General features: G+C 64.4%; 49 protein-coding genes and 4 pseudogenes. 29 read left to right on the forward strand and 24 right to left on the reverse strand.

What is annotated here, in order from left to right:
* Positions 1–910, reverse strand: a pseudogene (locus CJ177_RS10575) (transposase); the annotation flags it as partial.
* Between CJ177_RS10575 and CJ177_RS46740 the strand changes: the two are divergent.
* The 5 genes from CJ177_RS46740 to CJ177_RS48240 all read left to right on the forward strand — a co-directional run bounded on the left by CJ177_RS46740 (position 881) and on the right by CJ177_RS48240 (position 6,533).
* Positions 881–1,699, forward strand: coding sequence for a hypothetical protein (locus CJ177_RS46740; RefSeq protein ID WP_143548670.1), 819 nt, complete (start codon positions 881–883; stop codon positions 1,697–1,699). The pseudogene CJ177_RS10575 and the gene CJ177_RS46740 sit on opposite strands and share 30 nt — an antisense overlap.
* 196 nt (positions 1,700–1,895) lie before the next feature.
* Positions 1,896–2,414 (forward strand): hypothetical protein, encoded by a 519-nt coding sequence (locus CJ177_RS10585; protein ID WP_095867707.1) that lies wholly within the window; start codon positions 1,896–1,898, stop codon positions 2,412–2,414.
* Between the two features lie 319 nt (positions 2,415–2,733).
* Positions 2,734–3,156: a hypothetical protein gene (locus CJ177_RS46745; protein ID WP_218835096.1), complete on the forward strand. Its 423-nt coding sequence runs from the start codon at positions 2,734–2,736 to the stop codon at positions 3,154–3,156.
* 334 nt (positions 3,157–3,490) lie between these two features.
* Positions 3,491–5,038, forward strand: coding sequence for a sulfatase-like hydrolase/transferase (locus CJ177_RS10590; protein WP_054248794.1), 1,548 nt, complete (start codon positions 3,491–3,493; stop codon positions 5,036–5,038).
* A 325-nt stretch (positions 5,039–5,363) separates the two neighbouring features.
* Positions 5,364–6,533: a hypothetical protein gene (locus CJ177_RS48240; protein ID WP_257014471.1), complete on the forward strand. Its 1,170-nt coding sequence runs from the start codon at positions 5,364–5,366 to the stop codon at positions 6,531–6,533.
* Here CJ177_RS48240 and CJ177_RS48245 read toward each other — a convergent pair.
* The 5 genes from CJ177_RS48245 to CJ177_RS10620 all read right to left on the reverse strand — a co-directional run bounded on the left by CJ177_RS48245 (position 6,448) and on the right by CJ177_RS10620 (position 11,737).
* Complete coding sequence (locus CJ177_RS48245) at positions 6,448–7,710, reverse strand: hypothetical protein (protein WP_257014472.1); 1,263 nt, start codon at positions 7,708–7,710, stop codon at positions 6,448–6,450. The genes CJ177_RS48240 and CJ177_RS48245 overlap by 86 nt on opposite strands.
* Positions 7,711–8,010: 300 nt before the next feature.
* Positions 8,011–8,490 (reverse strand): hypothetical protein, encoded by a 480-nt coding sequence (locus CJ177_RS46750; protein WP_143548672.1) that lies wholly within the window; start codon positions 8,488–8,490, stop codon positions 8,011–8,013.
* Between the two features lie 923 nt (positions 8,491–9,413).
* Positions 9,414–9,860, reverse strand: a complete 447-nt coding sequence (locus CJ177_RS10615) for a hypothetical protein (RefSeq protein ID WP_143548673.1) — start codon at positions 9,858–9,860, stop codon at positions 9,414–9,416.
* A gap of 240 nt (positions 9,861–10,100) precedes the next feature.
* Positions 10,101–10,556 (reverse strand): hypothetical protein, encoded by a 456-nt coding sequence (locus tag CJ177_RS46755; protein ID WP_156681844.1) that lies wholly within the window; start codon positions 10,554–10,556, stop codon positions 10,101–10,103.
* A 107-nt stretch (positions 10,557–10,663) separates the two neighbouring features.
* Positions 10,664–11,737 (reverse strand): LGFP repeat-containing protein, encoded by a 1,074-nt coding sequence (locus tag CJ177_RS10620; RefSeq protein WP_095868195.1) that lies wholly within the window; start codon positions 11,735–11,737, stop codon positions 10,664–10,666.
* Here CJ177_RS10620 and CJ177_RS10625 point away from each other — a divergent pair.
* From CJ177_RS10625 to CJ177_RS10635, 3 genes are all read left to right on the forward strand, one after another.
* Positions 11,729–12,508, forward strand: coding sequence for a recombinase family protein (locus CJ177_RS10625; protein WP_231914326.1), 780 nt, complete (start codon positions 11,729–11,731; stop codon positions 12,506–12,508). The genes CJ177_RS10620 and CJ177_RS10625 overlap by 9 nt on opposite strands.
* 79 nt (positions 12,509–12,587) lie before the next feature.
* On the forward strand, positions 12,588–12,815 hold the full coding sequence (locus tag CJ177_RS10630) for an Arc family DNA-binding protein (RefSeq protein ID WP_061040581.1): 228 nt from the start codon (positions 12,588–12,590) through the stop codon (positions 12,813–12,815).
* A complete protein-coding gene (locus tag CJ177_RS10635; protein WP_061040576.1) occupies positions 12,812–13,231 on the forward strand; it encodes a type II toxin-antitoxin system VapC family toxin in 420 nt (139 codons plus the stop codon). Before CJ177_RS10630 ends, CJ177_RS10635 begins: the two co-directional genes overlap by 4 nt.
* A gap of 2,018 nt (positions 13,232–15,249) precedes the next feature.
* Here the strand turns inward: CJ177_RS10635 and CJ177_RS48250 are convergent.
* The 10 genes and pseudogenes from CJ177_RS48250 to CJ177_RS10680 all read right to left on the reverse strand — a co-directional run.
* Positions 15,250–15,633 (reverse strand): annotated as a pseudogene (locus CJ177_RS48250) (TniQ family protein); the annotation flags it as partial.
* Positions 15,630–16,733: a TniB family NTP-binding protein gene (locus CJ177_RS10645; RefSeq protein ID WP_061700546.1), complete on the reverse strand. Its 1,104-nt coding sequence runs from the start codon at positions 16,731–16,733 to the stop codon at positions 15,630–15,632. The gene CJ177_RS10645 and the pseudogene CJ177_RS48250, both read right to left, overlap by 4 nt.
* Positions 16,730–17,185 (reverse strand): annotated as a pseudogene (locus CJ177_RS48255) (transposase); the annotation flags it as partial. The gene CJ177_RS10645 and the pseudogene CJ177_RS48255, both read right to left, overlap by 4 nt.
* Positions 17,186–17,237: 52 nt before the next feature.
* Positions 17,238–17,654 (reverse strand): annotated as a pseudogene (locus CJ177_RS49360) (MBL fold metallo-hydrolase); the annotation flags it as partial.
* Positions 17,655–17,709: 55 nt separating this feature from the next.
* Positions 17,710–18,015 carry a hypothetical protein gene (locus tag CJ177_RS10655; RefSeq protein WP_061040573.1) on the reverse strand — a complete coding sequence of 102 codons (306 nt, stop codon included), beginning with the start codon at positions 18,013–18,015 and terminating at the stop codon, positions 17,710–17,712.
* A gap of 130 nt (positions 18,016–18,145) precedes the next feature.
* Complete coding sequence (locus tag CJ177_RS10660; protein WP_005250165.1) at positions 18,146–19,585, reverse strand: aldehyde dehydrogenase family protein; 1,440 nt, start codon at positions 19,583–19,585, stop codon at positions 18,146–18,148.
* 32 nt (positions 19,586–19,617) lie between these two features.
* Complete coding sequence (locus CJ177_RS10665) at positions 19,618–20,844, reverse strand: ABC transporter ATP-binding protein (protein WP_095867713.1); 1,227 nt, start codon at positions 20,842–20,844, stop codon at positions 19,618–19,620.
* A gap of 12 nt (positions 20,845–20,856) precedes the next feature.
* Positions 20,857–22,608, reverse strand: a complete 1,752-nt coding sequence (locus CJ177_RS10670; protein ID WP_005250168.1) for an iron ABC transporter permease — start codon at positions 22,606–22,608, stop codon at positions 20,857–20,859.
* A gap of 72 nt (positions 22,609–22,680) precedes the next feature.
* Positions 22,681–23,835 (reverse strand): ABC transporter substrate-binding protein, encoded by a 1,155-nt coding sequence (locus CJ177_RS10675; protein WP_143548675.1) that lies wholly within the window; start codon positions 23,833–23,835, stop codon positions 22,681–22,683.
* Complete coding sequence (locus CJ177_RS10680; RefSeq protein WP_061040570.1) at positions 23,836–24,864, reverse strand: zinc-binding dehydrogenase; 1,029 nt, start codon at positions 24,862–24,864, stop codon at positions 23,836–23,838. It abuts the gene before it with no gap.
* A gap of 558 nt (positions 24,865–25,422) precedes the next feature.
* Here CJ177_RS10680 and CJ177_RS10685 point away from each other — a divergent pair.
* Together CJ177_RS10685 and CJ177_RS10690 are read left to right on the forward strand one after the other, a co-directional pair.
* Entirely contained in the window at positions 25,423–26,361 is a 939-nt protein-coding gene (locus CJ177_RS10685) for a FadR/GntR family transcriptional regulator (RefSeq protein WP_143548676.1), read from the forward strand.
* A 205-nt stretch (positions 26,362–26,566) separates the two neighbouring features.
* Positions 26,567–27,412: an SDR family oxidoreductase gene (locus CJ177_RS10690; protein ID WP_179443196.1), complete on the forward strand. Its 846-nt coding sequence runs from the start codon at positions 26,567–26,569 to the stop codon at positions 27,410–27,412.
* Positions 27,413–27,847: 435 nt separating this feature from the next.
* Here the strand turns inward: CJ177_RS10690 and CJ177_RS10695 are convergent, their stop codons facing one another.
* The 3 genes from CJ177_RS10695 to CJ177_RS10705 all read right to left on the reverse strand — a co-directional run bounded on the left by CJ177_RS10695 (position 27,848) and on the right by CJ177_RS10705 (position 31,778).
* On the reverse strand, positions 27,848–28,672 hold the full coding sequence (locus CJ177_RS10695) for an N-acyl homoserine lactonase family protein (RefSeq protein WP_061040568.1): 825 nt from the start codon (positions 28,670–28,672) through the stop codon (positions 27,848–27,850).
* On the reverse strand, positions 28,669–30,006 hold the full coding sequence (locus CJ177_RS10700; RefSeq protein ID WP_005250181.1) for an MFS transporter: 1,338 nt from the start codon (positions 30,004–30,006) through the stop codon (positions 28,669–28,671). Before CJ177_RS10700 ends, CJ177_RS10695 begins: the two co-directional genes overlap by 4 nt.
* Positions 30,007–30,098: 92 nt before the next feature.
* The gene (locus CJ177_RS10705; protein ID WP_179443197.1) at positions 30,099–31,778 is read right to left on the reverse strand and encodes an aldehyde dehydrogenase; all 1,680 of its coding nucleotides are present in this window, start codon (positions 31,776–31,778) and stop codon (positions 30,099–30,101) included.
* A 426-nt stretch (positions 31,779–32,204) separates the two neighbouring features.
* Here CJ177_RS10705 and CJ177_RS10710 point away from each other — a divergent pair, with 426 nt between their 5' ends.
* From CJ177_RS10710 to CJ177_RS10755, 10 genes are all read left to right on the forward strand, one after another.
* The gene (locus tag CJ177_RS10710; protein ID WP_005250184.1) at positions 32,205–33,335 is read left to right on the forward strand and encodes a zinc-binding dehydrogenase; all 1,131 of its coding nucleotides are present in this window, start codon (positions 32,205–32,207) and stop codon (positions 33,333–33,335) included.
* Between the two features lie 32 nt (positions 33,336–33,367).
* On the forward strand, positions 33,368–34,786 hold the full coding sequence (locus CJ177_RS10715) for an aldehyde dehydrogenase family protein (protein ID WP_061040566.1): 1,419 nt from the start codon (positions 33,368–33,370) through the stop codon (positions 34,784–34,786).
* A 157-nt stretch (positions 34,787–34,943) separates the two neighbouring features.
* Positions 34,944–36,131 carry a CaiB/BaiF CoA-transferase family protein gene (locus CJ177_RS10720; RefSeq protein WP_095867716.1) on the forward strand — a complete coding sequence of 396 codons (1,188 nt, stop codon included), beginning with the start codon at positions 34,944–34,946 and terminating at the stop codon, positions 36,129–36,131.
* 17 nt (positions 36,132–36,148) lie between these two features.
* On the forward strand, positions 36,149–36,649 hold the full coding sequence (locus tag CJ177_RS10725; protein ID WP_080578296.1) for a MaoC family dehydratase N-terminal domain-containing protein: 501 nt from the start codon (positions 36,149–36,151) through the stop codon (positions 36,647–36,649).
* Positions 36,646–37,122 carry an acyl dehydratase gene (locus tag CJ177_RS10730; protein WP_095867717.1) on the forward strand — a complete coding sequence of 159 codons (477 nt, stop codon included), beginning with the start codon at positions 36,646–36,648 and terminating at the stop codon, positions 37,120–37,122. Before CJ177_RS10725 ends, CJ177_RS10730 begins: the two co-directional genes overlap by 4 nt.
* Before the next feature lie 6 nt (positions 37,123–37,128).
* A complete protein-coding gene (locus tag CJ177_RS10735; RefSeq protein WP_095867718.1) occupies positions 37,129–38,904 on the forward strand; it encodes an acyclic terpene utilization AtuA family protein in 1,776 nt (591 codons plus the stop codon).
* Entirely contained in the window at positions 38,901–39,242 is a 342-nt protein-coding gene (locus tag CJ177_RS10740) for a hypothetical protein (protein ID WP_005250195.1), read from the forward strand. The genes CJ177_RS10735 and CJ177_RS10740 overlap by 4 nt, the downstream gene beginning before the upstream one ends.
* 26 nt (positions 39,243–39,268) lie before the next feature.
* Entirely contained in the window at positions 39,269–40,453 is a 1,185-nt protein-coding gene (locus CJ177_RS10745; RefSeq protein ID WP_005250197.1) for an acyl-CoA dehydrogenase family protein, read from the forward strand.
* A 2-nt stretch (positions 40,454–40,455) separates the two neighbouring features.
* On the forward strand, positions 40,456–40,965 hold the full coding sequence (locus tag CJ177_RS10750; protein ID WP_025433464.1) for a hypothetical protein: 510 nt from the start codon (positions 40,456–40,458) through the stop codon (positions 40,963–40,965).
* Between the two features lie 345 nt (positions 40,966–41,310).
* Positions 41,311–42,642, forward strand: a complete 1,332-nt coding sequence (locus tag CJ177_RS10755) for an SLC13 family permease (RefSeq protein WP_061040564.1) — start codon at positions 41,311–41,313, stop codon at positions 42,640–42,642.
* 38 nt (positions 42,643–42,680) lie between these two features.
* Here the strand turns inward: CJ177_RS10755 and CJ177_RS10760 are convergent, their stop codons facing one another.
* Positions 42,681–43,553 carry a helix-turn-helix transcriptional regulator gene (locus CJ177_RS10760; protein ID WP_179443198.1) on the reverse strand — a complete coding sequence of 291 codons (873 nt, stop codon included), beginning with the start codon at positions 43,551–43,553 and terminating at the stop codon, positions 42,681–42,683.
* Positions 43,554–43,904: 351 nt separating this feature from the next.
* On the opposite strand from CJ177_RS10760, the gene CJ177_RS10765 reads away from it, so the two are divergent.
* The 9 genes from CJ177_RS10765 (at position 43,905) to CJ177_RS10805 (ending at position 53,919) form a co-directional block, all read left to right on the forward strand.
* Positions 43,905–44,273, forward strand: a complete 369-nt coding sequence (locus tag CJ177_RS10765) for a MarR family winged helix-turn-helix transcriptional regulator (RefSeq protein WP_231914325.1) — start codon at positions 43,905–43,907, stop codon at positions 44,271–44,273.
* The gene (locus CJ177_RS10770) at positions 44,270–45,706 is read left to right on the forward strand and encodes an MFS transporter (RefSeq protein ID WP_095867719.1); all 1,437 of its coding nucleotides are present in this window, start codon (positions 44,270–44,272) and stop codon (positions 45,704–45,706) included. Before CJ177_RS10765 ends, CJ177_RS10770 begins: the two co-directional genes overlap by 4 nt.
* A 132-nt stretch (positions 45,707–45,838) precedes the next feature.
* Entirely contained in the window at positions 45,839–47,002 is a 1,164-nt protein-coding gene (locus tag CJ177_RS10775) for an iron-containing alcohol dehydrogenase family protein (protein ID WP_005250208.1), read from the forward strand.
* 212 nt (positions 47,003–47,214) lie between these two features.
* Entirely contained in the window at positions 47,215–48,702 is a 1,488-nt protein-coding gene (locus tag CJ177_RS10780; protein WP_025433461.1) for an aldehyde dehydrogenase, read from the forward strand.
* 57 nt (positions 48,703–48,759) lie between these two features.
* On the forward strand, positions 48,760–49,941 hold the full coding sequence (locus tag CJ177_RS10785) for a MaoC family dehydratase N-terminal domain-containing protein (RefSeq protein WP_005250210.1): 1,182 nt from the start codon (positions 48,760–48,762) through the stop codon (positions 49,939–49,941).
* Positions 49,938–51,524 (forward strand): class I adenylate-forming enzyme family protein, encoded by a 1,587-nt coding sequence (locus CJ177_RS10790; RefSeq protein WP_082764340.1) that lies wholly within the window; start codon positions 49,938–49,940, stop codon positions 51,522–51,524. Before CJ177_RS10785 ends, CJ177_RS10790 begins: the two co-directional genes overlap by 4 nt.
* Positions 51,521–52,270 carry an enoyl-CoA hydratase/isomerase family protein gene (locus CJ177_RS10795; protein ID WP_005250214.1) on the forward strand — a complete coding sequence of 250 codons (750 nt, stop codon included), beginning with the start codon at positions 51,521–51,523 and terminating at the stop codon, positions 52,268–52,270. The genes CJ177_RS10790 and CJ177_RS10795 overlap by 4 nt, the downstream gene beginning before the upstream one ends.
* A 78-nt stretch (positions 52,271–52,348) precedes the next feature.
* Positions 52,349–53,086, forward strand: coding sequence for an IclR family transcriptional regulator (locus CJ177_RS10800; RefSeq protein WP_037182915.1), 738 nt, complete (start codon positions 52,349–52,351; stop codon positions 53,084–53,086).
* Between the two features lie 86 nt (positions 53,087–53,172).
* The gene (locus CJ177_RS10805) at positions 53,173–53,919 is read left to right on the forward strand and encodes an alpha/beta hydrolase (protein ID WP_005250217.1); all 747 of its coding nucleotides are present in this window, start codon (positions 53,173–53,175) and stop codon (positions 53,917–53,919) included.
* Here CJ177_RS10805 and CJ177_RS10810 read toward each other — a convergent pair.
* The 4 genes from CJ177_RS10810 to CJ177_RS10825 all read right to left on the reverse strand — a co-directional run bounded on the left by CJ177_RS10810 (position 53,916) and on the right by CJ177_RS10825 (position 57,556).
* Positions 53,916–54,662, reverse strand: a complete 747-nt coding sequence (locus tag CJ177_RS10810) for a 2,3-diphosphoglycerate-dependent phosphoglycerate mutase (protein WP_095867720.1) — start codon at positions 54,660–54,662, stop codon at positions 53,916–53,918. The two genes, CJ177_RS10805 and CJ177_RS10810, sit on opposite strands and share 4 nt — an antisense overlap.
* Before the next feature lie 94 nt (positions 54,663–54,756).
* Complete coding sequence (locus CJ177_RS10815; protein ID WP_005250220.1) at positions 54,757–56,112, reverse strand: MFS transporter; 1,356 nt, start codon at positions 56,110–56,112, stop codon at positions 54,757–54,759.
* Between the two features lie 107 nt (positions 56,113–56,219).
* The gene (locus CJ177_RS10820; protein ID WP_005250222.1) at positions 56,220–56,597 is read right to left on the reverse strand and encodes a carboxymuconolactone decarboxylase family protein; all 378 of its coding nucleotides are present in this window, start codon (positions 56,595–56,597) and stop codon (positions 56,220–56,222) included.
* A gap of 32 nt (positions 56,598–56,629) precedes the next feature.
* A complete protein-coding gene (locus tag CJ177_RS10825) occupies positions 56,630–57,556 on the reverse strand; it encodes an NAD(P)-dependent oxidoreductase (protein ID WP_005250224.1) in 927 nt (308 codons plus the stop codon).
* Between the last annotated feature and the right edge of the window lie 115 nt (positions 57,557–57,671).

Below are 57,671 nucleotides of genomic sequence, written 5' to 3' on the forward strand. Positions count from 1 at the left end.
TGCGCCCGATCCGGCCATCGGCCCCGGACCTCACGCCGCGGATAGAATCGTGTCGCCCGAGAGCCGGTTAACCGATCGGGGATTGTTTGACCAGATCTGCCGCCAGATCTGCTTCGGGAAGGCCGTGAAGGCGAGGAGGTCGGCCCGCGCGGAGTCGAGATGATCGGCTACCTTTGGCAGCTTCTCCGACAAGGCGTCGATCACCCGATCATATTGAGCATGAACAGAATCGGCGTCCGGCTGGTCGTAAACGGAGTGCAGGAGCGCACGCACCCAGGGCCACGAATTCTTCGGCGTCTGGGACATGAGATTGGTCGAATAATGCGTCCGGCACCTTTGCCAAGCGGCCCCGGGCAGGGAGGCGCCGATCGCCGACACGAGGCCGGCGTGGGCGTCGGAGGTCACCAACCGCACCCCGGACAGGCCGCGGGCGACCAGCGACCGGAAGAACGCCAACCACCCGGCCCCGTCCTCGGCGGAGGTCCCTCGCCATCACCGACACCTGGGATTTCGACAGCGAGGTGATACCGAGCGAGTCGACCAGTTTTTCCATCCGTCGGGTCGAGACACCGAGCAGGTAGCAGGTGGCCACCACCGACGTCAGGGCGCGTTCGGCACGCTTGCGGCGCTGCAGCAACCAGTCCGGAAAGTACGAGCCGGACCGCAGCTTCGGGATCGCCACGTCGAGAGTCCCGGCGCGGGTATCGAAAACCCGATGGCGATAGCCGTTCCGGGAGTTGGTGCGGTCCTCGGAGCGCTCACCGAAACCGGCGCCGCACAGGCTGTCGGCCTCGGCGCCCATCAGCGCATCGATGAACGTGGACAACAGACTGCGCAGCAGGTCGGGGCTGGCGTCGGTGAGGCGGTCGGTCAGGAACTGGTGCAGGTCGATATCGTGGGCACTGGTCATCGCGTGGTCCTTCATCGAGTGACTTTGGTCGGTCTCTCGAAGAGTCACGCGATGGCCGCCTTCATAGGGCTACGACACGCCGGTCAGATCCAAATCCGGTCCGTACACCACTCTGCTGGACGCAACCCCGCTGATCTCACCGGGAGCTTTGCCGAGCACCGATGGGAGGGCGACTTCGCTGCGGCAATCGACAAGCTCAATTCCCCGTCTGAGGGCCAACGTCTGGATCAGAACAGTTGCGGAACGCCGAGTTTGGCACCGATACCGGACTTGTGGCTGATCGACGCGCACGGTCGCGCACTACGCCCGTCCTACCCTGTCGACGACTGTGGATTCCTCAAGATCGGTGGACTCCGCGAGATCGAAAAACTAGTCCAGGTCGATCGGATCGAACACTACGTCCGCCACACGCCGGATTCGCTGCAACAGCTGATGGGATGCAGCACGCGTCGGGTGACGCCAGAAATCGGTAGTGATCACCTCGTAGCCGACCAGTACTGGGTCCGCAGCGCAGTTTGTCGTTACACCACCGATCCGGACGGGAGTATCACCTTCGCGGGAGCCGAAGAACTCCAGGACAGCCTGGGGCAGACGTTCTTCTCGCTCCCGCCCGCAAACGAGTGCTTGTCGGTCGCGAACCTCACGGCCGGCACGACAGTGACGCTAGCCGGGCCAGAGGATGTCGAACCGTTGCCGGTACTCATCGAGATCGATGGATGCCGCCGTGTACTCATCGACGAGCACATCGCCCTGCAAGCGTCCGAGGACATCATCGCGCAGGTCTCTTAGCTGGAACATGGTTGTTGAGCCAACCGCTCCATATGGGTGACCCGTAGGCGGAACCTGCACCGGGACGAAGTGGTGTCCCAGCGCATGCCGGCGGCAGTCGGCCTTCGTTCCGTAAGCGGATCCATGACCGGACATCGAGCCCTGACTGATACGCCCTACCCGGGGACCGCGAGGATGAGGATAGGACTGGTGACACATGAATGCAGACGATGACCCCGAGGACCCGATCCGACTCGTACTCGAGCGGTCCCGCGTGGTCGTGCAATGGCGCGTCGATGGCACGAGCCTCGTAGCCCCGGAAGACGACCTTGACGCGATCCTCCTGCGAGATCCTCCGAGTCCGCACGGTATCTGGCAGAAACCACGCGGCCCGGGCACGACCGCAAGTTTCATAGAAGCCGACCCGGGAGAACTTGGCCGCCCCTCGTGGTGGGTGCTCTACGGTAACGCGGACCCATCCGTGGAGGTGAGAGTCCACATTGACGAGGACGATGTATCCGACCCCGTCGTCCATCGTGTGGGCGGAGTCTGGGTATGTGAGTGGGTCAGCTACCCGACCATCGCCGAGATCCACCGATCCGATCGTGATCGGACGGCCCGCGTCTCGTTCGAGCGACCGATGTTCATGCCGCCGGCGCCATACCCTGAAGTCGAAATCAGGCAGAGAAAGCGCGGCAGAGGCTCCGGGAAGTCAGTCGAGAATCCCGTCGACTGACGCAGAACACCCGAATCCGTCGAACCGTGTCAGCTGTCCGTCGTTTTGACGGACGCATTCGCAATCGGCGGATCGCAGGAAATCGCTGATCGGAATATGTCTCGCGTCGCTGGCCGTCGACCGTAACGTGTTGAACGTGGGCGACAGTGTTCCAACCTGGGCCGATCTGGTGAACCGGCATGAGGCGAGTCACGACCTGTTCGTGTCATGCTCGATTGAGTACTCGTTCCGTGTTCGCGATGACGCCGAAGAGACTGGCACTTTCGCCGTTTGGCATGGTCCGCAGGACCGTTGGCGGGTTGAAGTGGCGGAGCAACCTGTGTACGTCCGCACCGGGGACCTTGCGTTCGCCCTGAAGAAGGGCACGATGCAGAGGCAGGAGCCCACAGCGAGGCAGTTCAAGGTGCTGCAGCCCGTCAATCCGCTGTCGTTCTTCGGCCCCAGCTCTCTTCTGTCGAGGTCCGGCGTTCTTGCCCCCTCAGTCTCCGCAATCGCTGCAGAGGTTGGCGGGCGCAGGGGGTGGTCGTTCGTCGCCGACCAACTGACTCTGGGAGCACGGAACACCCTGGAGGATCGTTTGGAGTTCGTCATAGACGACAAGACCGGGCTGGCTCTTCGTATTGGATCGGTCAATGGGCGACTGTCCGGAGAACTCCGGACGGTTCAGGTTTTCGAGTGGCTTCCGGATTCGTTGTTCGAGTGGTCCGACGAGGAAGCGGGACTCAACGGCCTCGATGACTGAGACCCGGAAGCCGAACCTGCACCGGGACGAAGTGGTGTCCCAGCGCATGCCGGCGGCAGTCGGCCTTCGTTCCGTAAGCGGATCCGCATGCGGGACGGGTCGGGACTTCGACGTTCGGATGATCCGTCCCGGTCGTCGTTCCTCAGCGAGAGCCAGCCAGTCAATCGATATTCAAATCACTGACCTGAACTCTGTCCGACGGATTACCGTTTCTGTGTCGGCCTTTCTGAGCCGCCCGGAAGGCCCGACACCCCGGGGTGGTCACTACCGGTACAGGACACGTGCTCGGCTCCGACCGGACGGCAGAGCGTCACGACCGCAGGCGGGATTAGGCATGAGCGACGAACAACCGAACATCGTGTTCTTTTTCTGGGACAACTTCGGATGGGGTGAGCTCGGGTGCTATGGCGGCGGCGTGCTCCGCGGTGCGGTGACACCGCGGATCGACGACCTGGCCGGGGAAGGCCTCAAGTTACTGAATTTCAACGTCGAGGCGCAGTGCACGCCGAGCCGTTCGGCCTTGCTGACCGGGCGCCACGCGATCCGCTCGGGCACCCAGACGGTGCCCCTCACCGGCGGCCCGGACGGGATGACCCGGTGGGAGGTCACGATCGCCCGGGCGCTCTCGGACGTGGGGTACGCCACCGGGATGTGGGGCAAGTGGCATCTGGGCAGCGACCCCGAGCAGCGGAGCCCGGTCGACTTCGGGTTCGACGAGGCGGTGTGGTGCCCGCGCACGGCCGACGAGGTGCTGTGGACCATGCAGTCGTACTTCCCGGATGGCGCGGTGACCGCCGCCCCTTATGCGGGGTCGACGCGGATCCCGCTGGAACCGGAGCCGATCTACTCGCGGCGCAAGGGCGAGAAATCGGAGAGGATCGCGACCTACGACGCCGAGTTCCGGGCCGGATTCGATCGGAAGATCACCGACTGGGCCTGTGATTTCATGACCCGCTCCACGCAGGCGGGCAAGTCTTTTTATGTCTACCTGCCCTACACACAGGTCCACATCCCGCCGATCCCGGACCCGCAGTACGCGGGCACCACCCAGCGAGGGAACTGGGCCGACATTCTCACCCAGATGGATGCCTTCACCGGCACGATCCTGGACAAGCTTGACGAGCTGGGCATCCGCGAGAACACAATCGTGGTCTGGGCGTCCGACAACGGCGCGGACACCACCAACCACCTCCCGGCGATCGACCCGGATCCGGTCGGCGGTCAATGGCACGGATTCTCCGGACCCTGGCGGGGTGGGTTGTTCACCGCCCTCGAAGGCTCCAATCGGACACCGTGCCTGGTGCGCTGGCCCGGGAATGTACCCGCCGGGCGGGTCAGCAACGAGTTGGTGCACGAGGTCGATTTCTTCACCACGCTGGTGACGGCCGCCGGTGGCACGGTCCCGACGGACCGGCAGATCGACGGGATGGACATGTCCAGCTTTCTGCTGGGCGCGGACGAGGATTCGGGCCGCGACATGATCCTGTGTCTGCAGGGCAACCGGCTGCAGGCGGCGAAGTGGCGTCAATGGAAGGTTCACCTGTTCCAGCAGGACGACTTCTATTCCACCTGGGCACCGACCAACGTGCCGATCCTCTACAACCTGGAGTGGGATCCGCGCGAGGAGCATCAGGTCGACTTCCCCCACGCCTGGGTCCTGCACCCGGTCGCCGCCGGGGCCGGCGCATTCCTCAAGTCGCTCGCCGTCGAGCCGCCCATCCGGCCGGGCACGCCCGACCCGTACGTGCCACCCGAACCCGGTGAACTGCAACCGCAGACACACCTGCAGATCGGCCCCATCATGCAGTACATCACCACGCTGGTCAGATCCCACGACGAACCTCCCGATCCGGGTCATGGGATCGAGCACCAATCCGGATGAGCGTCGGCCCGGCCGGGGGCTGCCCGCAAGTCCCACCTGAGCCTGTTGTGCCTGCCGGAGTCGTGGGGCTGTCGGTCACGCCCTCCAAACAGGGCCCGATGGACGGTGAAGAATCAATCCCACTGAGGGATCGCTGATCGGAACGGCGCCACTATTCCGACGTTCCGGGTTCTGACGATGTCGCGGGTTACGGTCGGCCGGTGCATCTCGTTGACCGGTATGGCCCAGTCCTTGCCGCCATGATCGGCGGCGTGCTCGCTGCCTTCGCTCTCCGCGAATCGGAGGTACTCGACCACACCATCGCTGCGAAGGACGGCCTGAGCGGGTGTTGGTCACTCCTCAGTGGGCCGGAACCGTCGCAGCAGTCGTTGCCATCGCCGCGCTGACGGTGCTGCTGCGGTTGCGTTCCGGGATCGGCGCAGCCGCAACCACCCTCATGGGCGCCGCAGTGATCGGCCTGCCTGCTGTTGTGGCGGTGTCGACCGAACCGGCCCTGACTCTGAACGCGGTGGGTGCCGGCCTGATGCTTGGTGCGGCGGCGTACTCGGCTGCAGGGCGGCGGGCTCCACTGATTGCGCTGGCTCTCGGGGTGCTGGCGGCGACAGTGTTCTTCACCGGGGCCCGCTTGTGGCGGGTTCCGGCGCAACGATGGTCGGTCACCCTGCCCGGCGATCTGTTCTACGTTCCGGCAACCGTGCCGCTGCCCATCCTGGCTGTCGCCGTGATTGTTCTCGGCGGAGTTGCGCTCGTCACCCGTGCCGACGAGCCTGCTGTCGGGGGTCGGCCGGCGATCGTCGGTGTCGGGCTGCCGGTGGTGTTCCTGCTGCTCTACACCGTGCTGGGAACGACCGAGTCCGGCCCGGTGTCGTGGACTGTCGCGGTTGGGCTCGCCGTCGCGGCGGCCCTTGCCGGGGCATGGCTGCTGCCCGCCCCTGAGGGGCACGTGCTGCTGGTGGGGTTGGCCGTGGCCGCTGTAACGGTCGGGCAAGTGCACTACTTGTCGGGTGCTTGGTGGTGGGTCCTGGGCGGTCTCATCGCGTTGGTCGCCGGGGTGATGGTCGGGTGGCGGTACCCGATGGCGGCGGTGGGGATGGTTCTTCTCGTCCTGGTCACGGCCACCGGGCTGCTTCCGGACAGTGGCATCTTCGACGCCGTGACGATCACGGCGTACACGCTGGTATTGCCCGGTGCGCTGGGGTTGTCCGTCGCGTCCGTGATCTCGACCACCCCCGCGGATCCACCGGCTGTGGTCAGCGCCGCGATGTTGCCGTTGACCATGACGTTCTTCGCGGTCTCCGCGCCACTGGCCGTCGCCGACTACGGGTGGTCGAACGGCTACCCGACCTCCGAGTCGGGACCAGTGGTCACCGTCGACTCGCCACTGCCCCTCGGTATCGTCGTCGCGACCGTCACCGCCATCCTCGCCACGCTCGCCCTTGCCCGGCGCTCGGACCCCGACCGCGTCCGCGTACTAACCCGACGCGGACGCCGATAAGTTTCGGGCGATGACCTGGATTTTCCGGCCCTCGGTGTCTATCCGGGGATGCCGAACTCGGTGCGGGTCGCGCCAAGCAGTGTGTCCACATGCTCAGCGTAGGTGGGCAGGCGTGCGACAACGCCTGAAAGGCAGCGACGACCGGCCGTGGGTCTGCCGCGCTGAACAGCGCCGGCATCGCGTAGTACGGCCGGTGCACCGGCCCGTGGTCGAACATCTTCCCTGTCGGTGACTTCTCCCCACCCGGCGCCGCACTCGAGCGGTAGGGTCCGCCCTTGCCCTGGGGCGGTAGATTTTCCGCCGCGAGGCGGGTGGACGCGGACTGCGGATCGTCGAACGGTGCCGGGAGTGGATCACCGTTACGCAAGGCCTCCAGTGCCGGTGTGACCCAGGCGCAGTCGGCGAGTCCGGCGAACTCAAATGCGCGGATCGCGGCCCATTGCGCCAGTCGCCGCTGGGTCTGCGGTTCCATCGCCACAATCGCGGCTGCGACGTCCGGTGTACAGTCGTCGAAATCGCGTAAAGCCAGGACCTTTTGCAGTTCGGGATGGGCCGCGAAGTCGATCGCCGTGGTCCGGGTTGTCGCGGCGGCGGTCGTCGTGCCCGTGGCCGACGAGCTGCCGTGAGCTGGCTCCTCCTCGCCTGCGGGTTCCGGGGCTGGAGTGTTCTCCGGTACGCCGAAGCCGGGCATGTCCCACATCTGAGCCGCGGACTTCGTGATCCCGTCGTACGGCCACAGCCGGATCCGCCACACGTCGCCGGGTGTCGTCGATCCCGGCCACCCGTAGTTGACGAATCCTCGGCCGGAGACCTCCACGGTGTACCGGCCGGCAGGAACCGTGACGGCCACCGGGTCGGTCGTCGGTGATGACAAGGTCAGCACCCCGCGGTCGTCGACTTCCAGTCGCCCTTCGCTGACCTGTTGCCATTGATCCCGGTCCGCGGGTGGCCGTGACTGCCACACCTGCACGGTTACCGACATCTGGAAGTTGTTCTGGTGGGGGCACAGCACCAGCAGCATGGCCCCGTTGCCGGCGCTGGGTTGGTCGGCCTGGGCTCGCTCCAGGAGTGCGAGTTCGACGTCCGGATCTCCGAGGCCGCCGTCGAGACAGAACTGGCCGTAGTCCATCGCCACGGTCATCTGTGTTTCGCTGACCGGCAGGGTGCGCTCCTCCATGCCCGTGATCCTGTCACGACGGCCGGACACAGCAGTCTCAACTCAAGCGAGAAGGTCGCTGGTGATCCCAGCTACGGATCGGTAGCCGGTCGTCGAACCGCAGGCAGAAGCCTTCAGTTGTTCGTTGCGCTTCGCGGGGTGTCACGGGTTGCTGCACGCGCTGAGGGGTGATGTGCCGCGAGGGCGAGCAGGCCAGCCATGGCCGAAGATCAGCCCGAACTGTAGGGTCTCGCGGACGGTGAAATTTCGACGACCTGCGCATTCATCGTGGGTCTCACGATATGGCCGCCACGATTTGTCTCAATTTGGTGGTCGCAGGCTTGGATGATGGATTTGGACTGTCTCGCCGCTGGCAAGGGTTACGGCGACGTGCAGTTTCTCTCTCCAGCGCGCGCGGAGCACCGCAAAGACGACTCCGTCGTCGGCTCCGACACCTCCGGTGTCTGTATCGATCGACGACCTCACTTCGAACTGAGACACGCCTTCGGCAGCAATTCCGGCCAGCGCCATCCATCCGAACTCTGGTGGTTCCCTCCCGACGGACGGATCGCCGGATTGATGGACGTTCAACCGCTCCAAGTACGAAGCCCGAAACGAGCGACCGAATCCAACGCGGGGATTGGGTACCCCGAGGATGACGGATGCCTTCGGTGAATCGCCGCCTGGCTGAACAAGAACCGCCCAACGGGTCGTGTCCGCGGCGAATACGACGGCGAAATCGGAGTCGCGCTCGATCAGCCGGACTGGACCGAATCGCGCTCCGGCCGTGGTGCGGTGCATCAATGGGACCGCTTCACCCGAAAGCCTCACCGCTGGGTGGGTTCGTAGGGCTTCGTCGATTCTGTCGCGAACCGGCAACAACGTGCTCCCCGGTTCGTCATCCGGTGTGTTCGACGATATTCGGATGCTCATGGACCCTCCAGACCGTGCCCTGAAACCCCGATAGTCAGCAGTACACGGTAAGTGGAAGGCCGCCAGCTCTTGGCGATCTGTCATCGTTTCGAGACCCGCGTGGGGTCGAATCCAATCCCACACGTTGCTGAGCGTCCTAGAGACGGAACCCTCACCGGCTCGTCCCGAGAGCCGGCCGTTGACCGGAACTCGCTGACCAGCGCCGTTCCAGTAGCCCCGTCCGGTGATGTTTTTGCTTTCGGGGCGTCAATCGGGACACCCCGAACGATCTGGATCACGCCGAAGGTGGGCGAGTCTCACCACGGTGGCGGATCCGCCACCGGCCCGCCACTCGCCGTGAGATTCCGCCACCGCATTCGAGATCCGCCACGCCGCCACGTCGAATGCAATCTCACCCAATTGGCCAACTGGCCATTGAGTGGCCATCCCAGATGAGATTTGGCCACGAGTCTCGAGACCTACACCGGTGACGCGACCGAACGCAGTCGTCTGTCAGCTGGGGATCCGCCTGCCCGGCGGCCTGGCCACCTTCGGTGTTCCCCAAGAGGATGCTCCGTGTAGGGTCTCGCTGCCGGTGGCATTTTGAGACGCTGCGACCTGCAGACTTGTCGCTTGCCTCACGGCATGACTACTGCAAATCTGTCTCAATTTCCTGGCATTTCTTCAGCGATCAGGAAGCGGCGGTGCCGATGCCCTGCCGCGACGGGCGATCAGCACGCCCTGCCGGCCATGTCAGGAGTGGTTGTCTATCCCGGAGGCGGATCCTGACCGGTTACCTGGTAGCGAGCCGATTACCCGCAATTGGAAAGCATCCTTATTGTTTCGAGTCTTAAATCGCTTCCAACACGCGTGATTAGATCCATATCTGCGGCGGCAAGAATTGTATCTTGCGAATCAACGCCGCTCGCAATTACCCAGTTTCTACTCTGTGGCCATAAGTAGTTAAATCTCGTTACGGGCAACTCCACCGGATGCTCCACCCATTTAAGGGGGAGGAAAAGGTCGTAGTCAACAATTGAAATGCGCGGGTAGTCTTCCGCAGGGAACTGGGCGGAAATATCGGCATTCCCTTCCCATGAGAGCGCAAGGCAATTGGTGAAGTCGAGGTGGTCGCGAATGATCTCGACCACGTCCATGGGCGCAGCGCCGGTTGTAGGCGCCCTGTCGTATATCTCGCCTTTTCGGTATTTCGCTAAAGTTGGGTTGGCGATCTCACCGAATCCGACCCGCGGTGTCATGTGTATTCCAGATGACTCCGAGATTTTCCGCCATGACACAGATCGATTCCCTCGGTAAGCGGGGTGAAGTATCCGAAGTTCGTGGCGCAGATCTTCAACATGCCAGGCGGGAAGGCCTTCGTGAACATCCGGGTACCTCAAGGTTGAGGCGAACTCGTAGTCGAAGCTTCTGGGGTTGGGACTCCAGTGCCATGGCGCAGTAGGGGAAATTTCCATCGTGGAATCCTTCGCTCGGCTTCCTCATTGACTATATGCCCAAGATGCGGCCACTTTTTCTTCTCCCGGTACGATCCACATGGCCTGGATCGTTACATACTCCGTGGTTACTCCTGAAACATCTATGCGGATGCGGTCTTGCTCTTTCCCAAGCGTGCAGTCGGCGGAGCGCTCCTCCAATTCCCTCGACCTGCATTTATAGATTTCGTCAGGATTGTCACTGGGAATCCCATCTGCATTCACGGAACGAAAGCCGTGGATACGTACAGAGAGGGGTTCAAACGATGTCGTGATAAATATAGACTTCGGGGGCGGATGAAATCTCTCCCACTGCATTGTCGTTGGTAAGTCTTCCGTTAGTTTCGGATCCACCGCGTCCCACATTGTGCCAACTAGCTGGAGTTCATCATTTTCTTCTGTCGTCGCCTGAGGGACGCCAACAAAGGCTGCCGGAGGAACTTTGCGAAATTCCAACGGCATGGTGACCTCGGCAGAGGTCGAGGCCACCACGGCCGTTGATGCGGACGGAGCCTCGCTTGTCGCTCCGCACCCTGTGATACCCCCGTTCATGAGGAGCGCGGCAGACGCTACTGCGGCCAGCCTGGTTGTTCGCATTGGATCTCCGATGGGGTCTCGTAGCTGGCGAGGGCATGGTAGGGATCAGGATCACCAGGGATCGTCAGGGTCCCAAATGCGTCGATGGCGTACCGAAACCAGCTACCGCGGTCGCACCATGCAGCGTAGGTTCCATCCACGGACTCCGTAACCGTCGGACCCAAATGGAAGTCCTCCTCTTGACCTGTGTCCTTATTGATGTTCGGCTTCTTTGGCCATATTCCGCCCCAGCGCAGATGCGTCATTTCCGCTTCGACTTCGATAGTTGGAGTGGTCGGTAGGTAGTAGCAGTACGCGCGAACATTGGCATGAATTTGATTCTTGAAGCCGACAGAGGCGTGAGGATGGTCGACAGCCGTGTCGCACAGAGCAGAAGGGGCGAACGGCGCTGTTTGGGGAGCCCCACCTGCAGCCTGCCGGAAAGTCAGAGGACTGGGATCTGTTTGATACGCATCCAGCCGTCCGTTCTGGAAGTCTTGGGCACGACCAGAATTGAATGCATACTCGTCGCCCACTGGGTAGCCGAATTGTCCGGCTTCGTAACCTAAGGATGACCAGTATTCGAGTATTTTTCCGGTGACAGGGTGGGCGCTGGTCGCGGGCGACCAATAGATGACGCCACGTTCAAAACGGTTCATCCGACCCGCTCCACCGGGAAGAATGATCTCATCGGTTGTGGGGTATCCAAGGAGACTGCCATTCTGCTCCGAGCCAACGGTGTTCCACTTGTCCTTGATCGCGCCGCCAATGACGTGAGCACCGGGAACAACGTTCCAGTAGATGTCCGCTCCCTGGACGTGCTGGCGTCGGCCGACGCCGTCCGGATTCAAAATTTCGTCTGTGGTTGGGTATTTGATGAACCCGCCTTCGTAGCCGTAGTTGCCCCATTTTGCGCCCCCTACCGAGAACCCAAACTCGACGATTATTCCGGGCAAGATGCCCTCCGACCGGCAGGAGCTTCCCGAGGGTTTCACCACACCACCGAACGGCCCGGGTTGCAGGCGCTGCTCGGCTACGCCCGCACAGGTGATGTGATCGTGGTGCATACCCTCGACCGGCTCGGTCGGACCGTCCGCGACACCCTGAACCTGATCCACGACCTGCACGAGCGCGGCGTCGGATTCCGGAACCTGGCGGACCCGATCCGGATCGACTCCACCAATCCGGACGACCCGATGGGGCAGCTGGCGGTGATACTGCTGGCGCTGTTCGGGCAGATGGAACGCACCTACGCGGTCGAACGGGCCGCCCACGCCCGCACGGTGGCCACCGAGAAAGGCCGCCGCACCGGTCGGCCCAGCGTGGTCACCGACGCCCAACTCGCCTACGCCACCCAACTACGGGACGGCGGCGCCACCATCGCCGAAATCACTGACAAGACCGGGCTCACCCGCTCCACCCTCTACCGACACCTCCCGTCACGTCCGCCAGAGACACTCACCGCCAGCACCGCCACGGTCGAAGAAGGACCTTCGCAGTCAGCTGTTCCGGCGGCGACATCACCCACCCCCGGACCGTCGGCCTGCCCGACCTGCGGATATCAACCCACCACGCGCCGAGACCTCGTCCCGCATCGCGCCGATCTCGCCACCATCTGGCTGCACCTCGACGGCGGCGGCCACCTGCGGCAGGCGCGGCACTGCGCCCGCTGCCAGCCGCACAGCCACGTCCTGGTGATCAGTTGCAGCCGATGCGGCGACGGCCCGTTACTCACCGGATCGACCGGTGACGACCTGCCCCCGCAGGCCCTGACCTGGCTCGAAGGCCACGGATGGACCACCACCCCGAAGCTCGTCTGCGACGCTCACGATCGGTGACACGCAATCGCCCATTCCAGGGCGCCGTCCTCCGACACCCTCGGGTGATATCATTAGTGTGATATCGGAGGTGGTCACGGTGGAACAGATCCTGATCCGCAACCTTCCCGCGGGAACCAAGGCTGCCCTGCGGGCGCGTGCTGAGCAGCATCACCGGTCAGTCGAGGCGGAGGTACGCGAAATCCTCGGCGAGGTCCTCGAGCGGGAGCCGGTCACGCTCGTCGACCTGTTGAGCACCGATGAGGGTGCCGACATCGAGTTCGAGCCCGAGCGCCTCGGTTTGACCGCCCGAACTGCTGAGTTGTGAAGTACGTCCTGGACACCAATGTCGTGTCCGCGCTGCGGGTTCGGGGCCGTAACCGGTCGGTCGAGGTCTGGGCGGCGTCGGTGCCGGTGGCCGACCAGTTCGTGACGGCCATGACCATTGCCGAGATCGAGCGGGGCGTGGTCGCCAAGGAGCGATCCGACCCGAAGCAGGGAGGGGTCCTGCGCCGGTGGTTCGACGAGCGGGTCCTGCCAGCCTTCGCTGACCGTGTGTTGCCGTTCGATCTGCCGGCCGCACGGGTGCTGGCCACCTACCGGGTGCCCGAGCATGCGCCGTTCGACGACGCTCTTATCGCCGCTGTCGCCCAGGCCGCCGAGATGACCGTGGCGACGCGCAACACCAAGCACTTCGACCCCCTCGGTGTCCGATGTGTCAACCCGTGGGAACCGAATCCCTGAAGGTCCGACTTCGGTGTAAACGCCCGTCGACCGGGCGATAACTCGAGTGCGGTCAATGAGGCTCGCTGAGCTGTCCGGTACGGCCGGCCTCGCTCGGTGGACGAATCGGGATGCCGTATTGCTTCGCGATCCGGCTCATCCGCGGCACGCTGCGCCCCACCTCGTGCCCGAGTTCCCGCAGCGTTCGCCGCTGATTGACGTACTGGTCGTGGAACCATGCCGGATCGACCGGCGGGCCTCCGGCGGTCGGCGTGATGCCGTGATGTCGTGATGTCGTGATGTCGTGCCAGTCGCCCGGCCACCTTCCTGCTGACGCCGATCATCACGGCGATCTCGGCGAGGGTACGGCGTTGGCCGCAGTAGAGGTCGACGAACTGTGCCCGGCTCACCGCGTCTTCGGCGGCACTACGGGCTGCGCATCGTCCGAACCGCTCGGCGGCAATGGGCGATGCGGGAGCGGGATGGTTTTCGAGGAGGTGGCGGATCACGTCAATGGTGGTACCCAATTGCCGCGCGATCTCCGACAACGCGGGGTGTTCGTGGCGGGTCAGGTCATGGAGGGCGGCGAGGTCCACGGCGCCCGGATCGGGTCCGGGTAGGTCGATCCCGTCGAGCAGATGTGGTGGTGGATGCCAAGACACAGGTTCCTCGCCCAGTCCGTGGTCGTCGAGGAACTGTCGGGCCGCCGCAGCGAGTAACGCGGCCAGGGCGGGGGTGAGTGCGCGCGGGAACTCGGCCCGTTTCGCGCGGACGTCGTAATCGTCTGCGAGGAATGGGGACTGGGACGCGGGGAGCCCGCTGAGTCGTTCGAATAGCAGGCAGCGGGCGAAGTCCGCCTTCTGGCCGGCACCGGGCGGTGTTCCGGTCCGGCGGCAGATCTGCTTCCACAGGTCGTCGGGCAGCAGTGCGCCATAGTCCAGGCGGCGGCGCCGGTCGTAATTGATCGGTGGCGGCTCCGCGGCGAGGTGGTCCGCCAGCCGGGTCAACGCGATCAGGCTGTCGTCCCACCGAGAAGAGCTCCGCAGGCATGCCAGCGTGCGGGTGACCCCGTCCGCTCGGACAGCCGAACCCAGGCGGTCGGCGGCCTCACCGAGCCTGACTGCGGTGCCCACCAGCATCAGAGCTACCGACAGGGCCGGTCGGACCTGCGCCGGACTGCACGGGGCCACGGTGAACCGCAGTGACCATTCCGGCCAGAGCAGGGTCGGGATGCGGCGGGCAGCAGCGTCTACCGCGACAGCACTCGTCGACGGGTAGCTCGGGAGGGCGGCGGCGCTGCGGTACCGCAACTGATCGACGGCGCGGACGAACAGCGGCCGCAACGCGGCGAGCTGGATGGCCGCCAGCGTCGTACTGGTGGCGCTGCCCCAGTCGCACATGGTTCCGGCGGCGACAGGCCGCCCCAGACTCCGACCGCCGTGCACCAGCCACCGCAACGCCTCGCCGGCACCGGCAATGTCTGGCCGATCCAGCACCGTCATGGCCGTGGTCACCGCGACGGCGGTTGCGATCGCCCCACCGGCCCTCGACAGCTCCGATCCGCCCAATGCCGGTGCTTCCGACGCGGAGGAGGAGCGAACTCGGGCCAGCGCGTCGGCGAGGTCGGCGGGAACCCGATCGGCGATCTCCTCGATGCTGCCGTAGACGAGGACGCGGGAGGCCATGGCGTGCAGATCGGCCAGCACCACGCGGGCTCCGACGGGGCGGTCGGCGTACACACCGAAGGTGCCTCGACTGGCGGTGAGGACATCGAGCACGCGTTGCTGGGCCCGGATCGCCGGGTGATCCGGGCGCAACCGCATCACCGGTGCCGAGGTCAGGTATGCACCGCACCGGGCGAGCCCACGCGGCGCAGCGGTGTCCGCACTCCGATGGACGCAGCGGCCCGGACTCGGCACGACCTCCCGGAGGGGACGCCTGCACCGTTGGAAGCTTTCGCAGCGCGGGCAGGTGTCCGCCAGCAGGCAGTGATGCTCGGTGCAGCCGAACACACAGCCCAGCCGCCACTGCAGTTGCCACCGACCACCGGACTCGGCGAGGCAGTCCGGACAGTACCGGGATCGTTGCCCGCGACCCCAGGGCAGGCCCGCGGCCGCTCGTCCCTTCCGGCCGTTCAGCGACAGGGCGACCCCGTCGTAGCGGGCCAACGTCATCGCCTCGACAACGGCAACCGGCAGGTCCGCCGCCGCCGCGATGGCGTCCACGTCGCTCGGGCGCAGGTGCATCGGCCACAGGCTCGGGCGCCGAACCCTGTCAGCGGCAGTGCTGTCATCGGGGCGCAGGGCCTTATCCAGGTCGACGAACGCCGTCCCGGTGCGGTGCGCAATGGCCTCGAGCCAGGAATCGATCGCCTCACCGGGCAGCGGGGCGACCCGGATCGGCAGGGACCGCACCCCGGTCATCGACGGCGCTGTGTCGGCCGGGTGGTGATGCGGCGCGCCTCGAGGGCAGCTTGCAGTTCGCGCCGCGCGGTCTCGGCGTCCTCGTCGTTGCTGACGGTGTCGAGTACCTCGGCATCGAGGCGTTCGCGGCCGGTGGCGACCGCGCGGTGGCAGCCGCGGTTGACCAGTACCATCAGCGACCCGATGTGGCCGGTGCTGCGGGTGAACAGGTAGTCCGAGAGGTCGTCGGCGAGCATGCCCGGGTACTTGTCGGCCAGCACCAGCCCCTGTTCGACCGCCAACAGCATCGTCCGCCACTCCCGGCGGCCGGTGTCGGTATCGATGACGAACGGCCGCATCCCCACCAGCGTGGTGCGCCGCGCCGTCTGCGCCTCGGCGAACAGCCCGCGTTCGGCCAGCTTCACCCCGACAAAGACCACGGTGACCGGGAACTCGTTGGCGATGTACTTGAAGTGGTTGCTGATCTCCACACCGCTGGTGGCATGCATCCGCAGGAAATGCAGATCATCGACCACCAAAAGCCTTGTCTCACAGGAGGTCACACAGTCCAATGTGCGGCGGGACAGGTCGGCGCTGGTGCCGCGGGTGATCCCGGGGTGGGCGTAGAACTCGAGCATCGCCCGGTTGAACTCCTTGAGGCCGGTGTTGCCGGTCAACCCGACCCGGCACACCGGCCACCGCTGGTGGCCGTTGCGGGTGTGGGGGCCCTTGATCCGGATCTCGCGGCGGTGGAACGCCTTGGCGAACGCCAGCACCGATGTCGTCTTGCCCAGGCCGGGGTAGGCGTCGATCGCGACCGCACCCTTGGCCTTGTCGCCGAACTGGAGGTTGCTGTCGACCACGGTCGAGAGTTGCTCGTGCAGCGCGGTCAGTTGTGGGGTCCGGATCGGCCCCAGGTTCGCGTGCCACAGCTGCCGGAAATGGTTGTAGACCTCGGCGTCGTCCGCGCTGAGCGCTCGCAACTGCCGGCGGGTCAGCACCTGCGGCGGGACCAGGGTGGGGGAGTCGGTGAAATCGCGCCACCCCTCCTTGCGGGAGAGCGCCACGTTGCCCAACGGCGCGTAGTCCTGCAGGCGTTGCCGGATCAGTGCGACGGTCACAGGTACTCCAGCGCATCGGCGTAGAAGTCGTCACTATCGGGCCGGTCTGCCTCGTCCTCGGCATCGTCGTCCCCGATGTCGATACTGCTCTGCGAGGTGTCGACCGCCATCGCGTCGTGACGCCTCACCGACGGCGGTGACTCGAGGTCGAGCGCTGCGTCCTCGCGTGCCATACGCAATGCCATGCGCCGCTCGGTCATGCTCGACCCGAGGCCGAGATTCCACCGCTCGAGCAGGTCGGCGACCGCAATCCGGTCGTCGGGGTAGGAGTACTTCGCCTTCGCCAACCTGCGGGCGAACGCCAACGCGTCCTCGCTGAGCGGCATCTGCATCGACCGGGCGTGCTCCCACTCGAGCGGGTACCACCGCCGGGAGGTCGGATCCCGCAAGTAGATTCGGGTGATGTCGTCCGGGTCGACATGTAGTGGCCACCACCGGCCCTTGCCCTTTCCGCTCCAGCCGTTCCTCACGACGGAGCGACTCGAGCAGCCTGACCTCATCGGACTTGACCGGCCAGGAGAAGGCCGGCACATCACGGTGGCGGCCGGTCCAATATTCGTACTCGGCCCGCGACATGTGGAAGGTGGCATTGGGAAACAGATGGGTGTTGCCGACGTGGTCGAAGTGCATGTGGCTCAGCACCACGTGGTCGACGGCCTTGGGATCGACGCCCATCCGCGAGAGTAACTCGCTCGGTGTCGTACTGATCCAGCGGTTGCGGGTCGGTCCGACATTCTCGTTGAAGCCACAGTCCACCACGACGGTCTGGCCCTGTGACCGGATGAGCCAGAAGAAGTAATCCATTCCGACCGGGGTGTCCGTCTCGCCGTAGAGGTCATGGCGATAGAACGCCTCTCTCGTCATGCAATTCGGACGCGTGGCGTACCGAAGCGCGTAGACCTCCGTAGACGTATCGCTCATCTCGATCCTTCCTTAGTCAGGATTATGCGACCGAACACGACCACGGGCGTACATGTCACTCGGTTCCGGACGAACGGACCGCCCCGAGCAATGCGTGATCCAGTCCTCCGTCGACAAGGATGTTCTGCCCGGTGACGTAGCTCGAACCGATCGCTCGCGACCCACTCGACGGCTTCTGCGATGTCTTGCGGCGTCCCGATACGATGCATCGGGACGGATTGTGCGCGAGCGTTCTTGGATTGGCATCGGTGTAGGTGGCTTCGGTCAACGGCGTCCGGATCAACCCCGGACCGATCGAGTTGCGTTCGAGCATGCCGCGAGCGAAGGCGTGGCAGCAGTGCAGATACCCGGTCACGTTCACGTCGAATGTCCGCTGTCAGCGACAGCCTTGACGCCGGTCTCCGCGACGACCTTCTCGGCGGTCTCTCGCCCATGAGAATTCCCTCGCTGTGTCGGTGGGGCCCGGGGTGAGTTGCCCCCGGGCCACCCGATCAATTCAGGACGAGCAAACGCTCCTCGGTCATATCGCGGATCGCGTACTTCGGCCCCTCCCGGCCGATCCCGCTGTCCTTCACGCCCCCGTACGGCATCTGATCCGCCCGCCACCTCGAGGTGCCGTTCACGATGACACCGCCGGTGCGGATGCTCCTGAACGCGGTCATCGCCAGGTCGAGCGAATTGGTGAAGATCCCGCACTGCAGGCCGTACGGACTCTGGCTTATCTCGCTGAAAATGGACTCGACGTCGTCGTAGGCCTGAACTGTCATCGCGGGGCCGAAAATCTCGTCGGCCACGATGTCCATGGAGGAGTTCACGTCGGTCAGGACGGTGGCGTCCAACTGCGCTCCGCTGCGGTGGCCGCCGCACAGGAGGGTTGCTCCGTCGTTCACGGCACGATCGATCATCCCCATGACACGCTCCGCGGCGCCGTCATCGATCAGTGTGCCGACCTCGGTCGATGGCTCGAGCGGGTCGCCGAAGCGAATCGCCTCGACCTCCTTCCCGAGAAGATCGAGGAAGGCGTCGTGCGCCGGCCTCTTCACGTAGACGTTCTGGACGGACACACAGCTCTGGCCGGCGATCATCATCGCGTTGCGGGCGCAGGCGGCTGCTGCGACCTCGAGGTCCGCGTCGTCGCTGACGAAGGTCGGTCCCACCCCACCGAGTTCCAGTGCGACACGCTTCATTCCGACGCTGTTGCGAATGGCCTTGCCGACCGGTATCGAGCCTGTGAAGCTGACGAAGTCGACCCGCGGATCACTGACCAGACCTGGCGCGACACCGTCGCCGTACAGGGCGTTGACCGCCCCGTCCGGTATATCCGCCTCCATCACAGCCTCGATGAACGCGTGCACGGACAAGGGGGCCTTGGGGGACGGTTTCAACACGATGCTGTTACCGGCCGCCAGAGCGGGCCCGAGCTTGTGAGCAGTCAGGTGCACCGGCCCGTTGAAGGGCGTGATCGCAGCCACGACCCCCACGGGGAACCGCAGCACCATCCCCACTTTGCCGGCGCCGGCGGGTGAGGCGTCCATGGGGACGTGTTCCCCTTCGATCCGGACGGCTTCCTCTGCGGAAAGCCGGATGGTGTCCGCAGCCCGCAGCGGCTCGAGTACGGCATCCGAGATCGCCTTTCCGGATTCGCGCGCGAGGATCTCACCGATGTGCTGCGCACGCGCGCTCACGCTGTCAGCGATGCGGTGCAATAGCCTGGCCCGTTCATAACCCGGCATCCGCGCCATCACCGCACTGGCGCGCCGTGCGGCATCGAGGGCATCCCCGAGGTCCCGTTCGCTCGAGATCGCCATCGTGCCCACGACGTCTCCCCGATAGGGGTCGCGTATGTCGTGTACGGCGCTCTCCGAGCGCCATACGCCGCCGATCAAGGCCGTGGCGTCCACCGCTCGCCGCAGTTGGCTGGATGCTGTCATTTCGTCCTCCTCGCGTCTCGCCTCGTTTCCGATCACTGGGCGCCGACCTCCACGGTTGAGCGCGAGCCCATGTCCTGCGCAGGGAAGACCAGCGTCTCGTCGTGGTAGAGCAGCACCGACTTCACCGGAACCGTGACAGCGACCGCATCGCCGGGCCGCAGGTCCTGGTCGTGGGCATGCTGGGCGAACCACTGAGCGCCGCCCAGATCGACGATGTACTGGCGGCGGCCGCCCTCACCCAGCACGATCTGGGCGAGGGTGCCCTCCATCACGATGTTCTCGTCCTGCGAATGTCTCGCCATGCCGGAGCCTAGCCGGAAGATTTCGGTGTCCCGGCCACGAACGAACAGCTCGAGCTTCTCGTTCTTGTTGCGCCCGCGTGCCAGCTCGGAACTACCGTGGATCACCCCCATCCTGCTGTGCAGCACGCCGTCGCCCACCTCGACCGACGTCTGGTTGCGCACCCCCAGGAAGTGGGCGGCGTAGGGAGAGACCGGCCGGGCGTAGACCTGCTCGGGCGGGCCCATCTGCTCGATGCTGCCGGCGCGCATCAGAACGACCCGATCACCCATCTCGAGCGCTTCTTCTTGGTCGTGGGTGATGTGGAGGGCGGTGTAACCCAGCGCTCGGTGTAGCCTCATCAGCTCTGTGCGGAGTGAAACCCTCAGTAGGGCATCGAGGTTGCTCAACGGTTCGTCCAGCAGCAGGATCGCAGGCTCGTAGACCAGCGCTCGCGCGAGTGCGATGCGCTGCTGCTGACCACCGCTGAGCTCTGCCGGGAGTCGCTTCGCCAGCGCCTCGCACTCGAGAGCCTCCAGCACCTCCGAGACCCGCTTGTCCCAGGTGCTCTTCGGTAGCTTCCGCATGCGCAGCGGGTAGGCCACGTTCTTCTCCACCGTCATGTGCGGCCACAGCGCGTAGTTCTGGAAGACCATGCCGACTTGGCGCGCGTTGGGCTTCACGTTGATCCGCCGCTGGGCGTCGTAGACCGGCTGACCCTGCAGGCTGATCGAACCCTGGGTCGGCGTTTCGAGTCCGGCGACGCATCGCAGCAACGTGGACTTCCCGCAACCGCTCGGGCCGAGAATCACGACGTACTCACCCGACCGAATACTGAGATCGACATCCTTGACCGCGTGCACGGTCCTGCCCTTGGCGGTGAAGGTCTTGGTGATTCCGGACAGCGTGGCGCTGTCTGTCCTTGTTGCGGAATCCTCCTGCGTCAACGTGGTTGTTCTTGGCTCTGTCATGAGTTCCATGTCTTGCTCCCTTTACATGTTCTGTAGTGCGGATCGGCCGCCGACCCACACGGTGAGGGCGAGAAGAATTCCGGTGACGCCCGACATCACGAGGGCCATAACGGCAACCTGTGGGTAGACGCCGCCTTCCCAGAACTCGTAGATAGCCGTGCCCATGACGTGGTTGCCGGGAGAACGCAGCATGACCGAGACCGCGAAGTCATGGGACAGGAGCACGAGCATGACGGCCAGGCTTGCTGCCATTCCACGTTTCGTCAGGGGAAGCGCGACATCCAGGATGGTTCGTAATTGGCTTGCGCCGCAGACCTTCGCGGCCTCGAACAACGACGAATGCACTCCGACAAGACTTGCGTGCTGGGATCGCAAGGAGAACGGCAGGACGATGAAGATGTATCCGACGACGAAAAGTGCCAGTGTGCCGTAGAGGTTGAACGGCGGTCGAAGGAAGACGTAGAGCACGGCCAGACCCAGCATGGCGCGAGGAACGGCGAGCGGTCCGACGAAAACGAAGTCGAGAATGTACTGGATCGGGCGCGGCGCCTTCACGACTCCACTCATCACGAGGGCTCCGATGAATCCGAGGGGAAGCACGACCAGTGCCGCGATGATGGACACCGTGATGCTGTTCCACACGGCGCCGGTCACAATGGGGTTGGCCAGCGTGGTTTCCACATGCTTTGTCGTAAACGACATGTCGGTGAGGTCGCCGTTCCAGAAGGGAGAGAAGGCGACGAGCGTGATGGCGAGAAGCGGAACGATGCACGTGATGAATGTGTAGAAGACAACAGCCGCGAGTGCCCAGCGCGAGGTCTGCGTCGAGACGCTTCCACCGACTCCCTGTGTCACATAACGTCGCTGGTCGCCGATCACGGCTCGCTGAAGCAGGATCGATCCGATTCCGAGGACGAGCAGCGGCAGCCCCAATGCCGCGGTGGCGGCATAGTCGATCGGGAACTTCTCGCGGATATGAAAGATCTCCGTGGTGAGGACGTCGATGCCGTCGGCCGAGCCGAGCAGCAGCGGGGCAGTGAACTGCCCCAGACCGAGCAGGAATGCTACGACGAGTGCTGCCACGAGCGAGGGCCGCAGCAGCGGGAGCGTAATGGTCGTGAAGCTGCGAAATGCGGAGGCACCGGAGAGTTTGGCGGCGGCGACGAGACTGCCACTGATCTCGTGCAACCTGGCAAAGACGAAGGCGAAGACGATACCGGCCAGTTCGGTACCGGTGATGAGGATGATTGCAGGCATCGAGTAGACGTCGATCGGACCTTCGCTCATCCGTCCCAAGAACGGAAGGCTCCGCAGGAGGGTGTTTCCGTAACCCACTGTCGGGGCGAAGATGAAGATCCATCCGACGATGGTTGCCACCGGAGGGATGACCAGCCCGAGCTGCGGCAGGAATGCGGCGAACCCTCTCCACCGGATCGGAACGCGCATGACGAGAACTGCAAGGGCCACTGCGAGAACACCCGCGACGACCGTCGCTCCTGCGGCCAGCACAACGGTGTTGAAAAGGATGGTGGCGAGGTTGGGGACATCCGTCAGATTGCGGACGGCTGCGGCACCGTCGCCGAACGCCCGTGAATAGAACAGCACGATCGGCGCGAGGACGAAGAGAGCGAGGCCGAGGGCGAAGACGTACCAGGCGGCCTTACCGCCGTACCTGTCGAGCAGCGTCGGGAGTGAACCTCGGGTGAGATCTTCGTCGATGGCGGAGGTGGTGGCCGGTTTGGACGTGGTGGGTTTGGTGGTGGTGGTTGTCACGGGTTACCCCTTCGGGCGGGTCATCAGATTCTTGGCGGGGCGCGCCGCTGAGCCGGGTGTGCCCCGGTGAGCTCAGCCGAACTGCGGCGTCCATTCGGACTTGATGAATTCTTCGTGGTCCTGCTGGGTCCAGCCGCTGTCCTCGGGCGTCGGAATCTCGCCCCACGGGATCGAGCCCGTCGTGGCTACGGGGGTCGACGCCGGTGCGTGATGTGCAACGAATTGTGCGGCGCCCGCTTCGCTCATCAGCCAGTTGACGAACAACTGCGCGGCATTGGGGTGAGGCGCATTGGACAGCGCGGCAGCGTGATACGGCACGCCGGAGGTCGCCTCGTCGGGGACGACGTAGTCGACCGGCGCCCCCTCCTGTTTCAGACCGACCACCGTCGACGGAGCCAACCCGATGCCGTAGTCGATCTCGCCGGCGGCAAGGCCCTGCGCGAGCGGCACATTGCTGCTGTAGACGGTGGGGTCGAGGTCGGAGATACGCTTCATGAAGTCGTCGCCGTACGCGTCTTGCCAGAGAGAGTACAGAAATGATTGGGCGGTAGAGATTTCGGCATCGATTACGCCGATCTTTGCGTTGGCGGCAACGTTGAGGAACTCGCTCATGTTCTTCACCGGACGGGCCGACTTGGTGTTGTAGCCGACGACGTACGCGTTGGAGAAAACGAAGGGATAGCTCTTGCCGTCGAGGTGGTCCTCCCAACCCGCAGCCGCCTGATCGGGCCCGACTTTCAGGGCCGCGAACCGGCCCTCTTCGTCGCTCGCGTCGAACCAGCCCGTTTGGGAGTGCAGGGTGACGTCCGCCCCCGGCGCGTTGACGGCGCCCTCCTGGTCGAGGCGGGTGATCAGGTCACTGGTGGGCGCCCGTTCGACGGTGATCGAGATGCCGGGGTACGCCTCCTCGAATTTCTCGAAGCTGGTCTCCACGCCGCTCAGGGACGAGTACACCACCAGCTCTCCCTCACTCTTGGCAGCGTCGACGAGCGCGTTCCACTCCGCGTCGTCCACTGTCACCGGCGGACCCGATTCGGCGACTTCACCTGCTCCGGCGCCCCCGCATGCTGTGAGCGCAAGCGACAGCGCCACGGTGGCCGCAGTCAGGATTGAACGGTGCCTGTTGCGCTTGCTCCGCAACAGGCTCTTGGTCGATGCCATGCCTAGTCCTCCAAAGGAAATTTTCGGTTGTTCCGCGCCGGCTGGGCGCTTGTTCACGATCGGCACTCAGAAGACGAACGCAGCCTTGCCGGCGCTCTGCTTGTCGAATTCCTCGTAGGCATGGACTGCCTCGTCCAGCGACCAGTGATGGCTGAACAAGTCGTCCACGGGCAGGTTGCGGCGCGCGACGAAGTCAGCACAGGCCATCTGCTGCACGCTCGACATCGACCACGACGTCATCGCGGTGACCTGTCGGGAAAGGAACGTACGGACGTCGAAGGCAATCGTGCCCCCCAGTCCCACGGCGCACAGCCGTCCCCAGTTCGCCAGTGCGTCCAGCGCGGCAGTAGCAGCGACCGTCGCACCCGAGGTCTCCACGGCTGCAGCGGCACCGGCACCCGCGGTGAGCTCGCGAATCGCCTCGACGGGATCGACCGAGTCCGGGTTCACCGTGTCCGCTGCACCGAATTTCGAAGCCTGTTCCAACCGAGAGGCAGAAGGGTCGACGGCGATGACCCTGGCGCCGCGTGCAGTCGCCAGCATGGTGGTCGACAGGCCGACCGGACCTTGGCCGAAGACTACGAGGTCCAGCCCGCCCACCTCACCCAGGCGCTCGAGAGCGCCCCAGCCGGTGCCGGTGCCGCATCCGATGGCGGCGCCGGCGCAGAACGACAGCTCATCGGGCAGCGGAAGCACGCACGCCGCGGGGACCGCCATGTACTGCGCATGTGCACCGTGGGCGTTCTTGCCGTAGACCTTGGCGGGCGCTGAGGTACACATCTGGGTCCAGCCCGAGCGGCAGTTCATGCATGTCCCACACCCGGAGTAGTGGTGCACCATGACCCGCTGCCCTACGGACAGTCGGGCGCCATTGACTCCCGGTCCGAGCGACTCCACGACACCGGCCGGCTCATGCCCACCGATACACCGGCTCTCGGCAGGAGTTCCGTCGTTTTCCGCTCGGTAGTAGTGCAGGTCGCTGCCGCACATCCCTGATGCCATGACGCGCACGACCACCTCGCCGGGCCGTGGGGACGGATCTGGAAACTCCGCGAGGGAAACCAGTCGGTCTCCTTCGAAAACCAAGCCTTGCATCGCGTAACTCCTTAGTTGTGGGCGCCGCGCTGCGCGCGCCGACGGTCGATGCGTGCAGCCGATCCGGGGGATCTGCGCAGCCCTCGACCGGTGCCATCCGCCGAAACCCTCGGTGGGTGTTCCGTTGATCGGGAGGAGTCACACCCCTCCCGCAGGGGTCTGTGTCCTGCGTCACTACGAACATGCACATATTGCACCTGTTTTCCGGCTTTGTAAACCCCCGTGGCGACCGGGCCCGCTGGAGGCGCTGCGCGTGCAGCAGCGAGGACGCGGTCCTCATCGTTGTTCGAAATACTGATTCCTGGAATGGAATACGAGAATCTCGGACCCAGTCACGCCCCTTTGTGAAGCCCCCGGCGTTGCCGCGTCAACCGCTTCGCGGGTTTCTTGACCGCCCTGCACAAAGCCCGCTACCATGACAATGTTCGACACGTTCGTCTGGATCCTTCGGGGTCGAGGCGCGAATGTGTGCGACGCATTCCGCAAGAGCGGAGTCGGCAAGGGGTGATCCTTGGCGAGTCACTCGACGTCCATGGACGAGGAAGGCAGGGACGCCCGGTGCGGGTGTACCTGTTCCTCCCGGCGGGCAGGTGTGTCGGGCCCGATCGAGTGTGGCTGCCGCAGGGCAGATCGACAGGAATTGAAGGGAGCGCCGCAATGCCTCAGGACATACCCACCGCGCCAGAAGGTCAGAGCCGCCCCGCCGCGACCGAGCCTGTGAACTACCGCAACAACGACCTCGGTGCGATGGCTTTGCCCTCCGCCCAACGCTTGCCGCGCAGGCCGCAGAAGTCTTCGTTTCTGCTAGCGGAGACGATCCTGTCCGACATCATCGGGGAACGCCTGGTGCCGGGTGACCCGTTGCCTCCCGAGCGGGAGATGGTCGAGAAGTACGGAATGGGTCGGACGACAGTACGCGAGGCGCTCCGTCTGCTCGAGTACCAAGGGGCCATTCAGATTCGGCAGGGCCTCAACGGTGGCCCCTACGTTCAGGCTCCTGATTCCGGCCATTTTGCCAAGACGATTTCGTTCATGATGCGGATGGAGAGGACTCCGTTCGAGGCGATCGTCGAGGTCCGCTCGGCGATCGAGCCGATGATCTGCCAACTGGCCGCGGAGCGGATCAACTCGGAAGCACTTCAGGAACTCGAACGGACGATCATCGAAATGCGCCGGATCGTCGATGATCGCGAACAAGTGAACGCTTTCAACGACCTGAACACCCGCTTCCACAGCGTGATCGCGTGGTCGTCGGGAAACCCCTTGTTCCACCATCTCGCCGATTCGTTGCACGGGATCATGGATGGCGCCGTGGTCGGAGTGAGCTACTCCGCTCGCCGCTACATGGGGGTGATCGCAGATCACCAACTCATCTACGACGCACTGAGCGAACGCGATCCGCAAGCAGCGTACGAGAAGATGGCGCTGCACTTGGCGGAGTGGGAAGAGTACTCGCGTCGAAACTTTGCCGATGCGTTGAAGCTTCCCATCCCGTAGGTTCTCCAATCCGGATCGCCACGGCCAACGCATTTCACAGCGTGATCGCGTGGTCGTCCGGGACCTCATCTTTATCACTTCGCCTCGTCCCGCCAGCATGTACTGGACGGTGCTGTCAGGGGAAGCGACTTACTACGCACGAAGCTGCAAGGGAGTGATCCCTGCCTGAGAAGGAGGTTGCTTTTCCATGGTCGGAAATTCGAAAATGCGCACTCCGTTCGTACCAGGATTGCTTGCGGGATCGGCCGCGATCGTCACGGGCGGAGGTAGTGGAATCGGACGGCAAATCGCTTTGGGGCTCGCGGAATGCGGAGCGCGGGTTGTGGTGAGCGGGCGCCGCCGGGATGTGCTCGACGATGTGTGTGACCAAATTCAGGGCATCGGCGGTGAGGCGATCGCGGCCACCTGTGATGTGCGCGATCCCGAGAGCGTGGCCGCACTCGTCGCTTCTGCAGAGGACGCAGTAGGTCCCATTGATCTGCTGGTCAACAACGCGGGCGCAACGTTCACCTGCCCCTCGGAGGAATTGACCCCCAACGGGTTCCGCGCGGTGGTGGAGACCGACGCTTTCGGGACCTTCTACACCTGCCAGGAGTTCGGTCGCCGCGTCATCGCGAGAGGGACGGGAGGCGCGATCCTGAACATCACCAGTACCTCCCCGTTCACCGGAAATCCAGGACGAATTCACGGCGGGGTGGGGAAAGCCGGCGTCGAAAGCCTCACGAAGAGTCTCGCCGTGGAGTGGGGGCCGCACGACATCCGGGTCAACGCCTTGGCGCCGGGCTATACGCCGACTGCCGGGGTGGACCGGGCAACGGGAGTTTCCGATAATGCGGTGAACGACGACCTCCAGCGACTCGCCGACTCGGTCCCACTCGGACGTGTCGGAACGGTCGACGAAATCGCATGGCCGGCGGTCTTCCTGTTGTCGCCGGCGGCATCCTTCATCAACGGCGCGGTTATCGTCGTCGACGGAGGCAAATGGTTGTCCTCGGGTCGCCGCATCGGCGGGGCTCAGTCCAGCACCGGGACAATGCCGTCCCCGAACTAGCATCGCCCACCCGCGGGGGTGGTACCGCGAGTCTCGTTGTCTGCGGGTCAATACCGTGATCAAGGGTAGAGCATCCACTCGCAGCAGGTCTGTAATGCAGCTTCGGTGTCGCAGCCGCGGCGCGTTGCCGGGTTTCGCGGGCAACGACTTTCGCTGCTGGGCACTCGGGTGCCGGGACGCGGTTGTCCTGTGCTCAGCACGACGGTCGTCGGGCATTCGTTCCCTTGACTGCGCGCAGGACCGCGGCGAGACACGCCCATGCCACTACTGTCGACCTGACTGGGGTGCTTGCTATGTCCGTTTCTCCCGCATTCACCCGGATCGCAGCGGTCGAATCTGAAGCGCGAAAGACGGTTCGGTTCGTGGGCAGGGGTGGCGCGTTCTTGCGCATCGAATCCGTGACGGTTCGGTCGGCTGGTGGTGCGATCTCTACGTTCAGGGCCGCTTATCTGCGGCGGTCTTGTTCGGTGCGGTCAGATCCACGCAGTCGTCGTCGATCGTCTTGAACCGTCGCATGACGTCGGGGTCGTGGCCTGCAACGACCACCGTGTCGGGTTGCTCTGCAAGTTCGTTCAGACGCTCATACCCCTCGTACATACCCTCGAGGTCGCAGTAGATCCAGAATGGGCGGTCGCGATCCTTCTCCTCGTAGAAGTGAAGGGCATCGGATGCGAGTACGATATTCAGGTCTCCGCTCTTCACCTCCGTGATCATCTGGCCCGGAGTGTGGCCGCGGATCGGTGTGACCGTGATTCCTGGGAGGATGGTCTCCGGTCCGTCCACGAAATGCACCCGGCCGGACTGGTGAAGTTCGACGACGGTCTTGATCTCCTCGGCTTCGGCGAAGAGCGCGAACATTTTTCGCTCCGCGTAGCGACCGGTCCAGAAGTCGAATTCGTCCCGGGCAACGCTGAAGGTCGCGTTCGGGAAGAGGCCGACATTACCGACGTGATCGAAGTGCATGTGGGAGATGACGACGTGATCGATGTCGGCTGGTGTGACACCGAAACGCGCCAGCAACGCCGCCGGATCACTGCTCTGGAAATACCCGCGAGGGCGAGCGCGTTCGCCGTCGAATCCGCAATCGACCAGGACGGTGCGCTCGGCATTGCGCACCAGCCAGAAGTAGAAGTCGGCGACGATTTCTTCGTCCGGCTCACCGTAGGCCTTGTAGTTCAGGTACTTCGAAGCTTTGGTCGTCTTCGCCGAGCCATAGCGCAATGCGTAGACCTCGTACGATTCGTCTCGAACCGACATCATTCCGCCTCTCCGGTCAGGCTGGCCTTGTTGGTTTCTCGAACGAGAAGAACCGCAAAGATTCCGACGATGCTGGCCACGAGAGCAACCGTGGGTACCCATTGTGCACCTGCCGCAGGTCCGCCGGCGGCCACGAGTGTGGCTGCAACAAGCGGAACCATCCCTGCCAGCGCGCCACCGATCTGGTAACCGAGGGAAACACCCGTGTATCTCGTACGAGTGTGGAACAGCTCCGCAAGGAACGAACTCAGCGGGCCGTAGACAGCGGAGTGTCCGACTTCGCACAGGATGAGCAGTCCGAGGATGGTGGCGAAGCTGCCGTTTTCGAGCTGTCCGAACAGCAGGTAGACCCATGGAACCGTGAAAGCGAACCCGGCGATCGTGACAGTCTTGCGGCCGACGAGATCCGACAGATATCCGAAGAAGGGGGTCAAGCCCAGTGCGAGAACACCGACAAGCGTTTGGGCGCCGAGTATTGTGGCGATGTCACCCTCGACGGCTCGTGTGTACGCCGTCGCATACGTAATGTAGATCTGGTACGCGATATTCGCTCCGGCCGACAGCGCGATCGCAACAAAAGCCTGACGCTTGTAGTTGCGGAGCAGATAGAGGAAAGGCGTGCGGACGTGCTCCTCACCCGCGTCCTGGGACTCTCTGAACGCGGACGACTCGACGATCCCGAGCCGAATCCACATACCGATCAGCACCAGAACCGCCGAGGCAAGGAACGGAATTCGCCATATATACTCGTCCATGCCGTCGGGCAGGCTGCTGATCGCCGTGAAGGTCAGTGTTGCGAGAACTCCGCCGCAGAAGACGCCGGCACTTCCGATGCCGCCCCAGAACCCTCGCCGTTCCTGTCGGCAGGATTCGACGATCATGAGGATTCCGCCGCCCCACTCGGCGCCCGCCGCGAATCCCTGCACGAGGCGAAGCAGCACCAGGATTACTGGGGCGGCAACGCCGATCCTGGCTTCACCCGGCAGTGCACCGACGGCAAAGGTGCTCAGGCCCATCAGCGTCATACTGACAACGAGGACGGACTTTCGCCCGTACCTGTCTCCGAAGTGGCCGCCGATGATGCCACCGATGGGACGCGCCAGGAATCCACTGGCGAATGTGCCGAAGGAGGCGATCGTGCCCACCAGCGGCGAACTGCTCGCGAAGAAGATCGATGGGAAATACAGTGCTGCGGCAATGCCGTAGATGTAGAAGTCGTACCATTCGACGGTGTTGCCGAGGTAGCTCGACAGCACGATTCGCCGTCGCTGCTTCGCCGGTGTCTCGTACGAGGCTGAACCGCTTGTCACCACCTCGGTGACGGACTCGTTCGCCATGGCTTTCTCGCTTTCGTTGCAGATCGATTCACGACGGGCGACGGCGATCCCGGATAATCACGGTCGACGTCGTTACTACGGGAACGGTTAGGTCAATCGGTCACTGGCCACTGGACCGTGACGGGTTCCAGGAATTCGCGGATTCCGGCTTCGCCCCGCTCGCGGCCGATGCCGCTTTCCTTCCAACCACCGTTGGGTGCGTCGGATCGGACGGGCGCGCCACCATTGAACGTGACCAGTCCGACTTCGAGGCGGTGAACGAGTGCCATCGCCTCGTCATGGGGACCAAAGATGCTGGCGTGGAGGCCGAACTTGGACTTGTTGGCGATGGCGACAGCCTCGTCGACATTGTCGTAGACCAACACGGTGGCAACGGGCCCGAAGATTTCTTCCTGATTGATCTCCGCGTCGTTGTTCAGACCACCGATCAGCGTCGGCCGCACCCACCACCCGCGGTCGGTGTCCGGCAGAGTCCCTTGCGCCAGGATCTCACCGCCGGCGGCCAAAGCGGCGTTGACGAACGATTGCACGCGATCGCGGTGCGGTTCGCTGATCACGGGCCCGACGATCGTGTCGGGATCGAAGGGGTCCCCCACCCCGACGTTGTCGTAGTACTCCCGGCTGGCCGCGAGGAACTCGTCCAGGTGGCTGCGGTGAACTAGTATCCGCGTCGGCGAGCCGCAGCCCTGCCCGGCGTTTCTCAAGTACCGCGAATGTACCGATCCGACGACTGCCTTCGGGTCGGATGACGGAAGGAGAATCGCAGCCGACTTCCCTCCGAGTTCGAGAACGACGCCACGCAAGCCCTCGGCGGCGCGTTTCATTACCGCCGTTCCAGCCGGAACGGATCCGGTGAAGGTCACCTTCGCGACATCCGGGCAGTCGATCAACGCCTGAGCGACCTCGACACCGCCAGCCAGAACGCTGACCGCATCCTTGGGGAAGCCGGCTTCGTCTACCCAGTTCCCGAAGTTCAGAAGAGTCAGAGGCGAGTGCGGCGACGACAGCAGGACGCTGGGACACCCCGCGGCGAAAGCTGCCCCGACCTTCATGGCCGCGAACATGAGGGGGTAGTTGTAGGCGGCGATTCCGGCGACCACTCCGATCGGCCGGTACACAACCATCGCCTCGTTCACCGGCGGGCCCGGCTCACGACCGAGGTACTCGGTGCGATCCGCCAATGTGGCCTGCGCCAGCCATCGAAGGTACCGGACCGGTGTTCCGACGTGCATTCCGCGGGCGGTCGAGATCGGTGTACCGGTCTCGGCGATAACGGTATTCAGGATTTCGTCCGTGTGCTCTTCGATGACGTCCGCAAGCCTCTGCAGGCAGGCAGAGCGTTCCGCCGGAGTTCCCAGCGTGTCCTGCTCCACGGTGCTACGTGCGGCAACGACTGCCCGCCGAACCTGATCGGTGTCCGCGGCGCGAATCTCGGCAAGGACTTCTCCGGTCGCCGGGTTGGTTACTGGGATCAGCTCACCCCGACCGGTCTCGAACTGGTCACCGATCCTGAGGTCGAACTGCTGGTTTGCGCCGATCAGCTGCTGGGCGAGGTGGGCATTCATCGTGGCGATCACGAACCTTCCGATTTTGCGATTTTCTGGAGCCGCGTCGGTTGAGGTGTTGAGTGCAGGAAATCCTGCGCTGAGCCTTCCAGTCGCAACATCCGTGAGGTCATGTCCTGCCCGGTCGATCCGACCAGAAGGTCTCGACCCGCAGGACATTGTGGTGTGCATCACTAATAACATGCACATAGTGCATCTGTTATTCACATTTGTAAACTTTGCAGGTCGTCTCATCGAGATTGCGCGACTTCCACGCGTATGCCGCGTCCGAGTTCGCTCGAAAGGGCCTGAGTGAAGGGGTCGTCGAGCAATCGGACGCTCTTCGGCCGGGGTGCGTGATATTCGGTGGCGACGTGCATATCGATCGCCCTGAGCTTCGCACTCGACCCCCGGCGGTGGTGTGTACCCGGCGGGTTCGTGACAGTCGCCGAGTTCGATGTCGGGCGTGGACGTCGCCGTCGTATCGCTCAGCCGATTGGGGCCTACTCACTTGCTTCTCAGCGATGCATACTATACACATGTTTTACGAACGCGAGATCCGGGTCACAGCCCCGGATCATTCCAGGTGCAGGTCACGACGCCTTTGAGGTCGAGCGACGTGGCCCACTTCGAGAAATCTGAGGAGTCGATCCGATGCGCATGAAGGCAGCCGTCATGTTCGAGCAGGGGCTCGAGCAACCATTCGCGGCGAGCAAGCCGTTCCACATCGAGAACGTCGACCTCGACGGGCCGTATCAAGGGGAAGTACTCGTGGAGGTCCGTGCAGCGGGCGTCTGTCATTCCGACCTTTCGGTCGCGGAGGGGCAGCGCAAGCGGACTCTCCCGGTTGTCGGCGGTCACGAGGGCGCCGGCATAGTCCGCGAGGTCGGCCCGGGTGTCGTCGGCCTCGAGCCGGGCGACCATGTCGTCATGTCCGCCGCCGGAGGATGCGGGCAGTGCCGCTACTGCATGGCGGGACGCCCCGGGATCTGCGACCGGATCGGTGTCAGCAGATCCCAGGGCCTGCTTCCCAACGGCGAACGTCGGCTGAGCCTGAATGGCGAGGCGTTGTTCCACTACAGTGGCGTCTCGTGTTTCGCCCAGTACGCGGTGACGACACCTGGCAGCCTGATCAGGATCGACAAAGACATTCCGCTCGATGTCGCCGCCATTTTCGGCTGCGCGGTGGTCACCGGCGCCGGCGCCGTGATGAATGCCGCCCGCGTCCGTCCCGGTGACGCCGTTGCAATCGTGGGGCTCGGCGGAGTCGGTCTCACCTCGGTGATGGCGGCGCAGGCGTCCGGAGCCTCCACGATCATCGGAATCGATCTGCTCGACAGCAAATTTCCCATCGCAAAGGAGGTGGGGTGCACGCACACCTTCGGCGGTGCGGACCCCGACCTCGTTGCGAAGATCCGCGATCTCACAGATGGCGGCGTCGATTTCGCATTCGAACTGACCGCCAATCAGCGCGCTATGAACAGCGCGTTCGACTACACCCGAAAGGCCGGCGAGATCGTGTGCGTCGGAGTGAGTCGCGCTGACTCTCGCTTGGAATTCCCCAACACTCGGCTGGTATCCGAGGACAAGGTGATCCGCGGCGCCATGCTCGGTTCGGGAGTCGCTGAACGCGATATACCCAAGTACCTCAATCTCTTTCGAGAGGGAAACCTTCCGGTGGACAAACTTCACTCGGGTTCCATCGCCTTCGAAGACCTGAACGAGTCGCTGGATCACCTCCATGACGCGACGGTGATCCGCCAGATGCTCGATCCGCACGCCTGACCACATCCGAGACCACTGGAGGAGTCGATCCAATGAACATCAAGAAGGAAATCTACATCGATGGGGAATGGTCCGCGCCGGAAGCCGACGCCGAGCCCATCGTCGTACAGAACCCGGCGACCGAGGAGTCCATCGCACAGGTACCGACGTGTGGTGCCGAAGACGTCGACCGGGCAGTCAATGCCGCGAGTGCGGCGTTCGAAGGATGGTCGACCACCTCGGTCGCGCAGCGGCGCAAGTACTTCTCCCGCCTTCACGAGATCGCCAAGCGTCGCGAGGAGGAAATCCTTCACTCCATCGTGAGTGAGATCGGGCATCCGATCGAGCGCGCCCGCATCAACCAGACCGGGGCGGGAATCGCCGACCTCGGCATGCTGGCCGAGTACCTCGACGACATCATCTGGGAGGAGAAGCTCGGCGAAACGCGGATCCGGCGTGTGCCTGCGGGCGTCGTCGCCGCCATCACGCCGTGGAACGCGCCCCTGCGCGCCATCGCGATCAAGGCCGGGGCTGCCATGGCCGCGGGCTGCACGGTGGTCCTCAAGGGTAGTGAGATCGCACCGATGGTCTCGTTCATCTTCGCCGAAATGGTTGAGGAGGCCGGTTTTCCGCGCGGCGTGTTCAACCTCGTCTCCGGTTCCGGCTCCGAGGTCGGCGAGCCGATGGCCACGCATGATCTCGTGGAGATGGTGTCCCTGACCGGCTCGGTGGGTGCAGGACGCCGGGTGATGGAGCTCGCCTCGCGATCGGTCAAGCGGGTCGCGCTAGAGCTCGGCGGAAAGTCGGCAAACATCATCCTTCCTGATGCGGATCTCGCACACGCCGTCGACGTAGGTATCGAGGACGCGTTCCGTTCGTCCGGTCAGGTCTGTGGCGCCCTGTCCCGGATGTTGGTCCCGGCCTCGCGCATCGATGAGGTGAAAGAGCTTGTGGCGCAGAAGGTCAACTCCTTTGTCGTCGGCGATCCCTTCGACTCCGCGTCGCAGCTCGGCCCGGTCGCTTCAGAATCGCAGCGGGCTCGCGTCGAGGGCTACATCCAGAAGGGGATCGACGAGGGGATGACTCTCCTCGCCGGTGGGACGGGGCGTCCTGACGGCTTCGAGCGCGGTGCCTATGTCCGCCCCACCGCGTTTCTCGGTACCAACGAGCACACGCCGGCCCAGGAAGAGATCTTCGGTCCCGTTCTCACGGTCATCCCGTTCGACGACGACGCGGACGCCGTCCGTATCGCCAACGACTCCCAGTACGGCCTGGCCGGAGCGGTCTGGTCGGGTGACCAGGGGCGCGCCATCGCGGTGGCCGAGAGGATCCGTACCGGCCGCGTGAGGATCAACGGTGCGCCAGTGGACAAGCGGGCTCCCCATGGTGGTTTCAAGCTCTCCGGTATCGGTCGTGAGCAGGGACGAATCGGCATCGAGGAGTTCCTCGAGTACCAGACGTTGTCGATCTGAGACGGACGGCCTGCGGAGACGTAATCCGCCCAGAGGATCTTGACGCCCGATAAATATGTGCATATTATTCATGTATTGCGGGTCACAGAGTTTGAGACATGACTGACCGTTCCGGCGATCAGTCGCCAGTGAGTATCGAAAATCAAGGAGGCCCCGAATGACGGCTCTCGCAGGCGTCCGGGTGGTAGATCTGGGCCAGTTCTACTTCGCCCCGTACTGCACCATGCTGATGGCGCGACTCGGAGCGGAGGTCATCAAGGTCGAGGCCCCGGCCGGCGATCCTTATCGGCGTCTGCCCACCGCCGACGAAGAAGGCGCGTCCGTCCAGTTCCACCTACTCAATTCGGGCAAGCGGATGATGCGGCTCGATCTCAAGAGCGAGGAAGGCAAGGCGGTCTTCCGGGATCTCATGAAAGAGACCGACGTCCTGGTCCAGAACCTGTCGCCGGGTGCGATGGAGCGGTTCGGGCTCGATTTCGACACGCTCCACGCCGAGAATCCCCGGCTGATCATGGCCTCGGGCACCGGTTTCGGATCATTCGGGCCGCTCGCCGGCACGCCGGCGATGGATCTCACGGTCCAGGCCCGGTCCGCGATCATGAGCACCACTGGATTCGACGAAGGGCCGCCGCTGCGAACCGGCCCCTCCGTCGTCGACTTCATGGGGTCGGCCCATCTGCTCTCAGGCGTCCTGGCGGCGCTCTATCAGCGTGAACATACCGGTCAGGGGCAACACGTCGAGGTCTCTCTGCAGGACGCGATCATCCCCAGTCTCGCGTCCAACATCGCCGGGTACGTGCACAGCGGCGGAACCATGCCGGAACGCACCGGCAACCGTAACGGCGGGCTCGCCGTGTCCCCCTACAACGCGTACAAGACCAAGGACGGGTGGATTGCGCTGATCTGCCCCACCGATGCGCACTGGAAGCGCCTTCGGGAAGTGATGAAGGAGCCGGACGCCGAGGAAAGTCGTTTCGACACCATGGCCGGCAGGTGCGCCGATATGGAAGACCTGGACGCCATCGTCGGAGTGTGGACGGCAGACAAGCTCAAGGATGAGCTTTCCGTCCAACTCGAGGAAGCGCAGATCCCCAATGCTCCGGTGGTCACGCTCGGGGAGCTCTTGGTCGACCCCCACGTCGAGGAGCACGGCGTCGTCAGGTGGTTGGACGACGACAAGGGGCGCTTCATCACGTTCGGAAACCCGATCTTCATGTCGGAATCGGCGACCGTCCAGCCTACCCGGGTCGGCCCGCTCGGGCGCGACACCGACGAGATCCTCGCCGAGAAACTCGGCTATTCCACCGACGACATCGAGCGCCTTCGCCGCTCGGGCGCCGTCTAGCAGAAAGGTACCAACTCATGGCAGTGACCATGGAGCTCGTAGAGCAGATCCGGCAGCAAGTCGGTGCCACGTCCCATCCCATCCGGGCGACCATCGATCCGCTCATGTCACAGCGGTATGCGCGTGCGATCGGCGAGACCGATCCGCTGTACTTCGACGAAGACTACGCAAGGTCGAAAGGCTATGCCGGGCTCGTTGTTCCGCCGAATTGTCTGCCGTCCTACATGGACTGGACCGACGGCGGACCCGAGGAGGATCTCCGCATCGACGGCACTCCCGCGGCCGAGATGCAGTGGATCCCCACCGAGGGCGTTCGGATCATGGGCGGTGGCGAGGAGATGTTCTTCCACGCCCCTCTCATCGCCGGTACCGAGGTTGTGCTCACCGAAGAGCTCGAGGACGTCACCGCGCGTGAATCCAAGTCCGGGCTGATGTTCGTAATTCGTATCCGTCATCGCTACCGCGCCGCTGACGGAGCACTCATCATGACTTCCGTGAGGACGGTGCTGGGCCGATGACCACGAGTGCAATTCAGCGTATCGAGCGGTTCGCCGACGAGATCGAGGTCGGGGACGAGATCCCCGCGGTGACACATCGCCCGACCGAGGTTCAGCTGTTCCGCTACTGCGCGGTCACGTGGAACGCCCACCGTATCCACTACGACCCCGCCTACGCGGCGTCCGAGGGTTACCCGAACGTTCTCGTTCAGTCCCACCTGCACGGTGCGTATTTCACCAGCCTGTGTACCGGCTGGGCTGGAGAGCGTGGCGAGCTGCGGCGACTCCAGTACTCGGTGCGGCGCTTCGCCTGTCCCGGAGACGTTCTGGCCTGCCAGGGTTCGATCACGGCCGTCGACCGCTCCGTCGACGGCGGTGTGCTGGTGACGGTGGAATTGCGTGAGGTGCGGGAATCCGACGGTGTCAGTTGCGCCGTAGGCGACGCCGACATCTTTCTTCCCCACCGCACGGCCGACGCCGACGGAAAGGGGTGAGCACGAATGACCGCACCGTTGCGTATCGGCAACGTTTCCGGCTTCTACGGAGACCGCCTGTCGGCGGCCCGGGAAATGGTCGAGGGCGGTGACATCGACGTCCTCACCGGCGACTATCTGGCCGAACTCACCATGTACATCCTGTGGAAGTCCAAGACGGCCGGGCGTCCCGGGTACGCGTCCACGTTCCTGACGCAGATGAAGGAAGTACTCGGTACCTGCGTGGAGCGGGGAATCAAGATCGTCGTCAACGCCGGTGGGTTGGACCCCAAGGGTCTGGCGGACGCATTACGCGACCTTGCCGCCGAGAAGAACGTCTCACCGGCAATCGCATACCTCACCGGTGACGACCTCATTCCCCGGATGGACGAGCTCCGCGCGGCCGGCGTCGACTTTCGCAACATCGATACCGGAGAGGTCCACGACGAAAGCTCCCCGACCCCGGCGACCGCGAACGCCTACCTGGGTGCACGCGGCATTGCGCATGCGCTGAGCGGTGGCGCCGACATCGTCGTCTGCCCCCGTGTCACCGACGCTTCCCTTGTGGTCGGACCGGCCATGTGGAAGTTCGGCTGGGACATGGAGGACTACGACCGCCTTGCCGGCGCAGTCGCCGCCGGTCACGTCATCGAGTGTGGCGCCCAGGCGACCGGAGGCAACTACGCCTTCTTCGAGGAAATCGAGAACCCGATCCGGCCGGGTTTCCCGATCGCGGAGATGCACGCCGACGGCTCCTCGGTCATCACGAAGCACGAGGGCACCGGCGGAATGGTCTCCGTCGGTACCGTCACCGCCCAGTTGGTGTACGAGGTCGGAGAACGCAACTACCTCAACACGGACGTGACCCTGGACCTCGGATCGATCGAGTTGACCCAGGAAGGTCCTGACCGGGTGCGGATGTCCGGCGTTCGAGGTCAGGCGCCGCCGCCCACCGTCAAGGTGACGATGAACTGCGTCGGAACCTACAACCAGTCGATGACGTTCGCCATCCCCGGCGACGACGTCGAAGCCAAGGCCGCAGTGGCGCAGGCCGGAATGCTCGAGGCTCTCGGTGGAGCGGAGCAGTTCGATTCGGTGGACTTCCGGCTCGTCCGGTCCGACCAGCTCGGCGCGGCGCTGAACGAGCTGTCGGTGGCCAAGTTGGTGGCAACCTTCTCCTCGTACGACAAGGACAAGCTCGGTCGGCGGATCTTCGATGCGGCGATGAGCCTGGCATTGTCCAGCTATCCGGGAATCTACTTCCAGGACGAGAAGCAGCAGCGCCCTACCCGAACCGGTCTGGCGTGGCCTTGCCTGATTCCGCAGGAACTGGTCACGGAAAGAGTCGTCATGCCCGACGGCACGACGGTGGACTTCCCGGGGTCGGAGAAGAAGGCGGCCGAACCCGCGCTGCTCGATGCGGGCGCACCCCGTACCGCCGAAGGTGTCGAGGGTCCCACACAGACGGTGTCGCTCGGCAAGGTCTTCGGAGCCCGATCGGGCGACAAGGGTGCTCATGCCAACGTCGGGATCTGGGGCAGGTCGGACGACGAATATGCATGGCTCCGTGAACACCTCACGGTCGAGGGACTACTCGCGATCTTTCCGGAGGCCTCGGGCCGCGAGATCCTCCGGGTCGAGCTGCCCAACCTCAGGGCGGTGAACTTCCTCATTCGTGGGCTTCTCGGCGGTGGTGCTGCCTCGGGCGGCCGTTTCGACCCGCAGGCCAAGGGTTTGGCCGAGTTCATCAGGAGTCGGAAGGTCGAATTGCCCGTGGCACTACTGGAGGAGAAGAACCGATGAGTATCTTCATGACGAAACCGTGGCTGAAGAGCTCTGCCGACGAACTGCGCAGCGTTCCCGTCTCGACCGGCGTGTACGAGATCGCGGACGCGGACGGAACCGTGATCGATATCGGATTTGCCGGCGCACTCGAGCCCTTCGGGCTCCGTTCCAAGCTCGTAACCCTGGCAGACGAGTACGCGATCGACGGGATGCAATTCCGCTACGAGGAGCATGTTCAGTACCAGAGCCGCTACACGGAACTCGTGCTCGCACACAGATCTCGCCACGGGGTGCTGCCGGCCAAGGTGGCCGAGCGTGGAGAAGTGTTCCGCGGACGTCTCTCGATCGACGGTTGATTCGAAAAGCCTAGGAGTAGAAGAAGATGTTCGAAATTTCCGACGAGCAGCACGCACTGCTCACCATGGTCCGGCAGTTCGTCCGGGAGCAGGTCCGCCCGCTCGAGGACACGCTGGACCCCGACGCGACCAGCGTGCCGGCCGCCGATTACGACCGCCTCGTGTCGAAGACCAAGCAGATGGGGCTGTACAACCTCGACCTCCCCGAGAAGGAGGGCGGACCGGGCATCGATCTGGTCACCCGTTGCCTCCTGGCAATCGAGATGTCGCAGCACCGCGCCGGTCTCTACGCGCCGTGCTTCGAAGCGTTCGGTCACACGGGCCAGATCCCGCTTCTGTCCGCGTGGGCAACGTCGTACCAGCGTGAGAAGTACCTCGAGCCGTCCATCTCGGGTGAGAAGCGGGCCTGCTTCGCGCTCTCCGAGCCCACCGGCGGCAGCGACCCGGGCCGCAACATTCGCACCAAGGCCGTGAAGGACGGGAACGAGTGGGTTCTCAACGGCAGCAAGCTGTGGATCAGCTTCGCGCACGAGGCCGAGTTCGCGCTCGTGTTCGCTCGTACCGGTGGCCCCGGCCGCGACGGCATCACCTGCTTCATCGTCGACACCGATACGCCCGGATTCAACGTCCACCGGATCGTCCACACGATGCGGTCGACCGATCCCGGTACCGAGCTTCAGCTCGAGAACGTCCGCGTTCCCGAGGAGAACATCCTGGGCGAGATCGGCAAGGGATTCTCGCTGGCCAACGAACGACTCAGCCGCAACCGGATCCCGTACAGCGCCGGCACCATCGGCCTCGCCATTCGGGCTCAGGAGATGACCATCGAGTGGACGAAGATGCGTGAGTCGTTCGGCAAGCGCCTGGCCGATCACCAGGGTGCGAACTGGATGCTCGTCGAGAACGAGCAGGACATCCGGCAAGCGACCCTGATGGTGCTCAACGCGGCCGCCGCCGCCGACGCGGATCGTCCGTTCCGCACCGAGGCGGCACTGGCGAAGATCGCTGCAACCGAGGCCTCGTTCCGCGTCGTGGACCGTTGCATCCAGCTCCATGGTGGACTCGGTGTCTCCCGTGAACTGCCGCTCGAGCGTTGGTTCCGCGAGCTCCGCATCCGCCGGATCGGCGAGGGCGCCACCGAGATCCAGAAGGTGATCGTGGGCCGCGACCTGATCAACAACCCGTACCAGTTCTTCTTGACCAGGAAGTGATCATGGCCAAGGAAAGAGAGACCTTCGACCTTCCGGCCGAATTCGAGTTCACCGCCCGGAGTCAGGGGCGAACGATCACCGAGGGTGACTTCAGCGCCATGACGAACCTGACCTGGACAACCGCGGAATACCACACGAACAAGCCGCTGATGCTCGAGTCCGACATGGGCGAGCGCAATCTGGCGGGTGCCTGTGTGATCGCCTTCGCTCTCGGGCTGGCGACACCCGCAGTTCGCCCGCGTCTGACAGATCTGGGCGTGAGGCTGGTAGCCCTCGCCGGCTACGACGAGGTTCGGTTCAAGTCCCCGCTCCGGCCGAACGACACGATCTACGTCGAAACCAGGGTGCGAGACATCGTCAAGACCAGCCGACCGCACCTCGGCGTGATCAACTTCGAGGACTCCGTGGTGGACCATGACGGACGTATTCTCTGCACGTATGTGCGAAGTGCGTTTTGCGACGTCTCCGAGTCGGCGCTCTGCGCAGATCAGTCACCGGAGCGATCTGGCTGAGCGGCCGCGACAGCGGGCCACGGATGAGGCGGGTAAGGACGTTGATGAGCGGGGGAGCAAGAGACCCGGTCGTCCGGTTGCCGAACTCGGTTTACCTGCGTGCACGGCAGGCATTCCGAATGCATGTGCAGCGACGTCCGTTTCGCGCGATCGGGAAGGGTCGCTCGGCGATAGATCCGTCGGGCTGCGGTACTCGGAGAAGGGTCGCTCGGGCGGCATCACGGCGCACGACGCGATAGTTGAGGTGCCTCGGGGACGACAACCAGCCGAGGCCGTGGATGCCACGACGGTGCACCACGGGGAAATCGCTCCTACTCTCTACTCACTAGAACGAACAAGGACGACATGAGTGCCCTACAGATACTTTCTCTGGCGGTCATAGTCGCGGCGTTCACAGCCGCGACGAAATGGCAGCTCAATCTCGGTATTCTTCTGCTACCTGCGGCGTTTGTCATCGCCAGTCTGGCCGGCCTGTCTGCAGACGAAGTCGTCAGCGGATTCCCGAGCGAGATGTTCGTGCTCCTCGTCGGGGTGACGTTTCTGTTCGCCGTCGTCGAGGCGAGTCGGACGATGGACTACATAATGGACTTCCTTCTCAAGCTCGTGGGAAACCGAGTAGTCCTCGTTCCGTTCATCCTTTTCTTCGCGGGAGCCTTCACTACCGGTGTCGGAACGTATTCGGCTGCAGTCGTGGCGCTTCTGATGCCCGTCGCCGTCCGCTTTGCCCGCCAATTCGGAGTCAGCATCTTCATGATGGCGCTGATGGTCGTGCACGGAGTACTGGCCGGGCTGTTCAGCCCGATCGCCATCGACGGCGTCTTCACTGACCGACTCCTGAAGGATGCGGGCCTCGAATCACACCCGGCGCAACTGTTCGCCTGCCATGTCGTGGTGCACGGAATAATCTGTGCTGCAGCCTTTTTCCTCTTCGGTGGCAGAAAGCTCATTCGTGCCCGCCGATCGTCAGGTGACCGCGAGGTTCCGTTCGATCCGGTAGACGCGCACGAGCCGTCTTCTACCGGCCAATCGGCTGGGCCGTCGGGCGCCGCCTCGACCACAATCACATTGCCGGCGAAAACTGTGGGGCGGCCAACGGTGTATCAGGGATGCACCATGGCGGCGATCGTACTCCTGGTCCTCTCCGCGGTCCTGCTCGATCTGGATGTCGGATTCGTTGCCCTCACACTGGCTGTCGTCTTGGCCCTGATCTTCCAACGCAACAGCGAGGACCTCATCCCCAAGATGCCGTGGCCGGTGATGGTGCTGGTCGCCGGGGTGCTCAGCTATATCGCGGTGTTGACTGAAATCGGAACGCTCGGGGCCATCGGCGACCAACTGTACAATTTCGAATCACCTGCAATCGGCATACTCGTTCTCTCCTTCATCACTGCGATCACTTCGGCTTTCACCTCGACTTTGGGTGTTCTCGGTGCAAGTTTGCCGCTAGGGCTACCGATGGTGTCCGACGGTGGGGTCAGCGTTCTCAACGTCGTCGGGCCCGTCACCATCTCTGCAACGGTTGTCGACGCCAGTCCGATGGGCATTGCGGGGGCCCTCGTTCTGGCGAACGCCAGGCCGGACGAGCGCGCGGCGCTGTTTCGGAGGCTCGCTCTGTGGGGTATTTCGATGGTGATCATCGGCCCGCTGCTGTCGTGGGGCATCTTCACCCTGTTGTGACCGGTGGGACCCGGGCAGGGATCGCCCTCTTCGCGTGCTCAGAGCGCGTCGGGCTCCAACGTTTTCCGGGTTGCGGTGAGGCTGCCGAGGAGCTTGACACGCTCTTCGGTGGGGGACCCGGATTCAGCGGTGTAGCCGAACATCGTCCATCCGGGGCTGTCGGTGAGTTCCATTGCTTCGTAGGCGAATTCGAGTTCACCGACCTCGGGGTGGTGGATACGCTCTACTCCGCTCCGCTGGAAGCGGGCTTTGCCTACCGACCAGCGGATCCGGAAATCGTCGCTGCGAGTGACGAGCTCGCCGATGAGATCGGTGAGACCCTTGTCGAGCGGATTGCGTCCCGCATAGGCGCGCAGGTTCGCGACGATGTCGTCGGCTCCGCGTTCCCAAGCGGGATAGTAGGTGCGGGCGGCGGGACTGAGGAAGACGAAACGGGCATTGTTGCCCTGGTTTGCCGGATCGGTCAGCAGCGGTGCCAGCAGCGCGTGCCCGAGGGGGTTGGCCGCGATGAAATCCATGCGCTGGTTGCACACCCAGGTGGGAGTGCCGGTAATCGCGTCGAGGAAACGTCGAAGGCTCGGACGGGCTGTCCGGTCGTCGCCACGTTTACGTCGCCGGCTCGGCTGCGGCTGCGCGGCGCGGGTGAGGTCGTAGAGGTGCCGGGTTTCGGCTTCGTCGAGTTGTAGAGCCCGGGACAGACTGTCGAGGACGTCATCGGAGACACCGGCCAGGTTGCCCCGTTCCATCCGGGCGTAATAGTCGATGCTGATTCCGGCCAGCAGCGCGATTTCCTCACGCCGCAGTCCCGGCACTCGGCGATGCCCGGTGCCGGTGACGAGGCCGGCCTGGGCCGGGCCGATCCGCCCGCGCCGCGTGCGGAGGAACTCGCGCACCTCGATCTGGTTGTCCATGTCACGACGGTAGATCGCGGCCTGGACGTGAAGAAGGAACTGCCAGTACACGGAACAGCAGACACTTCCCACCGCGTTCGCTCGCGCGTCCAATGACTTCGTATGCGTGATCGACAGGGCCTGATCGTGCCCCACGTGGCTTTGTCGGCTTGGTTACATCCACCAAATTAGACAGTCATGCTGTGTATCATTCCCACATCGGACGCAGGAAGCTTGAATGATTCGTCCGAATAAAACAGCAAAACTGACTAGTTTGGTGGGTGAGAGCTGATGGATGAACGTGTCGATCGGTTGAGGGAGAACGTCGTCGCATTCAGCCGTAGGATCCGGAGTAAGAGCTCAGGACATCTGATGTCGCCGACGCAGATGCAGGCCCTGTCTCATCTGGATCGGTCGGGGCCGTTGAGTGCACGCGCTCTCGCCGACCTCGAGCAGGTGGCTCCGCAGACCATCGCTCGCACGGTCTGCTCCTTGGAGAGCAGGGGGATGGTCACTCGTTCCGTCGATCCTAAAGACGCTCGTTCGCAGCTTATTTCGATTACCGAAGTGGGTGTCGGTACCCTTACGGCGGATCGGGCCAGGCGTAGGGAGTGGCTCGCGGCCGCGATCGAGGAACGTTGCACCGATGTCGAGCGGGAGTTGCTGTTCCTTGCGGGCGGCCTGTTGGCCCGTCTCGCGGAGGCGCCCGGCTCGGCCCGGCCGCCGGAGGCGCAGTCGTGACGGCTGTCGGCAATCGGATCCCGCCTGCCTCAGAAGGCCGGCCGATCCCGTTCCGTGTGAGTGGAGCGCTCGCGACCGGTAGTGTTCTGCAGCCGCTGAACTCGTCGATGATCGCCGTTGCCATAGTCGGCATCGCTGCGCAATTCGGGTCGACCTCGGGAGTGTCCTGGGTCATTTCGGCGATGTACATCACCACGGCGGTGGGTGCGCCCACGGCAGGCCGCATGGGCGCACTCTTCGGAGCGCGACGCGTATTCGTCGGTGGCCTGGTTCTGGCCGCTGCCGGCTCGATCGTCGGAATGCTGGCCCCCGATGTGGGATGGCTGATTGTCGCGTACGTTCTTCTTGGCTGCGGTATTTCGGCGCACATGCCCAACGCGATGACAATGATCCGTAGCTATGCGCAGCGTTACGGGCGGCAGTCGCGCACCGCGCTCACCACGCTGGTGGTGTGCGGCCAGTCCGTCGCTGCCCTCGGGCCCACGATCGGCGGCTTGCTCGTGGGTACCTTCGGATGGCAGTCCATTCTGTGGGTGAACCTTCCCGTCGTGTTGCTCAGTGCTATCGCTGTCATGCATGCGGATGTGGGGTTCGCCGGCGGACACCCGGCGTCGGTACGCGAAGCGCTCCGTGCGCTCGATGTTGTCGGAATCGGGATGTTCCTCGTCGCGATCACCTCGCTGATGTTGCTACTCGTCTCGCTTCGCGACAGTCCCTCGTGGTGGCTACTGCCTGTGGCCGGAAGCGGACTCGCCCTGTTCGTCTGGTGGGAGTGGCGGGCACCCGAACCCTTTTTCGATGTTCGTGCACTGGTACGCAACCGTGCGCTCAGTAACACGCTTGGCCGGACACTGGTCACCTATACCTGCTTCTACTGCGTGTTCTTCGGCATCCCCCAGTGGCTGCAGTATGTGAGGGGGATGAGTGCGATCGAAGCCGGCCTGACGATGCTGCCGGTCGCGGGGGTCAGCGTCTTCTCCACGATCGTCGGGTCTCGTGTCTACCGGAGGGCGGGGGCACGGGCGACCCTTCTCGTCGGCACGATCGCTCTGATGATCGGGGGAGTGCTGATTGCGTCCGTCGAGCGTTCGACGGCACCCTTGCTGGTGTTGCTGCTTGTCGCCGCGGTGCTCGGCATTCCCAACGGATTCAACAACATCGGCAATCAGAGCCTGGTCAATTCGGTGACCTCGGTCGAGGAAGTCGGCACTGCTATCGGCATGTTCCGCACAATGGCGTTCATCGGAGCCAATCTCTCGGTGGTGGTGCTTCAGGTGACTGCCGGTCACGAAATCGACGATGCCGGACTGCATCGAATGGGTTGGTTCATTGCCGCAACGGCGTTCGTGCTGGTTGTCGGGGTCGCGCTCTCGCGCAACATGGGTCCGAAGGTCGGGGTGGAAAGAGTCGATTCTCGACCACGCTCGGGGTAGCTCCTTCCTTTCTGCACTGCCGACAGCCGTCATATGGCTGTATATACGACCTAGGGTTCCTATATAAGAACAACGCCGCTACGCTCGGGACGGAGAAGACGTCTAGAACTCACCGACCCCGGAAGGCTCCCCATGACCGTGTTGGCCGTGCGGCACACGACCCCGGCGTTTCGCACCTACTCGGGTGAGAACGCCCTCGACCTGCTGTCGAAAGAACTCGATCGTCCCAGCCCCCAGCGCGTGATGCTGGTCTGTGGCGCATCGATGCTTGCTCACGACGAGGCGCTTCGTCGCGTGGAATCGGCCATCGGAGAACGGTTGGTGGCGCGCTTCAGCGAGGTGCGCGAACACAGCCCGTTGCCGTCTGTGGAGAAGGCACGCGATGTGCTGATCGACTCCGGGGCGACTGCAGTCGTGGCGCTGGGCGGCGGCTCCGCGGTCGTCACCGCGCGGGCAGCGGTGATTCTGGCGGGTGAGAAGGGAGATGCCCGCGACTTGTGCACCCGGCGCGCGGACGACGGCCGGATGATCAGTCCGCGCCTGTCTGCCCCGAAGGTTCCGATGTGGGTCGTACCGTCCACGCCGACGACCGCTTACGCCAAGGCCGGCGCCGCTGTGAGGGATCCCGCGACAGGGGAGAGGCTGGCGCTGTTCGATCCGAAGGCGCGCGCGGCGGGGGTTGTGTTCGATCCGGCGGTGGCATTGACCGCGCCGGCGTCGCTGATACGTTCGTCGTCGCTCAACGCCCTCGCGTTGGCAGTGGACGGGATGCAGTCGACGGGCGGGAACCCGCTGGCCGAAGCATTGCTCGGCCACGCACTGACCGTATTGACGACGTGGCTGGGCCGTGTCGGCGACCGGCCCGACGCCGAGACCGCCGTTCAGTTGATGTTCGGCGCGCTCCTCGCTGGGCAGGGCAGTGATCACGCCGGAACGGGTTTGGCGCAAGCGCTTTCACATGCGGTGGGGCCCCGATCGACGGTGGGCAACGGCGTCGTCGAAGCCCTTCTGTTGCCGCACACGATGCGTTTCAATCTCGGCGTGACCGACGAGGCCCTGACTCGGATCGCGCGTCTGCTGGGTGAGCGGGGAGCTGATTCACCGGCCGATGCCGTCACCGCGATCGAAGAGGTGTTGACCTCTGCGCGGATTCCGCTACGACTTCGCGATGTCGGCATCGAGCAGGCCGACCTGCCGGACATTGTCGAGCACACACTGCACGACTGGGCCGTCACCGCGGTCCCGCGTCCTGCTGATCGCGACGGGCTGCGCAGCATCCTCGATCAAGCCTGGTAGCCGCAAGCTCAGTCCTCCGCGTTTCGCCGGCGTCTGGCCGGTTCAGGGAATTCTTTGCCTGGAAGTGTTCCCAAATACAACCAAGAGTTCTAATATACGAACTATCGCATTTTGTTGACCTTGCGCCAGCGAGTGCCGCCGACACGAGAACACCGTCACGTCCAGCCGGTCTGCACTCAGAACCGGCCGTCCATTCACAAGGAGAGACGTTCATGACGACACAGCCGCAGAGCTGGTCTTTTCCCCTGCAGGCAGATAACGGGCCCGCACCGATGCTCATCGACGGGAGTTGGCTCTCGTCGATCTCGGGGCAGACGTTTCCGACCTACGACCCGGGAACGGGCGAGAAGATCGCGGACGTCGCGCTCGGTTCGGAGAAGGATGCCGAGGTTGCGGTCGCGGCCGCCCGCCGCGCCTTCGACGAAGAGCGGTGGATGAAGCTGCCGGCGCAACAGCGGGGTGCAATCCTGTGGCGGGCCGCCGAGCTGATCAAGGCCTCGGCCGACGAACTGGCCACGCTCGAGAGCCAGGACATGGGAATCCCGGTTCCCCAAGCCCGCGCCATGGTGCTCGAAGCGGCCGCGCAGTTCCAGTACTACGCAGGATGGGCAGACAAGACCCACGGGCGCACCGCCGACCTCGGCCCCGCCGAACGGCGCATCCAGGGTTACACGCTTCGAGAACCGGTCGGCGTGGTGGCGATGATCGTGCCCTGGAACGCCCCGCTGATCTCGGCATCGAAGAAACTTGCCCCCGCCCTCGCCGCCGGATGCACCTGCGTCCTCAAGCCCGCCGCCGAAACCCCACTCACCGCTCTGTGGCTGGGACAAATCCTCTTCGCAGCCGGCGTCCCTGCGGGTGTGGTCAACATCGTCACCGGCCCCGGCTCGACCGTCGGAGCCGCGTTGGCCGAGCACGACGACGTCGATGCCGTGGCATTCACCGGCTCGACCGAAGTCGGACGCTCGATCATCCATGCCGGTGCCGGCAACATCAAGAAACTGTCCCTCGAGCTCGGCGGCAAGTCACCGGTCATAGTCATGCCGGACGCCGATCTCACGGCCGCAATTCCCGGAGTGGCAGGCGCGGTCTTCTGGAACACCGGCCAGGTCTGCGCCGCGGGTACCCGACTGTTCGTTCACGAAGCGGTCTTCGATCAGGTCGTCGAAGGTGTCGCGGAAGAAGGCCGTCGACTGCGCATCGGTTACGGAGCGGACCCGGACGTCGATCTCGGTCCGTTGATCTCCCGCAAGCAACTCGAACGCGTCACCGCGTACGTCGACGGTGGCCGAGAGGCAGGCGCCCGCGTCGTGTCCGGCGGCAACCGGATCGGCGACAAGGGCTACTTCTTCGAGCCCACCGTCTTGGCCGACGTCGACCAGACCATGGCCGTCATGCGCGAGGAAATCTTCGGGCCCGTCCTCGGGGTGATGCCGTTCTCCGATGTCGACGAGGCCGTCGCCCTCGCAAACGACAGCTCGTTCGGGCTGGCCTCGAGCGTGTGGACACGCGACGGCGCAGTCGGCCACTCGATCGCGCGGCGACTGCGTGCCGGGCGCGTGGGCATCAACGTGCATCGCGCCGGCGGAGTGCACATGCCTGCCGGCGGCTACCGCCAGTCGGGATGGGGTCGCGAGAGCGGTCCCGAGGCGATGGAGAACTACCTCGAGACGAAGTCTGTCGTTTCAACCCTGAGCTGACCCAGCTGGAAAGGCTGCAGCCAACTCACCGCAGGCTCATACATCCAAAGGAGAACCATGACCCAGACACAGGACCCCCAGATCGGGCGCGAGCTCGCGCAGGCGAAGTTCACCGACGAGATGCTCGACAACATGCGCGCACTGATCGGCACCGAACTGCGCACCGCCTCAGCGGTGAACAACGAGTACGCAACGCGATTGGCCATCCTGCGCTTCTGCGAAGGCATCGGTGACGACAACCCGCTGTGGACCGACGAGGAGTATGCGTCGACCACAGCGCACAAGGGAATCATCGCTCCGCCGTCGTTCATCTTCGCCTGCCTGGGTTCGGTCCAGGTCGGATGGCCCGGCCTCGGCGGGTTCCACTGCGAAACCACCATCAACTTCCACGAACCGATCCGTGTCGACGACAAGATCACCGCGAAGGTGGTTTTCGACGGGTTCGACGGCCCGACCGACGCAAGTAACTTCGCCGGCCGACGGATCAAGGACTACCTGCGGCAGGAGTACCGCAACCAGAACGACGAGCTCGCCGCAACATTCATCTGCTCGCGGATGCGGTTCGAGCGCACCGAGATGCAAGCGAAGCGTGAGTCCCGCAAGGTCGAACTTCCACACCCCTGGACCGAGGCCGAGCTCGAACGGATCGAGTCGGACATCCTCGCCGAGGCGCCGCGTGGTGCCGAACCGCGCTACTGGGACGACGTTCAGATCGGTGACGACCTCGACGTGATCACCAAGGGCCCGATCGGACTGACCGACGAGATCGCGTTCGTCGCCGCAGGTGCCGCACCGATCCCGCGCATCGCCGCCCACGGTGTCGCGCTGCGCCGCTACAAGAAGCACCCCAAGTGGGCCTTCCGCGACCCGTCGACCAGCGCGCTCGAGCCCGTCTACTCCGTGCACTACAACGACTACGCGGCCCGCCTGCAGGGCGCCCAGGTCGCCTACGACGTCGGAATCCAGCGCACCTCCTGGCAGATCCACCAACTGACGAACTGGATGGGAGACGACGCCTTCCTCGAGTCGATCCACGGTCAGTACCGCTCCCACGTCTACCTGTCCGATGTCGTCCGACTCGGCGGCCGGATCACCGACAAGCTCATCGACGACGCCGGCCACCACGTCGTCCACGTCGAGACCTGGGCAACCAACCAGCGCGATCAGTCCGTGATGCCCGGCTCCGCCGTCATCCGCCTGCCGCACCGCGCGACCGACGCCGAGGGGAACGCCCAGTGACTCCCGAACCCACCACCACGGCCTGGGGAACGTCGATCGTTCCGGTCGCCGTCGACGGCCGGACGTTCCGCATGTACGCGGAACGCCCACGCAGCCTCGGATCGCTGTTGCCTTTCGCGGATCGCTGGAACGACCGTGCACACATCGTCCAGGGTGAACGCGTGATGACCTTCGCCCAGTTCCATCAGGCAGTTCGGAACCGCACCGCGGAACTGCGGGCACGCGGCATCACCACTGGCGACCGCGTGGTGATCCTCGGCTGGAACAGCCCGGAATGGATCGTGAACTTCTGGGCGACCGTCGCCGCCGGAGGCGTCGCGGTTCTGGGCAACGCCTGGTGGAGCGAGAACGAACTCGCCGACTCGCTGGAGACGGTCGTCCCCGCTTTGGTGATCGCCGACGAACGCGTCGTCGACCGGGTGCCGTCCCGGTGGCAGTTGCTCCCCTGGGATTTCCAGTCGGAGATCGACGCGGAGACACAGCCGGCACCGTCCATCGTCGACATCGACGAGAACTCCCCGGCGACGATCATCTTCACGTCGGGAACCTCGGGTCGCCCCAAGGCCGCCGTCCTCTCCCACCGGTCGCTGCTCGCGGGCCTGCAGATGCTTCTGCACATCACCCGGCGGTTGCCGCATCAGGTCGACGAATCGACCGGCCAGCCCGCCCTGCACACCGGACCCATGTTCCATGTCGGCGGAGTGCAGACCCTCCTGCGGGCGATCTGCGTCGGGGACACGCTGGTGATGCCGGCAGGCCGGTTCGATCCCGCCGAGGCAATGCGATTGATCGAGCAGTGGCGCGTCCAGCGGTGGAGCGCGGTGCCGACCATGGTCTCCCGTGTTCTCGAGCACCCGGATGTTCGGACCCGCAACCTGACCACGCTGAGGTCGTTGACTGTCGGTGGCGCTCCGATGACCCCGGAGTTCGTCGAACGCATCCGCACCGGGCTCTCCGGTGTGGAGCCGCGAATCGCCACCGGCTACGGGCTGACCGAGAACGGCGGACAAGGCGTCGCGGCCTCGGGAGCCGACACCGTCGAGCGCCCCGGAACCACCGGACGGGCTCTGCCGTGCGTCGAAATCACGATCGCCCCGGCTACCGAGTTCACGGACGGGGAAATCCTCCTGCGGAGCCCGACCCAGATGCTCGGGTACCTGGGGGAAAAGGAAGCGCCGATCGACTCCGGCGGCTGGCTGCACACCGGCGACCTGGGACGTCTGGACGACGACGGATACCTGTTCATCACCGGACGGTCGAAGGAGATGATCATCCGTGGCGGTGAGAACATCGCCCCCGCAGCGGTCGAAGCGGCTCTGACGGCCCTGCCGGACGTGGCCGACGCCGTCGTGTTCGGTATGCCCCACCCGGATCTGGGTGAGGAGGTCATGGCGGCGGTCGTTCTCACCCGTGACCTGGATCCGGACACCCTGGCAGGACAGCTGCGCGGCCGGATCGCATCCTTCGCGATCCCGAGCCGCTGGGTCCCGCACCGCGAGCCCTTCCCGGTCAACCACGCAGGCAAGATCGACAAGAAGGCGGTCGTTGCCGCCGCACGACAGCTCCTCGAGGAGGTCCGATGACCGGCGTGGTCGCAGCCCACACCCAGGGACGGGTAGGCATCGTCGAAGTACAGCGAGGACCCCACAACTTCTTCGACGAGGCCAGTCTGTGCGACATCGGTGAGGCACTCGTGCACTTCGACTCCGTCGCCGATGTTCGTGCGATCGTCCTCTGCTCACAGGGACGGAACTTCTGTGCGGGCGCCGATCTCCGGGGAGTGGACCAACACATCCTTCGCCGGGTCTACCGCGCAGCGGCGTCGCTGTTCACCACCCGAAAGCCCATCGTCGCGGCAGTCCAGGGCGCGGCGGTCGGCGGTGGGCTCGGCCTCGCGTTGGCCGCGGACTTCCGCGTTGCGGGCAAGGACGCCAGGCTGACCGCGAACTTCGCGAGACTCGGCTTTCATCACGGCTTCGGGCTGTCTGTCACCCTTCCCGCGGTCGTCGGCCAGCAGAAGGCACTGGACCTGCTGTACACCGGCCGCAACGTCGGTGCGGACGAGGCTCTGGCGATCGGATTGTGTGATCGGGTCACCGCCGTTGATCCCCGTGAGACCGCGATCGAGTGGGCAACCGAGATCGCGGAGTCCTCACCGCTGTCGCTGGTTGCCATCAGGTCCACGATGCGACGCTCCCTCGCCGCGCAGGTAACGGCGGCCTTGGACGAGGAAGCCACCGCGCAGACGATGCTGCTGGCGACCGCTGATCTGCACGAGGGCATTGCGGCTTCGATCGCCAAGCGTCCCCCGGTATTCGTCGGAGCCTGAGATGAAAGGCTGCAGCGGCCGGATACCACGAATGGATGGGGTTAAATTGTGACCGTGAGCGATTCTTCGAGCGACCGCGTGGACCGAGGTCCCCAGAACCACCGGACGATCGACCGTGTCACACGCATCCTCGAAGAGGTTGTCTACAACCCGGGGATGACCTTCGCCGAGCTGTCCCGAGCGTTGGACGCTCCGAAGAGCTCGGTACACGGGTTCATTCGCGGGCTGGTCGCTGCCGGATGGCTCCACCAGGACAACAACCGGTTCTACATCGGTCCGGCCCTGCACGGGCTGACGCTGGCAAGTGGACACCTCCGTGCCGGATCGGTCACCGACGCCGACCTCCAGGCGCTGCACGAGGCGACCGGCGTGACCGTGTTCCTCGGCGTTCAAGCCGGCGACAACCTCATCTACGTCTCCGAAATCGGTGCGGATCTCCTCGCCGGGTTCGGCGCCCGCAAGAACATCCGCCGGCGGCTGCTCGAGACCGCCGGCGGCAAGGCACTGCTGGCCGACCAGCCAGCGAGCCAGATGGACTCCTACCTTCGTCGGTGCGGGAGCGACGAAGCGGCGCTCGTCGACACCTTCCTCAGCGAATACGACGAGATCAAGCGCACCCGCGTCGCTCGGAACACTCTCCACGGCGGTACTCGGTTCGCGCTGGCCACGGTGGTTCGGAACAAGGCCGGGAAACCTGTTGCCGAAGTGACCCTGGTCGGTGCGAGCGCCGACATGCTGCCACGCGAGCAGGAACTGAGGAAACTGCTGCTCGACCACGTCGACGGATGGCAGCAGCGGATCGGGTCCCCGCGCTGAGCGCTGACTCCCAGAGCTCGTGCGGCATGGCACCGCTGTGCGCACATCACACTTCTGCAGTAGTGACTCGAGAAAGGGAAGCTGCGATGGATGCGGCCTCTTCACCAGGATCGACACCCTTCGTGCTGCTGCACGGCGGTCGCCACGGCGGGTGGTGTTGGCGGCATGTCGCCGCGCTTCTCCGCCAGGACGGACATGAGGTCCACACACCGACGCTGACCGGGCTCGGCGATCGATCCCATCTTCTGAGCCCGCAGATCGGCCTCGACACCCACATCCAGGATCTTGTCGCGACCTTCACCTACGAAGACATCCGAGACGCTGTGCTCGTCGGTCACAGCTACGGCGGCATGGTGGTCACCGGTGCGATGGAGGTCATCTCCGACCGTGTGAAGACCGTCGTCCTGCTCGACGCACTCGTGCCCCGCGACGGGGAGTCGGTCTTCGACCTGAACGGTGAATCGCGGGCCGCGGCGATGACCGCTCTCGCCGACGAGCACGGAGACTCGTGGTACATCCCCCCGGCCGACGCGAGTCGGTACGGCGTGACGGACCCGGACGACGTCGCGTGGGCAAACAGTCGAATGACCGCGCAACCCCTGAAGACCTATCAGGATCGGATCGGCGCCACCGACCGGCTCTGGCGTCATCCCGGGATGTTCGTCGAGTGCGTCCCCTCGTCACTCGAACCCCATCTGCTCGAGAGAGCCCGAGAACGCAGTGCGACCGATCCTCGCTTCCACTACCGGGTACTGCAGACCTCTCACAACGCGATGGTCACCGACCCCAAGGCCGTGGTGGAGCTCCTGTTCGAGGCGCGTGACCTCGTTTAACCCGCGTGGGTGGGTTCCATGACGACGCCTCCGGGGACGACCGGGCGCAGAGTGTCGTCCAAGTCGTATCGAATCGGGATTCCGGTCGGGATGTTCACTGCGCCGATGTCGTCGGCAGTCAGGCGGTCGAGGTGCATGATGAGCGCACGCAGGGCGTTACCGTGGGAGACGACCAGTGTTGTTCGGCCACCCACCAGGTCGGGGGCGATCGCCCTCTCCCAGTAGGGAAGTAGCCGGTTCTGCACGTCGTGCAGTGACTCCGCCGACGGGACGTCGACGCCCAACGCGCGGTAGCGGGGATCGCCGTCCTGTGAGAAGGCGCTACCCGGTCGAATCACGGGTGGTGCAACGTTGTAGGAGCGTCGCCACAGCATGAAGCGGGCCTCGCCGAACTGAGCGCGGACATCTTCCCGGGTTCGCCCTTGGAGGTCTCCGTAGTGCCGCTCATTGAGCCGCCAACTGCGATGGACGGGAATCCAGTGACGTTCGGCAGCGTCGAGCACCAGGTCGGCCGTCGCGACAGCACGCCGCAGTAGCGACGTGTGCACGACATCGGGGAGCAGGCCGGCCTGACGGATCAGCTCACCGGATCGGTGGGCCTCGGCCCGTCCCGCGTCGGTCAGCGGAACGTCGACCCACCCGGCGAACCGATCAGCGGCGTTCCACGCGCTTTCCCCGTGCCGTAGGAGGATCAGGCGGCGCCGCCCACCCGTCTTGCTTCTGTGCGCGGAGTCGGAGTTCATCGTCAGCTCCCTTCGTAGCGTGCTCATGGCCATCGACGCGGACTGCCCCCGGTCCCGATGAAGGACCGAAGGCAGTCTGCTGTCTACGGATTCGTCACGAAACGGGGACGCCGTCTTCGCGGTCGAGATCCAGTTGCTTCGTTTCGCCGATGACCAGGACGCAGATCAAACTCACCACCGCCAGGCCGGCCATGACGAGACCGAAGGCGAATCCGCCCCAGGCAGCGATGATGGGCGTCGCGATGAGCGGGGGAATCGCCCCACCGAGCATGCCGGCCAGACTGTAGCTCAGGCCGGTCGCGGTGTAACGGTAGCGGGTGTGGAACAGCTCGGAGAGGAAGGCGCCGAGGGGACCGGTCGCCAGACCCGAGATGAACATCGTCACCGGAACGCCGAGTGCAAATGCGAACAACGACCGTGTCTCGAGGATCGGGAACAGCATCAGGGTCCAGACGATCGCGAGACACGCAGCCGTCATGATCATGCGGCGCCGACCGATTCGATCGGACAGGACGGCGCCGAGGATGACCGCGACGGAGATCGCGAAGCCACCGACGACCGCGATGCTCAGGACGAACGGACGCGGCAGTTCGAGAATCTTGGTGCCATAGCTGATCAAGTAGGTACCACCGATGTAGGTCAACGACAGCGTCATCGCTGCAGTGCCGGTTGCCAGCAGGACCTGCTTCGGCTGGCTCTTGAACGCATCCAGGAAGGGTGTACGTGCCGCCCCGTGCTGCTTGATCTGCTTCGCGAACACCGGTGTCTCGTCGATACTCAGTCGAACCCACAGCCCGACCACGATCAGAAGGATGCTGGCCAGGAACGGGACTCGCCAACCCCACGCGAGGAACGTCTCATCGCTCATTCCGACGGCGGTCCCGAAGAACGTGGCGTTGGCCAGGATGATCGCCCCGCCGCCGCCCAGTGACGGGAACATCGCCCAGAACCCACGCTTCGACTTGGGGGCGTGCTCCGAGACGAAGAGCACCGCCCCGCCCCATTCGCCACCCGCCGCGAGGCCCTGCAGGATCCGCAGCACGACGATGAGAATCGGTGCGGCGACGCCGATCTGACCCGCGGTCGGCATCAGCCCGACGAGCAGAGTCGCCACGCCCATCAGCAGCATCGTGACGATCAGAGTCTTCTTCCGGCCCAGTCGGTCACCGAAGTGACCGAACAGGATGCTCCCGAACGGTCGTGCCACGAAGGCCACGCCGAGGGTGGCGAAGGATGCCACCGTGCCCGCCACCGCACCCAGTGCGGGGAAGAACACGGTCGGGAATACGAGCGCCGCGGCGACACCGTAGATGTTGTAGTCGTAGAACTCGATCACGGTTCCGATGAAGCTCGCCGCGGCGACCTTCTTCATGCCCGGCGGATTGGCCTTACCCGTGGAGGACGCGGGGGTGGGGCTTGGTGAGTGGACCTTCTCCTGCGAGTGGGTCATTAGATCTCCTTGCTGCCGACGAGTCACATGACCCAGCGCCGGAAGTGTCGTAGAGAAGTTGTGGCGGATGGACGGGAGGGGCGGCCCGAGGGCTCGGTGACGCTACGTCAGTCGAGGTGGCCGTGTTCGCGCAGCACGTTCTCTGCGATGCGGAACGCTTCACCCGCCGCCGGAAGTCCGCAATAGACGGCCGCCTGCAGCAGCACTTCCTGGATCTCGGTGACCGTGCAGCCGTTGGTGAGCGCGCCTTCGACGTGGTGGGCGAGCTGAGCCGGGCGATTGAGCGCGGTCAGCATGGCAATGTTGACGATGCTCCGTTGCTTGCGGTCGATTCCCTCGCGGGCCCAGATCCGGCCGAAGCAGACTTCGATGGAGTAGTCGTGGATGACGTCATTGAAGTCGTTGCGGGTCTGGTCCTTCTTCTCGACGTAGTCCGCACCCATGAGTTCGCTCATGATGCGACGTCCGGTCTCGTTGGCTTCCACTGCTTCTCCTGATGTTGTGAACGGGCGGCTGGTCAGCCGCGATCGAGGACTTCCTGTACTTCTTCTGCGGAGAGCTTGATCGTCACGTTCGCTCGTTCGTTTTGCAGATGCATCGGCGACTGGGAGTCGCGATGGCCCCATCCACGGTCGAGCGCCTCGGCGAAGTCGGCCTGCGCCACTTCCGCGCACGCCATGGGCACACCGAGCTGGTCGGCCAGTTCGAGGGCCAGGCGAAGGTCCTTGTTGGCGAGGGCCAACGCGAATGACGGCGGGTCGTAGGCGGATTGAAGGTACCGATCGCCGATGCGGTCGAACGTTCGCGCGCGTCCGATGGCCCCCTGTCGCACTGCGTGCCAGAGGGCCGCGGGCTCGACTCCGGCCTTGACGCCCATCGTGAACACCTCGGCGATGGCACGGCGGATCGTGATGCTCGCGCAGTTGTGCACGAGCTTGGCCGTGTTGCCCGCACCGATCTCGCCGACATAGAGGATCTGGTCACCGATGGCATCGAGCACCTGCTTGTGCTGGTCGAATGCCGTCTGACTGCCGCCGACGTAGATGGCGAGCTTTCCCGTCCGTGCACCCTTGGGTCCACCGCTGACCGGCGCATCGAACAGTTCGACGCCGTGGTCGGCGCAGGTTGCGTGCACCTCCCGGACGACGGCGGGGGAATTCGTCGTCAGGTCGAACCAGGCGCTTCCGGTCCGCAGCGTGCTCAGCAGGCCGTCCTTGCCGAGGCCGACCTCTTGCATCTCCACCGGGCCGGGCAGTGAGGTGAAAACTACGTCGACCTGCCGACCGAGCTCGGCGACACTGTCGGCCCAGCTTGCGCCTGCCTGCTCGAACGGTTGCCCGCTTTCCCTCTTGATGTCGTGCACGACGAGGTCGTATCCGGCGTCGAGGAGGTTGTGGGCCATGCCCGACCCCATGCCGCCGAGGCCGATGAACCCTACTTTCATCTGCGGACTTCCCTTCGGTGATCCTATATACGAACAATGGTTCCTAAACAGGAACGAACTGACCGTAGCTGTGGTGGCTGTCACTCGTCAACAGGCTCACGGGAAGGGTTGCGAT

The sequence above is a fragment of the Rhodococcus sp. ACPA1 genome (genome assembly GCF_002300195.1).
Taxonomy (GTDB): Bacteria; Actinomycetota; Actinomycetes; order Mycobacteriales; family Mycobacteriaceae; genus Rhodococcus_F; species Rhodococcus_F opacus.

Bases quoted from the DNA above. Each gene is read 5' to 3' on its own strand.
- CJ177_RS10815 (WP_005250220.1), bottom strand. From the start codon at position 56,112: ATGACCCACTCGCAGGAGAAGGTCCACTCACCAAGCCCCACCCCCGCG.
- CJ177_RS10660 (WP_005250165.1), bottom strand. From the start codon at position 19,585: ATGACAGCATCCAGCCAACTGCGGCGAGCGGTGGACGCCACGGCCTTG.
- CJ177_RS10750 (WP_025433464.1), top strand. From the start codon at position 40,456: ATGGCCAAGGAAAGAGAGACCTTCGACCTTCCGGCCGAATTCGAGTTC.
- CJ177_RS10765 (WP_231914325.1), top strand. From the start codon at position 43,905: ATGTCGCCGACGCAGATGCAGGCCCTGTCTCATCTGGATCGGTCGGGG.
- CJ177_RS10745 (WP_005250197.1), top strand. From the start codon at position 39,269: ATGTTCGAAATTTCCGACGAGCAGCACGCACTGCTCACCATGGTCCGG.
- CJ177_RS48245 (WP_257014472.1), bottom strand. From the start codon at position 7,710: ATGGAGGAGCGCACCCTGCCGGTCAGCGAAACACAGATGACCGTGGCG.
- CJ177_RS10715 (WP_061040566.1), top strand. From the start codon at position 33,368: ATGAACATCAAGAAGGAAATCTACATCGATGGGGAATGGTCCGCGCCG.
- CJ177_RS10710 (WP_005250184.1), top strand. From the start codon at position 32,205: ATGCGCATGAAGGCAGCCGTCATGTTCGAGCAGGGGCTCGAGCAACCA.
- CJ177_RS10700 (WP_005250181.1), bottom strand. From the start codon at position 30,006: ATGGCGAACGAGTCCGTCACCGAGGTGGTGACAAGCGGTTCAGCCTCG.
- CJ177_RS10585 (WP_095867707.1), top strand. From the start codon at position 1,896: ATGAATGCAGACGATGACCCCGAGGACCCGATCCGACTCGTACTCGAG.
- CJ177_RS46755 (WP_156681844.1), bottom strand. From the start codon at position 10,556: ATGCCGTTGGAATTTCGCAAAGTTCCTCCGGCAGCCTTTGTTGGCGTC.
- CJ177_RS10680 (WP_061040570.1), bottom strand. From the start codon at position 24,864: ATGCAAGGCTTGGTTTTCGAAGGAGACCGACTGGTTTCCCTCGCGGAG.
- CJ177_RS10730 (WP_095867717.1), top strand. From the start codon at position 36,646: ATGACCACGAGTGCAATTCAGCGTATCGAGCGGTTCGCCGACGAGATC.
- CJ177_RS10795 (WP_005250214.1), top strand. From the start codon at position 51,521: ATGACCGGCGTGGTCGCAGCCCACACCCAGGGACGGGTAGGCATCGTC.
- CJ177_RS10620 (WP_095868195.1), bottom strand. From the start codon at position 11,737: ATGCACCACGATCACATCACCTGTGCGGGCGTAGCCGAGCAGCGCCTG.
- CJ177_RS46750 (WP_143548672.1), bottom strand. From the start codon at position 8,490: ATGCACCGCACCACGGCCGGAGCGCGATTCGGTCCAGTCCGGCTGATC.
- CJ177_RS10695 (WP_061040568.1), bottom strand. From the start codon at position 28,672: ATGATGTCGGTTCGAGACGAATCGTACGAGGTCTACGCATTGCGCTAT.
- CJ177_RS10780 (WP_025433461.1), top strand. From the start codon at position 47,215: ATGACGACACAGCCGCAGAGCTGGTCTTTTCCCCTGCAGGCAGATAAC.
- CJ177_RS10590 (WP_054248794.1), top strand. From the start codon at position 3,491: ATGAGCGACGAACAACCGAACATCGTGTTCTTTTTCTGGGACAACTTC.
- CJ177_RS10665 (WP_095867713.1), bottom strand. From the start codon at position 20,844: ATGGAACTCATGACAGAGCCAAGAACAACCACGTTGACGCAGGAGGAT.
- CJ177_RS10775 (WP_005250208.1), top strand. From the start codon at position 45,839: ATGACCGTGTTGGCCGTGCGGCACACGACCCCGGCGTTTCGCACCTAC.
- CJ177_RS10735 (WP_095867718.1), top strand. From the start codon at position 37,129: ATGACCGCACCGTTGCGTATCGGCAACGTTTCCGGCTTCTACGGAGAC.
- CJ177_RS10810 (WP_095867720.1), bottom strand. From the start codon at position 54,662: ATGAACTCCGACTCCGCGCACAGAAGCAAGACGGGTGGGCGGCGCCGC.
- CJ177_RS10690 (WP_179443196.1), top strand. From the start codon at position 26,567: ATGCGCACTCCGTTCGTACCAGGATTGCTTGCGGGATCGGCCGCGATC.
- CJ177_RS10740 (WP_005250195.1), top strand. From the start codon at position 38,901: ATGAGTATCTTCATGACGAAACCGTGGCTGAAGAGCTCTGCCGACGAA.
- CJ177_RS10785 (WP_005250210.1), top strand. From the start codon at position 48,760: ATGACCCAGACACAGGACCCCCAGATCGGGCGCGAGCTCGCGCAGGCG.
- CJ177_RS10805 (WP_005250217.1), top strand. From the start codon at position 53,173: ATGGATGCGGCCTCTTCACCAGGATCGACACCCTTCGTGCTGCTGCAC.
- CJ177_RS10725 (WP_080578296.1), top strand. From the start codon at position 36,149: ATGGCAGTGACCATGGAGCTCGTAGAGCAGATCCGGCAGCAAGTCGGT.
- CJ177_RS10755 (WP_061040564.1), top strand. From the start codon at position 41,311: ATGAGTGCCCTACAGATACTTTCTCTGGCGGTCATAGTCGCGGCGTTC.
- CJ177_RS10825 (WP_005250224.1), bottom strand. From the start codon at position 57,556: ATGAAAGTAGGGTTCATCGGCCTCGGCGGCATGGGGTCGGGCATGGCC.
- CJ177_RS10760 (WP_179443198.1), bottom strand. From the start codon at position 43,553: ATGGACAACCAGATCGAGGTGCGCGAGTTCCTCCGCACGCGGCGCGGG.
- CJ177_RS10720 (WP_095867716.1), top strand. From the start codon at position 34,944: ATGACGGCTCTCGCAGGCGTCCGGGTGGTAGATCTGGGCCAGTTCTAC.
- CJ177_RS10615 (WP_143548673.1), bottom strand. From the start codon at position 9,860: ATGACACCGCGGGTCGGATTCGGTGAGATCGCCAACCCAACTTTAGCG.